50 protein-coding genes are annotated in these 57,671 nt (G+C 59.0%); 29 read left to right on the plus strand and 21 right to left on the minus strand.

All coding sequences use genetic code 11. The features are described 5' to 3' along the window. Positions 1-4: 4 nt before the first annotated feature. Both FHT77_RS22610 and FHT77_RS31960 read right to left on the minus strand, forming a co-directional pair. Positions 5-2,794: a hypothetical protein gene (locus FHT77_RS22610; protein ID WP_183757086.1), complete on the minus strand. Its 2,790-nt coding sequence runs from the start codon at positions 2,792-2,794 to the stop codon at positions 5-7. Between the two features lie 92 nt (positions 2,795-2,886). Then, positions 2,887-3,012: a hypothetical protein gene (locus FHT77_RS31960; RefSeq protein WP_259130200.1), complete on the minus strand. Its 126-nt coding sequence runs from the start codon at positions 3,010-3,012 to the stop codon at positions 2,887-2,889. Between the two features lie 882 nt (positions 3,013-3,894). Between FHT77_RS31960 and FHT77_RS22615 the strand changes: the two genes are divergently transcribed. The 7 genes from FHT77_RS22615 to FHT77_RS22645 all read left to right on the plus strand — a co-directional run bounded on the left by FHT77_RS22615 (position 3,895) and on the right by FHT77_RS22645 (position 13,813). Beyond that, a complete protein-coding gene (locus FHT77_RS22615; protein ID WP_183757087.1) occupies positions 3,895-5,805 on the plus strand; it encodes a caspase family protein in 1,911 nt (636 codons plus the stop codon). A 249-nt stretch (positions 5,806-6,054) separates the two neighbouring features. Then, complete coding sequence (gene scpA / locus FHT77_RS22620; protein ID WP_183757088.1) at positions 6,055-8,193, plus strand: methylmalonyl-CoA mutase; 2,139 nt, start codon at positions 6,055-6,057, stop codon at positions 8,191-8,193. A gap of 225 nt (positions 8,194-8,418) precedes the next feature. After that, entirely contained in the window at positions 8,419-9,576 is a 1,158-nt protein-coding gene (locus FHT77_RS22625) for a Gfo/Idh/MocA family protein (RefSeq protein ID WP_183757089.1), read from the plus strand. A gap of 12 nt (positions 9,577-9,588) precedes the next feature. After that, the gene (locus FHT77_RS22630) at positions 9,589-10,473 is read left to right on the plus strand and encodes a carbohydrate ABC transporter permease (protein ID WP_183757090.1); all 885 of its coding nucleotides are present in this window, start codon (positions 9,589-9,591) and stop codon (positions 10,471-10,473) included. Beyond that, positions 10,470-11,330, plus strand: coding sequence for a carbohydrate ABC transporter permease (locus FHT77_RS22635; RefSeq protein WP_183757091.1), 861 nt, complete (start codon positions 10,470-10,472; stop codon positions 11,328-11,330). The genes FHT77_RS22630 and FHT77_RS22635 overlap by 4 nt, the downstream gene beginning before the upstream one ends. A 61-nt stretch (positions 11,331-11,391) precedes the next feature. After that, positions 11,392-12,594 (plus strand): ABC transporter substrate-binding protein, encoded by a 1,203-nt coding sequence (locus FHT77_RS22640; protein WP_210281002.1) that lies wholly within the window; start codon positions 11,392-11,394, stop codon positions 12,592-12,594. Positions 12,595-12,676: 82 nt separating this feature from the next. Beyond that, positions 12,677-13,813, plus strand: a complete 1,137-nt coding sequence (locus FHT77_RS22645) for an ABC transporter ATP-binding protein (protein WP_183757092.1) — start codon at positions 12,677-12,679, stop codon at positions 13,811-13,813. Positions 13,814-14,230: 417 nt separating this feature from the next. Here the strand turns inward: FHT77_RS22645 and FHT77_RS22650 are convergent, their stop codons facing one another. The 3 genes from FHT77_RS22650 to FHT77_RS22660 are packed head-to-tail and all read right to left on the minus strand — an operon-like array spanning position 14,231 to position 17,313. Next, entirely contained in the window at positions 14,231-15,331 is a 1,101-nt protein-coding gene (locus FHT77_RS22650) for a D-TA family PLP-dependent enzyme (protein ID WP_183757093.1), read from the minus strand. Positions 15,332-15,346: 15 nt separating this feature from the next. Further along, positions 15,347-16,807: a M81 family metallopeptidase gene (locus FHT77_RS22655; protein WP_183757094.1), complete on the minus strand. Its 1,461-nt coding sequence runs from the start codon at positions 16,805-16,807 to the stop codon at positions 15,347-15,349. Positions 16,808-16,827: 20 nt separating this feature from the next. Then, positions 16,828-17,313 (minus strand): hypothetical protein, encoded by a 486-nt coding sequence (locus FHT77_RS22660; protein ID WP_183757095.1) that lies wholly within the window; start codon positions 17,311-17,313, stop codon positions 16,828-16,830. Between the two features lie 112 nt (positions 17,314-17,425). On the opposite strand from FHT77_RS22660, the gene FHT77_RS22665 reads away from it, so the two are divergent. The 6 genes from FHT77_RS22665 to FHT77_RS22690 all read left to right on the plus strand — a co-directional run bounded on the left by FHT77_RS22665 (position 17,426) and on the right by FHT77_RS22690 (position 24,189). Beyond that, positions 17,426-17,815 (plus strand): RidA family protein, encoded by a 390-nt coding sequence (locus FHT77_RS22665; protein ID WP_183757096.1) that lies wholly within the window; start codon positions 17,426-17,428, stop codon positions 17,813-17,815. Between the two features lie 23 nt (positions 17,816-17,838). Next, complete coding sequence (locus FHT77_RS22670; RefSeq protein ID WP_183757097.1) at positions 17,839-18,702, plus strand: MurR/RpiR family transcriptional regulator; 864 nt, start codon at positions 17,839-17,841, stop codon at positions 18,700-18,702. A gap of 21 nt (positions 18,703-18,723) precedes the next feature. After that, entirely contained in the window at positions 18,724-19,500 is a 777-nt protein-coding gene (locus tag FHT77_RS22675) for an SDR family oxidoreductase (RefSeq protein ID WP_183757098.1), read from the plus strand. Positions 19,501-19,529: 29 nt separating this feature from the next. Beyond that, positions 19,530-21,449 (plus strand): beta-N-acetylhexosaminidase, encoded by a 1,920-nt coding sequence (locus FHT77_RS22680; protein ID WP_183757099.1) that lies wholly within the window; start codon positions 19,530-19,532, stop codon positions 21,447-21,449. 8 nt (positions 21,450-21,457) lie between these two features. After that, on the plus strand, positions 21,458-22,894 hold the full coding sequence (locus FHT77_RS22685) for a M81 family metallopeptidase (RefSeq protein ID WP_183757100.1): 1,437 nt from the start codon (positions 21,458-21,460) through the stop codon (positions 22,892-22,894). 95 nt (positions 22,895-22,989) lie between these two features. Then, positions 22,990-24,189 carry an MFS transporter gene (locus FHT77_RS22690; RefSeq protein WP_183757101.1) on the plus strand — a complete coding sequence of 400 codons (1,200 nt, stop codon included), beginning with the start codon at positions 22,990-22,992 and terminating at the stop codon, positions 24,187-24,189. Here the strand turns inward: FHT77_RS22690 and FHT77_RS32300 are convergent. Then, positions 24,160-24,609, minus strand: a complete 450-nt coding sequence (locus FHT77_RS32300; protein ID WP_409527469.1) for a cupin domain-containing protein — start codon at positions 24,607-24,609, stop codon at positions 24,160-24,162. The genes FHT77_RS22690 and FHT77_RS32300 overlap by 30 nt on opposite strands. Positions 24,610-24,767: 158 nt before the next feature. Between FHT77_RS32300 and FHT77_RS22700 the strand changes: the two genes are divergently transcribed. After that, positions 24,768-25,109 carry a carboxymuconolactone decarboxylase family protein gene (locus FHT77_RS22700; protein ID WP_183757103.1) on the plus strand — a complete coding sequence of 114 codons (342 nt, stop codon included), beginning with the start codon at positions 24,768-24,770 and terminating at the stop codon, positions 25,107-25,109. A 35-nt stretch (positions 25,110-25,144) separates the two neighbouring features. Continuing rightward, positions 25,145-26,173: a dicarboxylate transporter/tellurite-resistance protein TehA gene (tehA, locus tag FHT77_RS22705; RefSeq protein WP_183757104.1), complete on the plus strand. Its 1,029-nt coding sequence runs from the start codon at positions 25,145-25,147 to the stop codon at positions 26,171-26,173. A 196-nt stretch (positions 26,174-26,369) separates the two neighbouring features. On the opposite strand, the gene FHT77_RS22710 is transcribed toward tehA, so the two are convergent. The 7 genes from FHT77_RS22710 to FHT77_RS22740 form a co-directional block, all read right to left on the minus strand. Then, positions 26,370-27,134, minus strand: coding sequence for a sugar phosphate isomerase/epimerase family protein (locus FHT77_RS22710; RefSeq protein WP_183757105.1), 765 nt, complete (start codon positions 27,132-27,134; stop codon positions 26,370-26,372). A 307-nt stretch (positions 27,135-27,441) separates the two neighbouring features. After that, positions 27,442-28,812 carry an alpha-glucosidase/alpha-galactosidase gene (locus tag FHT77_RS22715; protein ID WP_183757106.1) on the minus strand — a complete coding sequence of 457 codons (1,371 nt, stop codon included), beginning with the start codon at positions 28,810-28,812 and terminating at the stop codon, positions 27,442-27,444. Positions 28,813-28,833: 21 nt separating this feature from the next. Then, a complete protein-coding gene (locus tag FHT77_RS22720) occupies positions 28,834-30,501 on the minus strand; it encodes an ABC transporter ATP-binding protein (RefSeq protein WP_183757162.1) in 1,668 nt (555 codons plus the stop codon). Between the two features lie 10 nt (positions 30,502-30,511). Further along, complete coding sequence (locus FHT77_RS22725) at positions 30,512-31,645, minus strand: ABC transporter permease (RefSeq protein ID WP_183757107.1); 1,134 nt, start codon at positions 31,643-31,645, stop codon at positions 30,512-30,514. Position 31,646: 1 nt separating this feature from the next. Continuing rightward, positions 31,647-32,654, minus strand: coding sequence for an ABC transporter permease (locus FHT77_RS22730; RefSeq protein WP_183757108.1), 1,008 nt, complete (start codon positions 32,652-32,654; stop codon positions 31,647-31,649). A 111-nt stretch (positions 32,655-32,765) separates the two neighbouring features. After that, positions 32,766-34,853, minus strand: a complete 2,088-nt coding sequence (locus tag FHT77_RS22735) for an ABC transporter substrate-binding protein (RefSeq protein ID WP_183757109.1) — start codon at positions 34,851-34,853, stop codon at positions 32,766-32,768. A 122-nt stretch (positions 34,854-34,975) separates the two neighbouring features. After that, positions 34,976-36,442: an alpha-glucosidase/alpha-galactosidase gene (locus FHT77_RS22740; RefSeq protein ID WP_183757110.1), complete on the minus strand. Its 1,467-nt coding sequence runs from the start codon at positions 36,440-36,442 to the stop codon at positions 34,976-34,978. 202 nt (positions 36,443-36,644) lie between these two features. Here FHT77_RS22740 and FHT77_RS22745 point away from each other — a divergent pair, with 202 nt between their 5' ends. Then, on the plus strand, positions 36,645-37,535 hold the full coding sequence (locus tag FHT77_RS22745) for an AraC family transcriptional regulator (RefSeq protein ID WP_183757111.1): 891 nt from the start codon (positions 36,645-36,647) through the stop codon (positions 37,533-37,535). Positions 37,536-37,554: 19 nt separating this feature from the next. On the opposite strand, the gene FHT77_RS22750 is transcribed toward FHT77_RS22745, so the two are convergent. After that, entirely contained in the window at positions 37,555-38,268 is a 714-nt protein-coding gene (locus FHT77_RS22750) for a DUF899 family protein (protein WP_183757112.1), read from the minus strand. 208 nt (positions 38,269-38,476) lie between these two features. On the opposite strand from FHT77_RS22750, the gene FHT77_RS22755 reads away from it, so the two are divergent. From FHT77_RS22755 to FHT77_RS22765, 3 genes are all read left to right on the plus strand, one after another. Then, positions 38,477-38,620 (plus strand): hypothetical protein, encoded by a 144-nt coding sequence (locus tag FHT77_RS22755; RefSeq protein WP_183757113.1) that lies wholly within the window; start codon positions 38,477-38,479, stop codon positions 38,618-38,620. Positions 38,621-38,690: 70 nt separating this feature from the next. Continuing rightward, positions 38,691-39,281: an AraC family transcriptional regulator ligand-binding domain-containing protein gene (locus tag FHT77_RS22760; RefSeq protein WP_246712684.1), complete on the plus strand. Its 591-nt coding sequence runs from the start codon at positions 38,691-38,693 to the stop codon at positions 39,279-39,281. Positions 39,282-39,725: 444 nt separating this feature from the next. Further along, the gene (locus tag FHT77_RS22765) at positions 39,726-40,061 is read left to right on the plus strand and encodes a hypothetical protein (RefSeq protein ID WP_183757114.1); all 336 of its coding nucleotides are present in this window, start codon (positions 39,726-39,728) and stop codon (positions 40,059-40,061) included. Between the two features lie 19 nt (positions 40,062-40,080). Here the strand turns inward: FHT77_RS22765 and FHT77_RS22770 are convergent, their stop codons facing one another. Beyond that, positions 40,081-40,827, minus strand: a complete 747-nt coding sequence (locus tag FHT77_RS22770; RefSeq protein ID WP_183757115.1) for a histidine phosphatase family protein — start codon at positions 40,825-40,827, stop codon at positions 40,081-40,083. Positions 40,828-41,049: 222 nt separating this feature from the next. Between FHT77_RS22770 and FHT77_RS22775 the strand changes: the two genes are divergently transcribed. Continuing rightward, a complete protein-coding gene (locus FHT77_RS22775) occupies positions 41,050-41,400 on the plus strand; it encodes a hypothetical protein (RefSeq protein WP_246720079.1) in 351 nt (116 codons plus the stop codon). A 170-nt stretch (positions 41,401-41,570) separates the two neighbouring features. Here FHT77_RS22775 and FHT77_RS32305 read toward each other — a convergent pair whose 3' ends face one another. From FHT77_RS32305 to FHT77_RS22785, 3 genes are all read right to left on the minus strand, one after another. Beyond that, on the minus strand, positions 41,571-41,762 hold the full coding sequence (locus FHT77_RS32305; RefSeq protein WP_405049305.1) for a hypothetical protein: 192 nt from the start codon (positions 41,760-41,762) through the stop codon (positions 41,571-41,573). Positions 41,763-42,094: 332 nt separating this feature from the next. Further along, positions 42,095-42,817, minus strand: a complete 723-nt coding sequence (gene hutC, locus FHT77_RS22780; protein WP_183757116.1) for a histidine utilization repressor — start codon at positions 42,815-42,817, stop codon at positions 42,095-42,097. Between the two features lie 57 nt (positions 42,818-42,874). Further along, the gene (locus FHT77_RS22785; RefSeq protein WP_183757117.1) at positions 42,875-44,236 is read right to left on the minus strand and encodes a formimidoylglutamate deiminase; all 1,362 of its coding nucleotides are present in this window, start codon (positions 44,234-44,236) and stop codon (positions 42,875-42,877) included. 121 nt (positions 44,237-44,357) lie between these two features. Between FHT77_RS22785 and hutI the strand changes: the two genes are divergently transcribed. The 9 genes from hutI to FHT77_RS22830 all read left to right on the plus strand — a co-directional run bounded on the left by hutI (position 44,358) and on the right by FHT77_RS22830 (position 54,906). Next, positions 44,358-45,620 (plus strand): imidazolonepropionase, encoded by a 1,263-nt coding sequence (gene hutI / locus FHT77_RS22790; protein ID WP_183757118.1) that lies wholly within the window; start codon positions 44,358-44,360, stop codon positions 45,618-45,620. Continuing rightward, positions 45,617-47,152: a histidine ammonia-lyase gene (gene hutH / locus FHT77_RS22795; protein ID WP_183757119.1), complete on the plus strand. Its 1,536-nt coding sequence runs from the start codon at positions 45,617-45,619 to the stop codon at positions 47,150-47,152. The genes hutI and hutH overlap by 4 nt, the downstream gene beginning before the upstream one ends. 1 nt (position 47,153) lies before the next feature. Next, positions 47,154-47,954, plus strand: coding sequence for an N-formylglutamate deformylase (gene hutG / locus FHT77_RS22800; protein ID WP_183757120.1), 801 nt, complete (start codon positions 47,154-47,156; stop codon positions 47,952-47,954). A gap of 25 nt (positions 47,955-47,979) precedes the next feature. Continuing rightward, positions 47,980-49,668: a urocanate hydratase gene (gene hutU / locus FHT77_RS22805; RefSeq protein ID WP_183757121.1), complete on the plus strand. Its 1,689-nt coding sequence runs from the start codon at positions 47,980-47,982 to the stop codon at positions 49,666-49,668. Between the two features lie 135 nt (positions 49,669-49,803). Continuing rightward, on the plus strand, positions 49,804-50,388 hold the full coding sequence (locus FHT77_RS22810) for a HutD family protein (protein ID WP_183757122.1): 585 nt from the start codon (positions 49,804-49,806) through the stop codon (positions 50,386-50,388). Positions 50,389-50,763: 375 nt separating this feature from the next. After that, on the plus strand, positions 50,764-51,777 hold the full coding sequence (tauA, locus tag FHT77_RS22815; protein WP_183757123.1) for a taurine ABC transporter substrate-binding protein: 1,014 nt from the start codon (positions 50,764-50,766) through the stop codon (positions 51,775-51,777). Between the two features lie 69 nt (positions 51,778-51,846). Continuing rightward, complete coding sequence (locus tag FHT77_RS22820) at positions 51,847-52,638, plus strand: taurine ABC transporter ATP-binding protein (RefSeq protein WP_183757124.1); 792 nt, start codon at positions 51,847-51,849, stop codon at positions 52,636-52,638. A gap of 65 nt (positions 52,639-52,703) precedes the next feature. Beyond that, positions 52,704-53,489 (plus strand): ABC transporter permease subunit, encoded by a 786-nt coding sequence (locus FHT77_RS22825; RefSeq protein ID WP_246712685.1) that lies wholly within the window; start codon positions 52,704-52,706, stop codon positions 53,487-53,489. A gap of 61 nt (positions 53,490-53,550) precedes the next feature. After that, a complete protein-coding gene (locus FHT77_RS22830) occupies positions 53,551-54,906 on the plus strand; it encodes an LLM class flavin-dependent oxidoreductase (protein ID WP_183757126.1) in 1,356 nt (451 codons plus the stop codon). Here the strand turns inward: FHT77_RS22830 and FHT77_RS22835 are convergent, their stop codons facing one another. The 3 genes from FHT77_RS22835 to FHT77_RS22845 form a co-directional block, all read right to left on the minus strand. Further along, complete coding sequence (locus FHT77_RS22835; RefSeq protein ID WP_183757127.1) at positions 54,907-55,560, minus strand: methionine ABC transporter permease; 654 nt, start codon at positions 55,558-55,560, stop codon at positions 54,907-54,909. Then, entirely contained in the window at positions 55,541-56,626 is a 1,086-nt protein-coding gene (locus FHT77_RS22840; RefSeq protein WP_183757128.1) for a methionine ABC transporter ATP-binding protein, read from the minus strand. The genes FHT77_RS22835 and FHT77_RS22840 overlap by 20 nt, the downstream gene beginning before the upstream one ends. Before the next feature lie 92 nt (positions 56,627-56,718). Continuing rightward, the gene (locus tag FHT77_RS22845) at positions 56,719-57,552 is read right to left on the minus strand and encodes a MetQ/NlpA family lipoprotein (RefSeq protein WP_183757129.1); all 834 of its coding nucleotides are present in this window, start codon (positions 57,550-57,552) and stop codon (positions 56,719-56,721) included. Positions 57,553-57,671: the final 119 nt, after the last annotated feature.

A 57,671-nucleotide genomic window follows, 5' to 3' on the forward strand; every position in this document is an offset into this window, starting at 1 on the left:
CGGGTCATGGAGTGTGGCGTTGTTTGACGTTCGGGAACTCCTTTTTGCCACTAATGACCTGCTCCTGGTCCATGACGCTGTTGAGATTGAAAAGCCACGCCAGAGGCTCGGACATGGTCTGTTGAGGAAACCATTTGTAAAACAGGGCTTCCGCCCCGGCGCGATGTGAAAACAGCTCGTAGATCCGATGCTGAACGAAAGCGAAGAGAGCCATGTCCTGCGTGGCGATCAACAAGGCATACGGCTCGTATGTAAAGGACTGGAACGGGTCTCGCACATCCGTGCAGCTTCGCCCTGCCGCTCTCCAGGCGGCCAGCTTTCCCAGGATGATTTCACGGTCGCCAAAATATACCTTGTCCCGGTCTGTATTGCTGCAGAACCACTCGATGAGCTGATCGTGATCCTGCATGGGACAAAGGACATAGGCGGGGATGGCCGCACCGATCTCCTTGAGCGATTTCGTCGGCTCAGGGTCCCGGCTTCTGACAGCTGTCATTTCAGCGCGGCACTCCGTCGGCTGTCCCGTGAAGCAATCCGGGGTCTTGCCTGAGGACCCCAGCCTCAACGCGTCCACTGTGCACGCTTCCTTCGCAACCCGTTCGGCGGTCGAGTTGCCGAGATAGCCGACCTCGACGTCGCGGAACCTTCGAACGGAGCGCCAGAGATAGGACACCCCCGACACGAAGACGATGGGTGAAAAGACGCCTGCACCCGTCCGCTCGGGGTCGTCGAGACGAACCGTGACCGCGTCGCAGAGGACATCCACTTTCCTGTCTCCCAGCTCGGGCAGTGGTTGCCTCATGGCGGAGAACCGGTTCCTTCCATTGATGGGGACCTGGATCAGCTGATAGTCACTGTTGTCAAAGATCTCGTAGCAAAGCTCGGCAAGATAACCGAGATATGGCCTTTTTTCGTTATTACCGTCCGGCGGAGGAAGGTAGGAGAACGGGGGGATATCTGTCCTGAACCCGATGACAATTTCCCGCGTGTGCGCCGATGAGGCGCTTGAAACAAGCAAGATCGCGCAGGCAAGCAGCACTGCGACACCTGTCGCGGCGATTTCCTGCGCCTTGCCGAGGATCTTGGACCTGCGCAGACGGCGCGGCGCCAATCCAAGGACAGAGAAGAAGACTGTAAGTGGCATCACGATGAGGTCAAGTGTGCTGTAATAGGCAAAGCACGTCTCCAGGTCGTGACCCGACAAAGACACGACCTTCAATATTGAAGCGGGTTGCGCCGGACTCCCCACCATGCACGGTTGCGAAACAGTGATACTGGCGAACACGATCAGATAGACGAGGGTCACGAGCGCGCCACACGAGGCAAGGCCAAGAATGACGGAGAAGCGCGGCGGTCTGTCCGGTGCCCTTACCGAGTTGATGAAGCAGAAGGCAATGATGGCAACCGGCGTAAGCAAAAGATAGTAGAGAAGTGCACCCGTCCAGCTCCCTGATCCGAAGAGGCTTTGCCACATCTGGGAAACGTTGCTGGCCGGCAGCGCCGAATAGAGCATTGCAACGAGAGTCATTCCGCTGGCCGCCACAGCGAAAGCGCCAATTGCACCGGAGATCGTCGCCCACGCGACGCTCTTGTTGAGCGGAGATTCCGATAGGCCGGTGCCGTAAACAACGCTGACAAAAGATGCGACGACAGTCGACGGCAGCCACACCAGCAGGAAGACCTTTGCTGTTTCGAGCGCCGCACTCATGGCCACCGCCTGATCAGTGAGCGGAACCGAGGAAATGAGCGGGTGCCATTGCGCCCGTATTACGAGGAAGTATCCGACGAAGACGATCACGAACCCGTAGAGCGGCAATCCGGTCGCCGCCATCTCGCGTTTGTCGACCACTTTCTCGATGATGCTGTCTCTTAGGCGGCCGGGCTTCATCTTGTCGAAGCGAGAGCCATACTCGCAGTAAATGGCCATGATCAAGGAGAACCGATCCCGAAGATCTTCGAGCAGGCGGGTGTTGTTCAATAACCGCTTTTCGAGATCCTTGATCCGGTCCTCGTCTGCCGTTGACCGGTCTGGCGTCCTCGCCGGATCGGTCAGATACTGGAAATCCGTCAGGGCATTCTCGGCCTCGTCGCGGACGTTTCGTTCATACTCGTTCAGCTTTCTTCGGATTTCGGGGTCGGACCATTCCACGTGTTCTTCATATGACCAATGGACGACGTATTTGAGGTTTCGCTCCAACGCAAAAAAGCTGTTGAGTTTCGGACCGAGAACGCGCTGCGCAAGCGCTGACGCCTTACGACGACTGTCATCGGATGGAGCACCATCGATCAGCGTCTTTATGCGGATTGTCTTTTCCTTGAGACGAGTCGGAATGCCTACCACCTCATGGGAGAACCGGCGTAGCCAGTTTTCGGCGGGAACCAGTGGATTGATCAGAGGAGCAAAACCCGAGATACCAAGCGCCAGAAAGAGGGGCCACTTCCAGGAGTCGAATTCGATGGTCCCCATACCAATCTGCAGACCGGAAACATTGAGTGCGTCAAAGAGCTGGACGATCACCCGCCCAAAGAACGCAAGCGTCGCATAAATGAAGATCAGGGATATGCAGTATATCGCGTAGGCCCGCCTCAGCGAGAAACTGTCCTTCAGGTTCCAGATCGTCAAATCCCTGAAGTCGCGAAACGCGCTTGCATTGACGTCGTAGGTGGGTTCTGAAAATCGCTTCCAGGCAAACGCACAAATCAGAGCGCACCCAGCTGCGAAGGCTAGGACGAACTGGCCGGTTACCGCGATGCCAACGAACGGAAAATCCCTACGGCTCCCTGGTACAAGCAAACCAAATTGCCATAATGAATCGGGAACCGTCGATGGCCAGTACGCGGATTTTGAGTACACCCTTGCGACTTCCTCGCAAACGTTGGTTCAGCCTAGCATTGTTGTTGCTGTGGATTGCATGGACCGGCCAGCGCAATGGACGGGTGCAGGCCCATCGAGCCTGTCATGGCCAGAGCCAGCGCAAAGGCAGCCACAATAAACAAAGTCTTCTTTGTCATTTGCGTCCCTCCACATTCGTTTTACGGGAATGTGCGCGATAGTAGTATCTTAGGCCCAATATTGTCTAAATTCAACCATCTATGGTAGGCTAATCGTTGGAATCATTTACTTCAACAGTCGTGCCTTCCGAATGTTAGCGGACGCTGAATATACTGCTTGCCACCTCTACATTGCGGTGTATCATTGCGGGAATGCAACGCGAGCTTGGCTGCATTTCATCATTGCCAATAGCTCGACAGGTTGGCAGTCCAATTCTCTGATAATCTTCGCTTGAGCCGGATCGGCTGTCTCAGGTTGCTTTTCTTGGCTAACCTGTCGTGGTGGTCATGGCGTTGATGCGCCGCATACTTTTGTCCGCTCGCGTTGCCTGGGGGGCGTGATAGTGAGCATCCTTGATCGCGTTTCTACAGAGCCGAGAGTCCTGATAGATGGCGCGCACCTTTGCAATTATGTCCATTTGCCAATCGTTCGGCCCCTCCCCGCCGGACACGCTGCCTGCCAACGTGTCATCTGCTCGCGTAAAATGCCCGCACCGGTTGGGTGGGAGCGACGACATCGGAACGGCAAAGGTGTTTTTACGACTGGGCCGTCCGCCTCAGCGTCGGCATCCGTTCACGGTCGATGCCCGACCGCAACGATAGCCCTTTTCGTTCTTCCGCTCGCAGGAGGCGTCGGAACGTCCGTTGCAAAGGCCTGAACGGAGACCAGCACGTGGCTCGATCCAGAGGCGATGGCGGGGCCAGTCAGGTTCGACGAGTTTTTGATGGATGCATCATGCGGCCGGTTCCCAACCCGACCCGATCTGAGAAGCGAACCTGCTTCGCGAATCCTAAGCCGGATCCGAGCGACCAGGCCCGCGACATTGCCAGAGGAGAAAGTCCATGCCTTCCAACGGAAAAATATCTCTTGAAGAACTCAATCGCCGGCTTGCCGACGCATCTCTTTCGGACGAGGAACTCGCCCGGTATTTTCTGGTTGATGAAGACCGATCTGGTCCCTTCAACCCGGTTCTGACCGTGAACCCGGACACGGTCAGCGTGCCGCAAACGGCAGAAGGCACGGAGCGGAGTGCGGCACTGCTCAACAGTGCCAATTTCGTCGCGCGCCTGCGCAGGCATTTCGCGTTCAATGCCCGCGTGGGAAGCGGAAGCTACCGGGGGCCGATCCTTGTCTCGGAAGGAGACAGCTGGTTCCAATATCCCTTCAAGCTGGAAGACGTCATAGACGACCTGATGCAGGACTACGCAGTCTTCAGTCTGGATGCCGCTGGTGACACACTGTCAAACATGTTTCGCGAAGCCGGATATTTGGACGCGATTGCCAATACCGGAGCCTCGGTCTTCCTGTTCAGTGGCGGCGGCAATGATGTCGTTGCTGGCGGAAACCTGGCCGCACACCTATTCGACTTCGACCCGGCAAAATCGCCGGCCGCGCATCTGCGTCCTTCCTTCAATCTCATCCTCGATGAAGCGATAGGGATATACTCGAAACTGGTCAGGCAGGTCGCCCAGAAGTTTCCGAACGTTCATATTGTCTGTCATGGATATGACTACGCGAGGCCTGCGAATGGGCCCTGGATCGGCAAGCCCATGGCATCCAGGGGCATCACCGATCCTGAGCTTCAGCGGGCAATCGCTCGGGTGATGATCGATCGCTTCAACGAGAGACTTGGTCTCCTGCAGTCCACGTCAGCAAGGCTCCAGTATATCGATTGCCGCAACACGGTGCCGGCAGATGAATGGTTTGACGAGCTCCATCCGACAAACGATGGCTATAGGAAAGTTGCCAAAAAGTTCGCGACCGTCATCGAGCAACTAAAGCCGAGGACCAGAGATGTCGATTACAGGGCTAATAAGGCGCGGGCTGCGAGGGCAACTGAAACCAGCAGTGCCCGTCCTGCAGTGCGACCGTCAAGGGCGGTTCCACAGAGTGCCAGGCCCAGTGACGGTCCTCGCGGCATCGCGCTTCACATCGGTCTGAATGCCATCGATCCTGCTCATTATGCGGGATGGGCCGGCCCATTGAATGCCTGCGAATTCGATGCACAGGACATGCATGAGATTGCCACGGGCCTGGGATACGACGCGACCCTCCTGCTCACGGAAAATGCGACACGCGAAAACGTTACCAAAGTATTCAAGAAGGCGGCGCAGGAGCTGAAGGAGGGTGATATCTTCTTCGTCAGCTATTCGGGCCACGGTGGCCAGGTTCCCGATTTCAATGGCGACGAAGAGGATGGCGTCGACGAAACCTGGTGCCTGTTTGATGGCCAGCTTATTGACGATGAGCTTTATCAGTTCTGGTCAAAATTCAGGCCCGGTGTCCGGGTTCTGGTGGTTTCGGACAGCTGCCACAGCGGTACCGTCATCAGGGCAGTCGTTCCCGACGCCACTACCGATGTCGCTGTTGTCAGCAGTCCGCTGGCACGGGCGATGCCCATCAACATCGCCAGTCGGACGTTCCGGCAGAACCGCGACTTCTACAGCAAGCTCGGAAGTTCGCTCTCCAGCGTGGAAGCGCAAAGTGTCAAGCGCGCCACCGATACACCGATCTCGTGCAGTGTCCGGCTGATGTCCGGATGCCAAGATAATCAGGTGTCGCTCGACGGCCCCGGGAATGGTGCGTTTACCGCGGCTTTGATCAGCGTGTGGGACCATGGCCGCTTCAGCCGCGACTATGCGGCCTTCCATGCTGCGATCTTGAGGAAGCTGCCGGAAACGCAATCTCCCAATCACTGGATGATTGGTCCGAAGAACCCCGTGTTCGATGCCCAGTCGCCTTTTGCGATCTGACGCCTTGACCCCACTCTTCGGCATGAGAGGCCAGGAGGAGAAAGCAGCAGTGTGATCGAATGGGAGCGTCGCCTGTCGTGACGCGGCGGGACAGGAACTGCTCACCACGGAAGGAGATCCAGTCGTCGTATCGACGGACCGCGCTTGCCGTCTGACGCTGCGCTTTGCGGCAAATTATCGAATGGCTCTATCGCGCAACCGGCAAATAAAATGCTAGCTTCCGGCAAAAGAAGAATGCCGGAGGATAGGATGGCGAAGAAAACGTTTGGTGACTGGATGGCTCTTGCGGAGAAAGAGCTCAAGGCGCCGCCGGAGTCGCTCGTCTGGAAGACACCAGAAGGGATCGATGTCAAACCGCTTTATACCGAGGGCGATATCGAAAATGCCAAGCACCTCGGGTCCCTTCCCGGATTTGCGCCGTTCACGCGCGGCCCGCGGGCAACAATGTATGCCGGCCGGCCATGGACAATCAGGCAATATGCGGGATTTTCAACCGCGGAAGCCTCCAATGCCTTTTATCGCAAGGCACTTCAATCCGGACAGCAAGGTGTTTCGGTTGCTTTCGACCTTGCGACCCACCGGGGCTATGACAGCGATCATCCGCGCGTTGTCGGCGACGTCGGCAAGGCCGGAGTGGCAATCGACAGCGTCGAGGACATGAAGGTCCTGTTTGATGGCATACCGCTTGACAAGGTCTCGGTGTCGATGACGATGAACGGCGCGGTCATACCTATCCTGGCGAATTTCATCGTGGCCGGAGAGGAACAGGGTGTCTCGAAGGCCGAGCTGTCGGGCACCATCCAGAACGACATCCTCAAGGAGTTCATGGTCCGCAATACCTACATCTATCCACCGGAACCATCGATGCGGATCGTTGCGGACATCATTGAATACACCGCGAAGCAGATGCCGAAGTTCAACTCCATCTCTATCTCGGGCTACCACATGCAGGAAGCTGGGGCGACCCTGGTCCAGGAACTTGCATTCACTTTGGCCGACGGTCGGGAATATGTCCGGGCAGCGATCGCCAAAGGCCTGGATGTTGACGATTTCGCCGGTCGGCTCTCCTTCTTCTTTGCCATTGGAATGAATTTCTTCATGGAGGCGGCAAAGCTGCGCGCCGCACGGCTGCTCTGGACGCGGATCATGGAGGAATTCAAACCCCAGAAAGCCTCCTCGCTGATGTTGCGTACGCATTGCCAGACGTCGGGCGTGTCGCTACAGGAACAGGATCCCTACAATAATATCGTCAGAACCGCATTCGAGGCGATGTCGGCTGTCCTCGGTGGGACCCAGTCGCTCCATACCAATTCCTTCGACGAGGCGATCGCCTTGCCAACCGATTTTTCGGCCCGTATCGCCCGCAATACGCAACTGATCCTCCAGCACGAAACTGGTGTGACCAAGGTCGTCGACCCTCTGGCTGGATCCTACTACGTCGAGACCCTGACGAATGAGCTCGCCGACAAGGCGTGGACGCTGATCGGTGAGGTCGAGGCACTCGGCGGCATGACGAAGGCTGTTAATGAGGGCCTTCCCAAACGTCTCATCGAGGAGGCGGCGACGCGCCGGCAGGCAGCGGTCGACAGGGGCGACGAGGTGATCGTAGGTGTCAATAAATACAGGCTCGATACGGAGGAAGACATCGAGATCCTCGCCATTGACAATGCGGCTGTTCGAACGGCCCAGGTAAAGCGGATCGGTGAAACGAAACGCCGCCGCGACCAGGCAAGGGTCACGGCGGCTCTGGATCAGCTGGGACTGGTTGCGATGAGCGGTCAGGGTAACCTGCTTGAGGCAGCCGTTGAGGCAGCCCGCGCGCGCGCCACAGTTGGCGAGATTTCTGATACCATGCGGCATGTATTCGGCGATCACGCTGCCGAGCCCGAGGTCATCAAGGATGTCTACGGGCAGGCATACCGGGACGAGCCCGAGCTCGAGGTGCTGAAGGATCGCATGGCTGCTGCCGCCAGGGTTCTCGGCCGAGAGCCCAGGATCATGGTCGCAAAGCTCGGGCAGGATGGGCACGACCGTGGGGCCAAGGTCATCGCCTCGGCATTTGGTGACATCGGGTTCGACGTCCTGGCAGGTCCACTTTTTCAAACACCCGAAGAAGCAGCCGATCTTGCTGTTGCAAGCAAGGTTGATATCATTGGCATGTCATCGCTGGCGGCTGGCCACAAGACACTTGCGCCGCAGCTTGTCGAGGCGCTCAAGGCGCGGGGCGGTGGCGACATTATTGTCGTCGTCGGGGGCGTCATCCCGCGGCAGGACTACGCATATCTAATGGAGAACGGTGTTGCCGCTGTCTTTGGACCGGGGACCAATGTCCTCGATGCTGCAAATGAGGTTCTGGATCTTCTGGAGGGCAAGCGGCGCAACCGCTAGTCGACCGTCCCTGCCTGCCGGGTTCGACACCGTGGCCGTTCATACGATCATTCGATCGTCATCGGCGCCCCCTATTCGCGGAGACACGAAAATCGGACTGGGAAAATGAGCGCTCATGAAAATTAATTTCATATAGCCAACTTTTTATGGGATTCGAGTTGACGGGTTCGAATTTTTGTCCCAACCTGACGAAAATAAATTACGCGTTGGGAACGAGATAACAGCATGAAAGTTGGAATTATCGGGCTAGGATTCCGGCTCGGCTACCTTGGCCATGTCTTCACCGCAGTGGATGAAAGCTTCGAGATCGTCGGTTACGTCGACCCCGATCCAGCAGGCCTGCCTGGTCTCGCCGAACAGGGCATTTCCGCAGGAACGGCCTACGCGTCTGCGGAAGAGCTCATCGCCAACGAGACGCTTGACCTTCTGATGATTGGCTCGCCCAATCACATGCATCTCGACCACATCAGGCTGGGCCTGGAGAAAGGTCTGAAGGTTTTCTGCGAAAAGCCAATCGTAACGACGATTGCCGAAAGCATTGAACTGGCACGACTGATGGCGAAGTTTGGTCATGAGCGGCTGATGGTCGGTCTCGTTCTGCGTTACTCTCCGCTGTACAAGGATCTCCGCGCGATCCAGGCGTCAGGCAAGCTTGGGCAAATTGTCTCGATCGAGGCTGCGGAACATATCGAGCCTTACCACGGTGCGTTTTTCATGCGCGACTGGCGCCGCTATGAGCGCTATTCGGGTAGTTTCATGCTGGAGAAATGCTGCCACGACCTCGATCTTTATAACGGTGTCGTCGGCGCGCGTCCCGAGCGTGTTGCAAGCTTTGGCGGTCGTAAGAGCTTCATCCCCGCAAATGACCCCGTGCGCGAAGGTATCAACGACGTCGAACTGTTTCATCGCAAGCCGAGTGGCTGGATGGGGTCCGACAAGGTGTTCGACAGTGACGCCGACATCATCGACTATCAGGTGGCAATCGTCGAATACGCCAACGGCGTTGGAATGAACTTCCACACCAATCTCAACGTTCCAGACCAGTTCCGTCGCTTTGCCATTATGGGATCACGCGGCATGGCCGAGGGCGATTTCGTCCGAGGCTATCTCGATGTTCATGAGCAGCTGACAGGCAAGAAGGTTGTCGAGAACAAATACGTCGCGACAGAGCTTTCGCAGCACTACGGTGCCGACGAGCAGATGGCGGCAGATTTGCTCGACAGCGTGCGTACCGGTACCGAACTTCCAGTTTCGACGCTCAATGCCCTCGAGGCCGGCATCCTGGCCCTATCGATGGACGAGGCAAGGATGAAGAAGGCGGTTATCGATCTGCGCCCGATTTGGGACAGGTTCGACGAAGCCCTGCACGCAAGAGCGGCTTGAGAGGGCGGCAAGATGAGCGTCCAACGCAACGCAGTCATCTTTGCCTGGATCCTTCTCCTTCCGGCAGTCCTCTATGTCGCTGTGATCGTCGCGTATCCCCTGGTCGACACGTTCATCCTCTCCTTCACCGATGCGTCGCTGAAGAAGACGACGAATTGGGTCGGCTGGGTGAACTACAGTAAGATCTTCAACGCTACCTTCGCCGAAGTCATCGTTCGCACCTTCATCTGGACGTTCTTTTCTGTCTCCATCAAGATGATTATCGGTGTCTTCGGGGCGACGATGCTGAATTCCGCGGTCCCCGGCAGGGCGCTCTTCCGCGTGCTGACGATGCCGCCATGGATTGTCCCAATGGCGATCGGCATCTTCATGTGGGGCTGGATGTACAACGGCCAGTTCGGAATGATTTCCGGCATGCTGCAGCGTTTTGGCCTTGTGGACGCGCCGGTCGCGTTTCTCGCACAGGGGTCCACGGCGTTCTGGGCGACGATCATCACCGACGTCTGGATCGGCGTTCCGCTGGTCACGCTTTATATGCTCGCGGCCATGCAGGCGATTCCGCAGGACCTCTACGAGGCTGCCTGGACCGACGGGGCCGGCCGCTTCTATCGCTTTCGGCGCATTACCCTCCCGCTGATCGTCCCTTCGATGATCACCATGTCGATGCTGTCACTGATCGCGACCTTCAATTCCTTCGACATCATCTGGATCCTGACGCGTGGCGGACCGAGCGGCGAAACGACGACGATGATCATCGACACTTATAAAACCGCAATCGGCTCGAACAAATACGGCGAAGGCGCCGCGCGCGCCGTGCTGATCTGCATCTTCCTGTCGATCTTCTGCGTCTGCTATTTCCGCGTGACCAGTCGCCTTACGTCCGGAGACAAGCGATGAAACAGCCACATCTGCTGATCCATCGGTACAAATGGTATGAAATCATCGGCATCTATGCCGGCATCCTCATTTTCCTTACCTTCGTGCTCGCGCCCTTTGTCGAGGGCTTCCTGGTATCGCTTAAGCCGCTCAGTCAGCTCTTTTCATCACCCTATCGCTTCATCCCGGAAAACGGTTCCTTCGAGGCCTATCGGACTATGTGGATTAGCGTGCCGGGCTTTGCGCGCTACATCTTCAATTCCTTCTTCATCTCGACCATCGTCACCGCTGTCGTCCTAGTGCTGGTGATCCCTGCCTCCTACGCGTTCGCGCGGTTTGAATTCAAGGGCGCCGGGCTGCTGCTCGGTGCGTTTCTGGCCGTCAACATGTTTTCGGGCGCAGTACTGCTCATCCCGCTGTTCCGGCTGATGCGCACGCTCGGCCTGCTCAACACCTATTTCGCAATCATGGTTCCGGGTGTTGCCTTCCTGATCCCGTCGGCGATCTGGCTGTTGAGAACCTACATGATGCGCATCCCGCGGGAGTTGGACGAAGCCGCCTTCGTTGACGGTGCCAGCCACTTCTATACGCTCCGCCGCGTCATCCTGCCGATCGCCATGCCCGGCATCATGGTGGTTGCAATCACCACCTTCATCGGCTCTTATGCCCAGCAGTTCATCTTCGCGCTCACCTTCAATTCCAAGACCGAATTTGCGCCGTTACCGGTCGGCCTCTTCGCCTATTTCGGTCGCCAGGAAGTGGTCTGGAATGAACTGATGGCTGCAAGTTTCGTCGGCATCGCGCCGGCCATGATCGTGATTTTCTTTCTTCAACGGTATCTCGTCAGCGGGCTGACCGCGGGCGCGGTGAAACAGTAAGTCAACCACCAGAGAAAAAACGGGAGCTAACAAAGTGACAATTCATTTCAAGACCGGGCTGATGGCCCTTGCCCTGCTCGGTTCTACCGCGCTCGGCGCCATGACCGCGCAGGCCGCTGACAAGGAGATCAGCTGGATCTACTGCGGCGACAAGATCGATCCGATCCACGAAAAATACATCAAGGAATGGGAAGGCAAGAACCCGGGTTGGAAGGTCACGCCCGAGGTCGTCGGATGGGAACAGTGCCAGGACAAGGCCACGACGCTTGCCGCTGCAGGCACGCCGGTCGGAATGGCCTATGTCGGCTCGCGCACACTCAAGGAATTCGCACAGAACGACCTGATCGTTCCGGTCCCGATGACCGACGAGGAAAAGAAGAGCTACTACCCGAATATCGTCGACACGGTCACCTTCGACAACAATCAGTGGGGCGTGCCGGTCGCCTTCTCGACCAAGGCACTCTACTGGAACAAGGACATTTTCAAGCAGGCTGGTCTCGACCCTGAAACCCCGCCGAAGACCTGGGCTGAAGAAATCGCCGACGCCAAGCAGATCAAGGAAAAGACCGGCATCGCAGGCTACGGCCTTCCGGCTAAGACCTTCGACAACACGATGCATCAGTTCATGCATTGGGTTTACACCAACAACGGCAAGGTAATCGACGGCGACAAGATCGTCATCGACAGCCCGGAAGTGCTGGCAGCGCTCCAGGCCTACAAGGACATCACGCCCTACTCCGTCGAAGGCGCGACCGCCTACGAGCAGAACGAGATCCGTGCCATCTTCCTCGACGGCAAGGTCGGCATGATCCAGGCAGGCTCGGGTGCTGCTGCCCGCCTGAAGGACACCAAGATCAACTGGGGCGTGGCACCGCTGCCGCTTGGCCCTTCCGCCAAGGGCGAAGGTACACTGCTCATCACCGACAGCTTGGCCGTCTTCAAGGGGACGGGCGTGGAAGACAAGGCGATCGAATTCGCCAAGTTCATTACCTCGCCGGGCCCCCAGGGAGAATATGAGCTTCAGGGCGGCGCCGGCCTCACGCCTTTGCGTCCGTCGCCGAAGGTCGATGAATTCGTCAAGGCAGATCCGTCCTGGAAGCCGTTTATCGACGGCATCGCCTTCGGTGGTCCCGAGCCGCTCTTTACGGATTACAAGGGCTTCCAGAACTCGATGATCGAAATGGTCCAGTCCGTCGTGACGGGCAAGGCCCAGCCGGCCGATGCCCTCAAGAAGGCTGCTGGCGAGATCGAAGCGTTCAAGTAAGCCTTTGTCGGGATCGCGGGCGCAACAACCGCGATCCCCCTTACAGTATGCATGCTGCAGGCGCGGCAACCGGAGACAGGTTTTGGGACAGCTTCTTCTCAACAATGTTCAGAAGTTCTATGGCGACTTCGAGGTTCTCAAGGGCATTCAGCTCGAGGTGAAGAACGGCGAGTTCGTGGTCTTCGTCGGGCCGTCTGGCTGCGGCAAGTCGACGTTGCTGCGCATGATCGCCGGTCTGGACGCGACCTCCGGCGGCGACATCGTCATCGGCGGGCTCCGAGTGAACGACCTGCCGCCGGTCAAGCGCGGCATTGCAATGGTGTTCCAGTCCTACGCCCTTTATCCGCACATGTCGGTTTTCGAGAACATCGCATTCCCACTGCGCGTGGAAAAGATGGAAGAGGAAAAGCTCAAGGCCAAAGTCGAGCACGCCGCACGCATTCTCCATCTTGACCAGAGGCTGCAGCAGAAGCCGGGGATGCTTTCCGGCGGCCAGCGCCAGCGCGTGGCGATCGGCCGAGCGATCGTGCGCGAACCGAAGATCTTCCTGTTCGACGAGCCGCTTTCTAACCTCGACGCGGCGCTACGCGCCGACATGCGCATCGAGCTTGCCAAGCTGCATCGCCAGCTGAAGGCGACGATGATCTACGTCACCCATGACCAGATCGAGGCGATGACCATGGCAGACCGGATCGTAGTGCTCAACGCCGGGGAGATTGCCCAGACCGGCGCGCCGCTGGAACTCTACCACAAACCGGCGAATATCTTCGTCGCGAGCTTCATCGGCAATCCAAAGATGAACTTCCTGCCGGTTACCTGTAGCGCAGTCAGTGAAGCCGGCGTGGAGATCGATTATCAGGGGCAGAAAGCTACCATCCCAGTGACGCCGCGGCAGGGCGCTGTTGGCAAGACGCTGACGCTGGGCGTGCGCCCCGAGCACATCCAGATTGGATCAGGTGACATCCAGATCAGAGTTGCACCTACGGTCATCGAACGACTTGGCGCACAGACAGTTGCCTATGCATCGCTTGACGGTGAAGGCGAGAATTTCTGCGCGACGCTGCCGGGCGGTGCTGCCGTTCGGCCGGATCAGCCTCTGTTGGCCGGGATTAACGTTGTCGACTGCCATCTGTTCGACGACAAGGGGATATCATTCGAGCGCCATGTCGAACTGACAGATATCGACGTGAATTTGCTCAACCCCACCGCGGCTGCCTGATCAGCCGACCCGGGGAGCGCCGCCCTCAGTACAGGGGATAGAAGAGCCTGTTAGCTGGGTAGGAATAGGCGCCACGGTCGAGGATTCCCAATCTAGACATGCAGTTTCTGAGCGCCGTGACGTGCCAGGGATTGGCTGGATAGGGAGAGCCCCGGTAGTTGGCCTCTGGCTCGCAATAGCGATAAGCCCGCTCAAACCGCGCCAGAAGCACGGGATCCGAATCCATCCGAACGCCATGAAAGCTTTGCCATTCCGCCGGTGCTTCCGCCGCCGAAATCGCCAACAGACTAGCCACTATGCCCAATGCAACGGAGACTCTCATCGACCTGACCTCCCGCGCGCCTAACGCCGCTGAAAAGAAGATGCTTTTCAATCGCGTAACGTCAAGAGGCATATGTCAAAGGAAGGCGAGATTCGTTACCAGACGAGTCCGCGCGCAGCCACGTCCTCGACACGGGTGACGACGCCGTCGCGGTGAAAGACCATCGTGTCGAAAAGATTGGATACAACGCATGTGTGGTTGGGGATGATGCGGATCTTGTCGCCGATCTCCGGACGCCTGTCGCCGCATTTCGATAAGTCGATAACGCCGTGTTCCTCAGACAATCCAGTGATCACCGCCTCGGGGTAACCGACCACAGTTCCGAAGTCGGAGAAGCCAAGCAGGTCGGAGGTTAGTGCCTTTGAACCGGCGTCGATGACGGCACGATCCCCGGTCGGGCGAGACACGACCGTCGCGAGCACGTGCATGGCGCAGTCATCCCAGCTGCAGTGACCGGCGCGAACCATGGCCCGATCGTTGTAGATATAGGTTCCGGCACGATGCTCGGTCGCGGCGCTGACGAGATGTGCCTCAAACAGACTCGGCGTGCCGCCATTGCTGACGATCGGGCAATCAATTCCCTGCTCCTCGAGAAGCGATAGTGCTTCGCCGAGAAATGCCTGTACCGCCTCGGCAGCCCCGGGCTTCGGATAGTTGAGAAGCCCACCGAAAGAGAGGCCGGGGATGCTGTGAATGCGCTTCGCCAAGTCTCTTGCTTCATCGGGCGTCTGGACGCCGCAGCGGCCACCACCGGTATCGCATTCGACCAGCACAGTCAGCGGTTTACGGGATGCGAAATAGGCAGACAGGCCATCGACCGTGGCCGTGCTGTCGGCGACTACCTTCAGGTCGGAGATGCGGTCGTTGAGGGCTGCCAGCTGCTTAAGCTTTTGCGGGCCGAGGATGTTGAAGGTGATCAGGATATCCTGGAAACCAGCCGCTGCGAAGACTTCAGCTTCACTGATCTTTTGACAGTTGATGCCCTTTGCGCCTGCTGCGATCTGCTCGGCTGCGAGCGCCGGGATCTTGTGGGTCTTGATATGCGGCCGGAAGTTCAGCCCGTGCTCGTCCATGTAGGCCTGCGTACGGGCGATGTTCGCCGCCAGGCGATCCTCGTCGATGATTGGCCGTGGCGTCGAGAGATCGGCGACCCTGTCGCCTGGCCTGGCGATGATGGCGAACGGATTTTCCTGCATATGACGCGCTCCGTGTTAGCGGCCGTGGGGATCGGCGACCATCGGCCAGATGTTCTTCGGCGCGCGACGATAGGGCGTCTTGGCCGGATTGTTGGGATAAGGCGTTCCGGCCGAACAGTAAATGATTTCCGCTGCGATCTTGGAGAAGGACGCGTAGAAATGATTGGTCGATTTGATCACCAGGATTTTCTTGGATGTCGGATCGATACCCATAACCGAAAAGAGGCTCGGATCGAAGCTCTGGGCGCGCGTCGAGTTCAGGATGATATCGATGCCGTCGAGTACGATATGCGCCGCATCGCCGAACGGCGCAAAGCTCTCGCCAAAACGCATCTCGGCATTCGCAACGAGCTTTACGACCTTGACGATCCCGTCCACAGGATTGCCGGTGCCGGGGCCAGACTTGGCGCCGAACCGGAGCGGAATTTCGGCGCCCTCGCCTGCTGCCATACAAATCTGCACTGCCATCGGGTCCCAGATCGTGCCTATCGCGACACCCTTGGCGCCTCTTTCGATGAGCTCCTGGAGGAGGACGGTGGCATCGCCTGCAGTGCCGCCGCCGGGGTTGTCCCATACGTCAGCGACGACGACAGGCCACGAGGTTGCTGCCATAGCCTGCGTGACAGCCTCGACCTCGTCGATCTGCGGCATCATGAAAGTGCCACGTTTGGAAAACAGCTCTAGGCCAAGCTCACGTGCAAGGGCCGCACCTTCCTCCGGCTTGTTGTTGGTGACGACAAGTATCTTCGTACCCATCTCGGGCACATCTCCGGCCATGAAGCCGTGAACCACGGAGATCGACAGGATATCAGCGTGGTCCTGCTCGATGTGCATGATCTTGTCGACGAAGGAACGCATCGGGTCGCGCGAGGTGGGATAGACGTCGATCATCCGGCAATCGAACGCGGACATGACGGGGTTCAGGCGCCCTTCCAACGTCTCCACGGCAATCCGCCAGAGATCCTCGGCGCGGTCGACGAAATCAATGTGCGGGAACTCTTTGAAGTAGACCAAGAAGTCTGCCGCCTTTAGGCGCTTGGCGGTGAGGTGGCTGTGCGGATCGAGCTCGGCGCAGACGAGGAGCTCTGGCCCGACGATCTCGCGGACACGCGCCAAAATATCGCCCTCGGTGTCCTCGTAACCGGCGGCGACCATGGCGCCGTGCAGGCCAAGGATAACGGCGTCGACAGGCATGGCGGCTTCTAGCTGCGCGAGCACCTCGTCGCGTAATCCCTCATAGGCGGAGCGGTTCACCAGCCCGGCCGGGTCCGCCCAGGCGGCGGTGCCCTCGATCAGTTCCCATCCCTTCTCCGCGCAAACACGACGCCCCACCGTGATCGGTGCCGAGCAGAGCGTTGGCGTTTCCGGATGTTGGCCGGGAGGCGCATAAAGCGACGCTTCGAAGGCGCGTCGATCGACGCAGATCGGTGAAAACGTGTTGGTCTCGGTTGCGAGCGCCGCCGTGAAAATGCGCAAGGGTTCGGCCTTTGTGTTGATCAGCCCATCGGGTTCGGCAGGTAGCCGGTAAAGCCGCAGATCTTCCAGCGGCCTTCATGCAGGCGGCAGTAATAAAGTGTCTGCCACTGCATGATATCACGCGTGCCATCAGCCTTGCTGAGGCCGCCATCGAACTTCTTGCGCACCAGCGCCATGTCACCCTCGATCTCTATGTCTTCGAGCGTGGTGGTCGTGAAGATGGCCGTGCGGGTGTCTTCGGCAAACGCTTGCGTGGCAAATTCCTCTGCCTGACGCACCCACTCGTCGCGGTAGGTAGACAGCGTCGGAAACGCAAGCCGCCATTTATCGGGGCTGACTTCTTTCCGTCCATCGATGCCGATGAAGCCTTCCTCGACAAAATCGTGCTCGACCATCGACCAGTCGCCAGCAAGGAATGCATCGATGTCGCGAGGGACCAGCATCTCCCAGATCGAATGCCGCGCGACGTCTGAAACGGGAAACGGGTTTTTGAAAGGATCGCGCATTATCTCCCCCGGATTGAAATTCTTTTCATCAATGGCGTTTTTCGCTGGTCAAATTCGGCTTTCTATGGTCACTTGTCAACTTAATACGAAAATAATTTGCAAGGATCGATCGATGTCCATTAAGCGCTATGGCGCGGTTCAAAAGGGTGCCGGTGGCAAGCCCCTGCCCTTCGCGCGGGCCGTTGAAGCCGATGGCTGGCTCTATGTATCTGGCCAGGTCGCCATGGAAAATGGCGAGATCATCGATGGCAATATCGTAGCGCAAACCCACAAGACGATCGAGAACGTCCTGGCGATCCTCAAGGAGGCGGGATACGGCCTGGAGCATGTCGTGCGTTGTGGCGTGTGGCTCGACGATCCCCGCGACTTCTGGACCTTCAATGCAATCTACCAGCAGTACTTCGGTGACCATCCCCCTGCTAGAGCCTGCGTTCAATCGTCGATGATGGTTGACTGCAAGGTCGAAATCGATTGCGTGGCGTATAGGTCGAAGGATCTGTAAACTGCACACTAGCGGGGGACGGGATGGATATTTTCTCAACACTGCAGGAAGAGAAGCCCCGGCTTTCACCCTCCGAAAGCCGTATCGCCGATATCCTTCTCAAGGACTTTGAGTTTGCGGTAAATGCCTCGATCATCGAGCTCGCCGAAAGGGCGGACGTTTCTCCGCCCACCGTCACGCGTTTCTGCCGCCGATTGGGCTGCGAGAGCTTTTCCGATTTCAAGGTTCAGCTTGCCAGGACAGCTTATGTTGGCATGCGCTACTTGAAGCCGGAACCCAAGAGCACCAACCCGGGTGATGTCGCGCAGGACATCATCACGAAGGCACAGAACGCACTGTTCCTGCTTCATCGTTCGCTCGACCTGGCTGCGATCGAGCTTGCCGCCGAGCGGCTCTCACGCGCCGACATGATCTATGCCTTTGGCTCCGGCGGCAACTCGTCGATGATTGCAAGCGAACTTCAGAACCGGCTTTTTCGCTTCGGCCTGCATGTCACGGCGAGCTCGGATCATGGCATGCAGTTGATGATGGCAGCCGCCGCGAAGTCGACAGACGTGTTGATAGGTTCTTCCTTTACGGGACGCAATGCCGAGCTCGTGCGCGCTTTCGCGCTTGCCCGCGAGTCAAGAGTAACCACTATAGCGCTCACCCAAAGCGACAGCCCGGTGGCAAAGGTGGCGGAAATTGTTGTGCCTGTCGACCTGCAGGAAGGTAGCAACATCTTCCGGCCGACGTCGACGCGCATTGCCTATCTGGCGATCGTCGACATTCTTGCCAGCCTGGTCGCCTATGCAATTCAGCCGAAGGCTGCCGTTGCGCTACGCCGCATAAAGCAACAACTCGTTGCCCATCGCGATGGTGACGACCGGCAACTCCTCGGGGATTAACATGCCAAAAAGGGATGCAGAATGACAAGGACGGTAGCGATCGTAACGGGTGCTGCAGGTGATATTGGACGAGCCATCGCCGAGCGCCTTGCAGACGATCACGATGTCATTGTGATCGTCGATATAGATCCCGCAGCCGCCGCCAAGGCCGCGCTCGATCTCGGTCCTGTCGAACGCTTTGTCGCGCACGCCTGCGATGTAACCAGCGAAACAAGCGTCGCCGAAATGGCAAGCCAGGCAGCCTTGCTGGGTTCGGTGCGGACACTCGTCAACAATGCCGGCGCGGCGCGTGCCGTCAGCCTGCATGACACCACACCCGAGATCTGGCGGATGGACAATGCCCTCAATCTCGAGGCTGCGTTCTTGTGTTTCCGGGCTGTCGAACGCCAGCTGGAGGCCTCGAAGGGATCCGTTATCAACATTGCTTCCGTAAATGGCATGAACGTGTTTGGCCACCCCGCTTATAGTGCCGCGAAAGCCGGCCTGCTGCATTTCACCAAGTTGGTTGCCGTCGAATACGGAAAGCTCGGCATTCGTTCAAACGCGGTTGCACCTGGCACTGTCCGCACGAAGGCCTGGGAAGCGCGTGCTGCGGCCAACCCCAATGTCTTCGAAGAGGCGCGACGCTGGTATCCGCTCCAGCGGGTTGTCGATCCAGGTGACGTGGCCAATGCCGTGGCGTTTCTTGCGGGACCACAGGCTGGTGCAATCACGGGCGTCTGCCTGCCCGTCGACTGCGGGCTGACTGCCGGTCAGGCGGAGCTGGCGCGGACGTTCTCGCAGTCCGAACACTATTGATCCCGATACACGTCATGAGAGGAACCTTGATGTCGTTGGCGCCCTATCGCCTGGAGAGTTCGTGGCAGCCTGACGGCGGTCCGAACGGTCGCTTTACGTTTTCGCTCTTCAATCTCTCCGAGGAAACGCTCTTTGGCTTCACGCTGGCCTATACGTCGCTGACGCGCGTCATCGATCCTAAGGCCTGTGAGAATGCAACCTTTTTACGTCGTAACGCGAATTTCCATGAATTCGCCCCACCGGAGGGCCTTCGGGTCGATCCGGGTAAGAGCTGGAATTTCACAGTCAGCGGTCTTCACCGGCCGGCGCGTCATTGCACCGATGGTGCCAAGTCGGCTTATGTCACGCTCCAGGACGGGAAACATATCACAGTCGCCGTATCCGACCTACTTCTGGAGGGCTGCGTCAATGAGCCTCCGCCAATCCTTCTGCCGGAGGGCAAGGTCGCGCTGCCATTTGCATTGCAACCCTGGCCGGCGGACATAGACGCGAAGCCGGGAGAAGATTTCCCCGTTGTTCTCTATCCGGGCGAAGGATCGACGCGCGATGATGTGCTGGCTATCTCGACAGTTCTGTCGCTTCACCGCCGATTGTTCGAGAGTAGTCACGCGCCATTCAGTCTTGCTGCCTCGCCGCAGGGGCGTTCTGTGCAGTTCCTGGTCGATGCAACCATTGCTCCGGAAGGCTACAAGCTCGAATTCTCCGCGACACAGATTGCGTTGTCCTTTTCCGCGAAGGCAGGACGCCAATATGGGTTGACTTCGCTTGCGCAACTCCTCCATGGCGCCCGCACCGACCGGAGAAACTTCCGCTTTCCTGTCTCCGGTACGATTTCAGACAGGCCGCGATACGGTTGGCGGGGCTGCCATCTCGACGTGTCGCGCCAATTCTACCCGACCGCCGACGTCAAGCGGTTGATCGACATCCTTGCCTGGTTGAAGCTCAACATCTTCCACTGGCATCTGACGGACGATGAGGCATGGCGCCTTGAAATCAAGGCCTATCCCCAACTCACGACGACCGGCGCCCTTCGTGGCCCGGATGAACCTCTCCTGCCTCAACTCGGCAACAGCGCAGAGCCTGTCGGTGGCTTCTATTCCCAGGACGATGTCCGCGATATCGTCGCCCATGCGGCGAGATTGAGCGTCGAGATCATCCCGGAGATCGATATTCCCGGCCACAGCACGGCGACACTGACCGCGATACCCGATCTGACTGACGGCCAGGAGGCGCCCGAGAGCTACCATTCGGTGCAGGGCTACCCAAACAATGCTCTCAATCCCGCGGTGCCTCTGACCTATGAATTCCTCGAAACTGTGCTCGACGAGATGGTGGACCTTTTTCCGTCACTGTACCTCCACATTGGCGGTGACGAGGTGGCGAACGGGTCCTGGCTGGCCTCTCCGCTTGCCAGGAAGCTGATGAAGCAGGAAGGGATTTCGGGCACTTTCGCATTGCAGTCCTATTTTCTCAACCGCGTAAAAGAGATGTTGACGGCTCGCGGTCGCAAGCTCGCGGGCTGGAATGAAGTTGCACATGGGGGTGGTGTCGCCCCAGAGGACACATTGCTGATGGCCTGGGAAAATCCGCAGGTCGGCATCGATCTTGCGACCGAGGGCTATGAGGTCGTCATGACGCCGGGGCAGGCCTATTACCTCGACATGGTACAGGCGGAGGCATTTCAGGAGCCGGGCGCAAGCTGGGCCGGAACCGTGCCACCGTCCCATACCTATGCCTATGAGGCGGAGGGTGACTTCCCCGAAGCGCTGAAGGACCGAATGAAGGGTGTACAGGCGTGCATCTGGTCGGAACACTTCCTGTCCCGCGGCTACTTCAACCGGCTCGTCTTTCCGAGGTTGCCGGCGATTGCCGAAGCCGCGTGGACACCGAGGGCCATGAAGGACTGGGAACGCTTCGCTGCGATCGTGCGGCTCAGCCCGGAATTATGAGGCAAGTGATGCGGTTAGCTGTGGGCGGAATCCATACGGAATGCAGTACCTATTCGCCGGTCATGATGACGGCTCAAGATTTCCGCGTGCTGCGCGGCGGGGAACTTATGGTCTCCGACTACTTCGCCTTCCTCGACGCGGATGGCATTGAACACCTGCCGCTCCTGCATGCACGCGCAGTGCCTGGCGGCCCGGTATCGAGGGCGGCATATGAGTTGTTCAAGGCGGAATTTCTAGATCGGCTAAAAACTGCCTTGCCGGTTGACGGCCTCTACCTTGCCATGCATGGCGCCATGAACGTCGAGGGAATGGATGACGCGGAGGGCGACTGGATTGCCGCCGCCCGCTCGGTGGTCGGCGAGGAGTGCGTCGTCGCAGCGAGCTACGACTTGCACGGCAATGTCAGTCAACGGATCATCGACCAGCTCGATATCTTTGCGGCTTATCGCACGGCCCCGCATATCGACGTGCGTGAAACGATGATACGCGCATGGTCCCTCCTCGTAGACGCCCTGAGGTCTGGCCGACGGCCCGGCGTGGCCTGGGCACCGGTACCCGTCCTCTGGCCAGGCGAGCGAACATCGACCGAGGACGAGCCTGCAAGAAGCCTTTACAAATCCCTGCCTGACATTAATAAGCGCGCCGGCATCCTCGATGCCAACCTGATGATCGGTTACGTTTGGGCAGACGAACCACGCGCGACCGCCTGCGCGGTGGTCACTGCCACGGATCGTGCGGCCGCCGAACGCGCCGCGGAAGAGATTGCGCTGTCCTACTGGAATGCACGCGAACACTTCGTCTTCGGGCCGGTGACCGGTCCGCTCGACGCCATGATCGATATCGCGGAAACTGCTGCGACGGTGCCGGTGATCCTTGCCGATTCCGCCGACAATCCAACGGGCGGCGGCGTCGGCGATCGGGCCGATGTTCTCAATGCGCTCATTGCCAGGGGGTTCGACGGAGCCCTGCTTGCGGGCATAACCGACCGACCCGCAGTCGAGGCCTGCTTCGGAGCCGGGAAAGGCTCGAAAATCGAACTCGCCATTGGCGGCACGCTTGATCCTTCCAGCCTGCCGGCTCATGTCGAAGCAGAGGTGGTCTTCCTCGATGACCCCGGCCCGGTCGGCGAACGCCAGGCGGTGGTGCGAACAGGCGGCATTACCGTCGTGCTATCTGCCCGCCGTCGTCCGTATCACAACATAGCCGATTTTACCCGACTGGATCTCGATCCCCAATCCCTGCGTTTGCTTGTCGTCAAATCAGGCTATCTGTCACCTGAGCTGGCGCCGATTGCCAATCCGAACCTGATGGCGCTGACGCAAGGCGTTGTAAACCAGGACATCGAAGGGCTAGACAGCAGGCGACGCATCAGACCGACCTTCCCGTTCGATCGAGACTTTGATTACGCACCGCAGGCGCGCTTGTCGGCGCGCTGGAGAGCATGATCTTTTCGGTCTGGCAGGTTCCGGTCCCGTGCCGAACCTGTTAGACGCGTCCATCCACACTGCATGCTCGGCGTTACTGCCGCACGATATATGTCATGAACCGTTTCCTTCCCGATGTTTTTCGCGACCCGACGATCCGGGTCAGCATGCTTGCGATCTTTGCATTTGGATTTGCCGGTGCATCGACCTCGCCCTATCAATCGGTTATCGGTATTCGTGAATTGGGCATGAGCAATGCTCTCTACTCGGTGCTGATTTTTTCGGCCGCAGCGGTCAACGTCACTGTCAGCATCCTGCTTGGCAACCTGGCGGACAAATTGGGCGAGTACCGGTCGCTGATGGTGACTGTCGCAGTGTTCGGGATCTTCGGCTACGGGGCGATATACCTCTTTCCAGCGCAGGGCACCTTCATCATCTGCGCGCTTCTTTTGCTGCCGGTCTACAACGCGCTTAACTCACTCCTCTTTGCCAACGTGCGTGCCAGCACCAGGGGAATGCCCCGCAATGAAATTGCATCGGTGAATTCAGGTGTTAGGGCGATGATCTCGCTCTCCTGGGTGCTTGTGCCAGGCCTCGTCGGGATCGTCCTGTCACGATCGGCAAGCATGCTGCCGGCCTATCTGTTTGCGAGCCTCGCCTGCATGGTCTGCCTCTGCCTGATTGCCGCCTTCCTGCCCCGCCAGAGCGGAACGGACAACGCGGCCACGCACCACCTGTCATACATTGCAGCGCTCGCAGCGGTCATATCGCCACGTGTCCTCGTGCGGGTGCTGGCCGTCTCACTCATCAGCAGCACCCTGCACGTCAATGCCGCCATCCTGCCCCTGATCGTCACGGGACCTGCCCATGCGACCGTTGGCGACGTCGGTATTCTCGTTGGCATCGTCGCGTTCCTTGAAGTCGTCTTTATCGTCGTGTGGGGCCGTGCCCAACGCATTTTGAGCAGCATCACGGCGCTCGCGCTCGGCACTGTCATCTATGTGGTCTATCTGCTCTTGCTTGGTTTTGCCTCGGCGCCTTGGCATGTCTATGCGCTGACCATCGTCAGCGGCATCGGCGCAGCGGCCCTGATCAGCATTCCGATCACCTATTTGCAGGATCTTATCGCAGATCGACCGGGCCTCGGCAGTGCGTTGATATCGGTCAATATTTTTGTAAGCGCTGGTCTGAGCGCGCTTCTCTTCGCAGTCGGAACCGGTATCGGGGGCTATTCAGGGACGGCCATCATCGGTGCCGTTGCCGGCATGACCGGCCTGGCGCTCCTCCTATGGTTCGACGGACGCGGGATTGGCTGACGATGTCCGGGCTTTCCAAACGGAAAGCGAGCGCCGGAATTGTGCCGGTGTTGCCTGTCTGCTTGCCTTGAAAGCCTTGGCGAGGAGAAGGCTCGGCGAGTCCGGCGTATAGGTGAAATGGCCGCAAAGGAGGTCGACGTCCCACGGGCCGCCGCGGTTTGTCCGCATTGGCAACATTCCATCGGCAGCAATCTGAAATACTCGGGGCGGCTGATCGGATCGTTCCGATTGCACGCTGACAATGCTGTGCGCATCCCCACGGGGAAGCATCCGAAAATCCCCGGAACGCATCGTCACCAGTCGTCCTGCGGCCGTGCGGATGGAACACTGGCGGCCGAGCACGAGATGAAAGTGTACGACGCCAGGCGTGGCATGGTCATGATCGATGACGAATGCGCCCCTCGAGCCTGCACCGCAAATCGAGCAGCAGTTGCAGATCGGCCAGATCAAGCTGGCGGCTAAGAGTGTCCATTGAGACGATCGGTTGTAAACATGAGCTTGCTGGGCATGCAAACGCGCATGAAAAGCGTTCATGGTCCCCCCGGAGCATCGGCGCAACAATGATCATGGAGAGACAAATGATGAAATGGAAGGAATATCGAACCCAGCTTCTCGGCCGGATCGGGGAGCTCCCCAAGCTCGCACCGGATACGATAAAAACGGCTATCAGACGCTGGCCGGGGGCGGGTCGGAAGACCAACCATCTCGATGCCAAACAGCGAGAATTGATCGCCTTGGTCGTTGCAGTCACCCTGAGGTGCGACGGTTGTATCGTGGTTCACACGACAGAGGCAAAGAAGTTCGGTGCAACGGAAGCCGAAATTGCCGAGGCGCTCGGTGTTGCGATCTCTGTAAATACCGGCGCAGCGCTTGTCTATTCTGCACGTGTCGTGGATGCTACTCACGCTGTCACAGAGTGACGGTGCGAGGTCGATCGACGCGAATGGAGCTTTCCATGACTGTGAATTCCAAACTCTCGCAGGCAGGTGATAGGGTCTCGCTCCCGACGCGGTTTCGCCTTCCGCGCGTTCCTGCGGCATTCTTTGGCATCGTTCTCGGTGTCGCGGGTCTTGCCAACAGCTGGCGGGCAGCGGCGGCGATTTGGCCGCTCCCCCCCGAAATCGCTGCCGCACTGAACCTTGTCGCCGTCGCAATCTGGCTGGTGCTGGTAGTCCTCTACACCGCCAAGTGGATCGTGGATCCGCAGGCGGCACGGGATGAGGCGGAGAATGCGGTTCAATGTTGCTTCATCGGCCTGGCTGGAGTTGCGACAATGCTGGTTGCGTTGGCCCTGCTTCCCTATTCTCGTCCCGCCGCCGAACTGATCTTCGGACTAGGAGGTACGTTCACGGTCGTGTTTGCATTATGGCGGACCGGAATTCTGTGGCGCGGCGGGCGTGATCCGGTAGCGACGACGCCGGTTCTCTATCTGCCGACCGTCGCAGGAGCGTTTGTCACGGCGACGGTCGCGGGGGCGATGGGCTATGGCGATTGGGGCCAGCTTGCCTTTGGTGCGGGCTTTTTCTCGTGGCTCGCAATCGAATCTGTCCTCCTCAATCGGTTGCTGACGGCGCCTGTCCTGGCTGAACCGTTTCGTCCGACGCTCGGCATTCAGTTGGCGCCACCGGCGGTCGGCAGCCTCGCTTATCTCAGCGTCACAACGGGTACGCCTGACATGATGGCGCATGCGATGATCGGGTACGCCATCTTGCAGATGCTCCTGCTCCTGAGGATGTTGCCCTGGATCGCCCGGCAGCGGTTTGCAGCATCCTACTGGGCGTTCACCTTCGGGATCACAGCACTGTCGACAGCCGTATCGAGAATGGTTGCGCGTGGCGATACCGGACCGATGCATGTCTTCGCCCCGCTTCTTTTCATTCTGGCAAATATCGTCGTGATCCTTGTCGCAGTCGGGACCATTCTGCTGTTGGCACGGGGAAAACTGTTGCCAACCCAAACCGCACCGACGATGTCTGCCCCTTAATGCAGTTGCGCGCTGCGCAACTGATAGCGGCATCCGCTTCAGGAGTGAGCCTCAACGCGTGTCGTTGCCTGATGCATTCTCCATGGCAGGCATCGAATCGATGTGATCTGCTCGGCAATCGCGGCAAATGGAACTTGGCCGATGTTGTCCCGAATTGCGGGCTGGAAGGGGTCCAACTATTCCGCCTCGGTCCGGGTCAGGACATGAAGCGGCTCAGATAGGCAAAACTCCTTGTTGCGAATTCTGTGGGCTGCCGCGGATTGTCGTGTTCGACTACCAGGGTGCGAGCACCATTCAGGAGGGCTGCGCGCCACAACAATGGCCACACCAGAATGCCTGAGCCGACATCCGACCAACCGTCCTCGTCCTTCCTGGCACCCTCAGGTGCCTGGTCCTTGACGTGGGCCGACGCAAGGATCGGCGCATATCTGTGCAACCATTCCTCTGGAACCACACCTGCACGTGATAGCCAGGCAATGTCTGCCTGCCACGTCAACGGACTTCCCTTGGCAGTATCGAACATGAGTTCAAACCCGTACCGACCACCGAGAAGTCGCGTAAACCCTGCCATCTTGTTGTGATAGCCCAGCGCGATGTGGTCCCGCTTGAACCGTTCGGCCAAGGCGCCCAACTCGCGACCCAAGCGCTGCCAGGCGCTCGCGGTCTCCTGTGAGGCCGGCGGTGCAGGATGCGGAACGTACAGTTCCCCTATTCCGCACACTTCACAGGCTGTGAGGATTGGCCCAGCCTCACGTCGGAGTGTGTCCAGGGTGACATGGGCGGTCGGCGCGCTTAGCCCATGGCGTATGAGGCCTTGCTTCAGCTCGTCTGTATCGCGCAAATGACTTTCCAGCGGCTCCACCGAGCGGAAACCGGCGCGGGCGGCGGCCGAAAGTTGCGCATCGAGCGACCCAAGGCCTCTCATCGAGAAGAGCTGCAGGGACAGGATTGGTCTGGTCATTCAACAGCCTCCGGCCGAACGAAATTTGCCGGATCATCGTTGATGGTCTGCCCAGAGAGCAAGCGCAGTCCATCGAATGCGGCAAGCCATGGCTGGCGAGTCACAGCTTTCGAGTGGGTATTTTCGACGAGATTGGGTTGACGCACAAGCTGCTGGAGACCGTCTAATGCCTTGCCTGGTGGCGAGAGAATTGCTCCGTTCATTGACCGCGAAGCCGCCCGGAACAACCTTGGTGAGAGTGTAGGAGAAGAAAAGTCCCGCGGCATTGCCGCGGGACTTCATATGGCCGTGACCGGGAGAGAGATGGTCAGGCGGCCTGAACCTTGCGGCCGGTGCGTGCCCACGCCGGCAGCCAGTCGCCATGGGCGGCGAGCAGATCGTCCACCATTGACCAGATCTGATCAAGATCGAGTTCGGCCGCGGTGTGCGGGTCCATCATGGCGGCGTGATAGATGTGCTCGCGGTTTTCCGTCATCATGGCCTGGACGGTCAGCTCCTGAACGTTGATGTTGGTGCGCATGAGGGCCGTGAGCTGCGGTGGCAGATCGCCGATAAACGTCGGCTGGATGCCGGATGCGTCGACGAGGCATGGCACTTCAGCGGCGCAATTGTTTGGAAGCGACGTGATGCATCCATTGTTACGAACGTTGCCGTAGATGACCGAGGGTTCGCCGGTCCAAACCGAGTTGATGATCGAAGAGGCGTATTCTTTCGACTGCTTGACCTCGATCTTGTCAGCCGAGCGATAGGCCTCCGCCTGTCCCTTCCAGCGCTCGATCTGTTCGATGCAACGCTTCGGATATTCGTCGAGCGGAATGCCGAACTTCTCGATCAGATCCTCGCGGCCTTCCTTGATGAAGTAGGGAGTGTATTCGGCGAAGTGCTCCGAGCTCTCGGTGACGAAGTAGCCGAGCCGCGTCAGCATTTCATACCGGACCTTGTTCGGGCAGCGAGGATTCCAGCCCGGCTTCGGAGCGCGGCCCTCGCGATAGGCGCGCATGAGATCCGGATAGAGGTTCTTGTAGGATCCGTCGGGCAGGCGATGTTCAAGCTTCAGATAGAAAGCCATGTGATTGATACCGGCCGAGCGGTAGCGGATCTCCTCGTAGGGGATGTCGAGATCGTGTGCCAGTTCCATGGCTGTGCCCTGCACCGAATGGCAGAGGCCGACCTGCTTGATGGTTGGATACTTCTCCGCGATCGCCCAAGTATTGATTGCCATCGGGTTGACATACTGAAGCATGATCGCTTCAGGGCAGACGGCAAGCATGTCCTCGCAGATCTTCCAGAGGTGCGGGACGGTGCGAAGGCCACGCATGATCCCGCCGACTCCGAGCGTGTCGGCAATCGTCTGACGCAAACCATACTTCTTCGGGACCTCGAAGTCGGTGACCGTGCAGGGCTCATACCCGCCGATCTGGAAGGCGACGACCACGAAGTCGGCTCCATCAAGTGCCTTGCGCTGGTCCGAATAGGTCTCGGCTTTGGCCTTGACGCCGAGCGTCGAGATCAGCTTGTTGACGACGATGGCGCTTTCTTCCAAGCGCTGCGGGTTGATATCCATCAGGGCGATCGTGGCGCCCGACAAGGCTGGGCGTTGCAGCACATCACCGATGATGTTCTTCATGAAAACAGTGGAGCCAGCTCCGATAAACGTGATCTTGGGATTTCTTGCCATTATAACCTCCGGCATGTGCAATCAGGCTACCTCGAAAGCGGCTTTGACGAGCCGTTCCGTGTAGGCGGTCTTGGGATTGGTGAGAACTTCGTTGACGGGCCCCTCCTCCATGATCTTGCCATGCTGCATGACAATCACACGGTGGCAGAGGGCACGCACGACCTTGAGATCGTGCGAAATAAAGAGATAGCTGAGGCCGCGTTCGTCCTGCAGCTTGCGCAGCAGCTCAATGATCTGGGCCTGGACCGACAGGTCGAGGGCAGACGTTGGTTCGTCGAGCAGGATGAATTCGGGTTCGAGCGCGATGGCGCGGGCAATTGCGATACGCTGGCGCTGACCACCGGAAAACTCGTGCGGGAAACGCGACAGGATATTGCCTGGCATGCCAGCTGCAATCAGCGCCTCGCGGACGCGGTCGAGCCGTTCGGCTCTTGTTGCTCCGAGCTTGTTGACAACGAGCCCCTCCTCGATGATCTGGCCGATCGTCATGCGCGGATTGAGCGAGGAGAACGGGTCCTGGAACACGACCTGCATGCGCGAGCGCAGCGGCCGCATCTCGGCACGCGATTTTCCGTGGATTGGCTGGCGATCGAAATAAATCTCGCCTCCATCGGTGTCGTTCAGCCGAAGCAGCGCCTGTCCGAATGTGGTCTTGCCGGAGCCGGACTCCCCGACGAGGCCGAGCGTCTCGTGGCGGCGAAGTGTCAGGCTGAGGCTGTCGACGGCGACGAGCTCCTTCAGTTGCGGTTTGAAGAAGCTGCCATGCCGCATCATGAAGGACACGCGTACGCCCTTGGCATCGAGGATGACGTCGGACCCCTCGGGCAGCGGGTTGGCCTGCCCCCGCGGCTCAGAGCCTAGCAGGTGCTTGGTATAGACATGCTGCGGATTGGCAAAAAGCTTCTCGGTCGTGTTGTGCTCACGCATCTCGCCATGCTGCATGACGTAGACGTAGTCGGAGAACTGCCGCACGACCGTGAGATCGTGGGTGATCAGGATCACCGCCATCCGCATTTCCGTCTGCAGGTTGCGGATCAGGTTGAGGATCTGCGCCTGGACGGTGACGTCGAGCGCCGTCGTCGGTTCGTCAGCAATCAGCACGTCGGGGTCGTTGGAGAGCGCCATGGCGATCATCACGCGTTGGCGTTGGCCGCCGGAGAGCTGGTGCGGATACTGCTTGAGCCGTGCTTCTGGATCGGGGATCTGAACATGCTTCAGCAGCTCCAGCGCGCGGGCTTCCGCCTGCTTCCTGCTCATCTTGCGATGCACCCGGATGGCCTCTACGATCTGGCTCCCGATCGTATAGATCGGATTCAGCGAGCTCATCGGCTCCTGAAAGATCATCGAAATCCGGTCGCCACGCAGTTTGCGGCGCTGGCGCTCGGAGAACTTCAGGATATTGGCGCCGTCATATTTGACGGTCGACTTCGGTGCGACCACAGCACGCTTCGACAGAAGTCCCATGACGGTTCTGGCTGTCACCGATTTTCCCGAGCCGGATTCACCGACGATCGCGATGGTCTCCCCGCGGTAGAGTTGGAAGGAAATATCTTTCACCGCCTCCACGGTGCCTTGCTCGACCTTGAAGTTCACGCCGATGTTGCGGGCGTCGATGACGGGGCTCTCCTTGTGCGCTTCGTGATCGAAACGGACGGATGGGGCGAAGGAGTTGACGAGTGCAAGTGCCATGTTCTTCACCTCAATAAGGATCGACTGCGTCACGCAGGCCGTCGCCCAGCGCGTTGAAAGCGAAGACGGTGACGAGCACGAAGCCGACGGGCGCCAGAATCCACGGATAGGTGCCAATCACCGAGTAATTGGCGGTGTCCTGCAGCATCAGGCCCCAAGAGATCAGCGGCGGCTTCACGGCAAAGCCGAGGAAGCCGAGGAAGGATTCAAGCAGCACAACGCTCGGGATATGCAGCGTCACGGCAACGATGACGTGGCTCATCACGTTCGGGAAGATATGCTGGAAGATGATACGCCGGTCGGTAGCGCCGACGGCCATCGCTGCCCGGACATAGTCGATGCGTGCGAGCGCCAGCGTCTTGCCGCGCACCTCGCGCGACATCTGTGCCCAGCCGAGGGCCGACATGACGACGATGACGAATGCAAGGAAGACATTGGTTGGCGCGGTCACCGGGATCAGCGAGGTCAGTGCTAGGTAGAGCGGGAGCTGCGGAAAGGCGAGAACCACTTCCACGAAGCGTTGCACCCAGGTATCGAACGCGCCGCCGAAATAGCCGGACACCATGCCAACCGTCGTGCCGATCATGGTCACGATGAAGACCACGGTGAGCGCGATCGTCAGCGAAATCCGCGAGCCGATAATGGCGCGCGAAAGGATGTCGCGGCCGAACTTGTCGGTGCCGAGAAAATGCACCGGCTGGCCATCGATCGACCCGAAGAAGTGTCGGTTTGCCGGAATGAGCCCGAGGAGATTGTATTCCGCGCCCGGTACAAAGAAGCCGAGCAGGCGCGGATTGTCATAGTCCGGGCCGACGATTGGCTGGAAGGTGACGGGATCGAGCTCCTCGGATTCGCCGAGTGCATAGACGCGGGGCGAATAGGTGAAGTTGCCGTCCTTGTCGTGGAAGCTGATCATCTGCGGTGGCGCGAAGCCGACGTCCGTCGCCTTGGGGTCCATCGGTGCGAAGAAATCAGCAAAGACGGCCATGAAAAGCAGGAGACCAACGAGTATCAGCCCCATCATGCCGGTCCATGAGCGCCTCAGGCGACGCCAGACAAGCGACAGATAGCTTTCGTTGCCGTACGGTGCGTTCTTGATGGTTTCTTCGTGGGGCGGTGGGGGAGCAGAATCAAAGGCGAGCATATCATGCTCCTCCGTACTGGCGGACCCGCGGGTCCAGCATGGCGAGCAGCATGTCGGCGATGATGTTGCCGACGATGAGCGTCGCCGAAAGGACCATCATGAAGGTTGCCGTGACGTAGACGTCGCCGATTGCCATCGAGCCGACGATGGCCGGGCCGACGGTCGGCAGCGAGAAAATGATTGCAGTCTCTATTTCGCCAGTCAGCATGTAGGGGAGCACGACGCCCTGATACATGACGAGCGGGTGGAGCGCATTTGGCACAGCATGGCGCATGACGACCGCACCACCCGACAATCCCTTGGCGCGCGCCGTTTCGACATACTGGGCGTTCAGCGTGTCGAGCAGATTGCCCCGCATGACGCGCATGTTGTAGGCGAGACCGCCAAAGGTGGCGATGGCGACGACCGGCCAGACATGGCTGACGAGGTCGACGAATTTCGCCCAGGACCACGGCGCTCCGCCATACTGCGGCGAGAAGAAGCTGCCGATTTCCGAGACGTTGAATTGAAAGACGAGGAGATAGACGATGATCAACGCCATCAGGAAGCGCGGCACCGTCATGCCGAGGAAGGAGACGCCGGAGAGCAGGCTGTCGATCCAGCTGTACTGGCGGGTGGCCGCCCAGATGCCAAAACCGATACCAAGCACCGACGCGAAGATGTGGCAGACCAAAGCCAGGGCCAACGTGCGTGGCAGTCGCTCGGCCACAACGTCCGCCACGGGCTTGTTATAAAACATGCTGTAGCCGAAATCGCCTTGTGTCACGATACCTTTGATCCAGTTGAAATACTGGATCACCATCGGCTGATCGAGGCCATGAGCGACGCGATAGGCCTGGGCCTGCGCATCGGCGGCCGCGAAGGACGCTCCACTCTGATTGATCAGCTGCGAACGGATGTAGTCGGCATAGTCACCGGGGGGAGCCTGGATGATCGCGAAGGTTACGATGCTCAAAATGATCAGTACCGGGATCGCGGAGGCTATGCGCACGAGCAGGAATCGTAACATCGGACGGTTCGCTTCTCCTTGCCGCCAGTCGCGCCTGTCGGTGCGGCCGGCTTGTTGATATTGCCCGGCCGCGCTTCACGCGCGACCGGCTTTTCGGTTGGGAGGGAAGTCTTAGTTGATCGGACCCTTGTCACCGGGCTTGCCGGGCAGCTGCTCCGGGAAGAGCTCGTATTTGCCCTGCTTGTCGGCGGCCACCCACAAACGTTCGCGGATGACGGAGTCTTCGGCCCAGTTGAACATGAAGATCGGGGTGCCTTCCGGGACGTTCGAGAAGCGTTTGTTGATGATCAGTGCACCTGGGTATTCCGTGAGGCCGACCGTATCGACATTCTCGGTTGCCACCTTCTGGTACTGCTTCATCAGCTCGACGCGCTCGTTGTTGTCCTGGCTGGTCTGGAACTTTGTGACGATATCGACCAGCTTTTCTTCGTAGGGCATCAGATCAACCTTGCCGTCCTTGCCGGCGCGATGCTGCCAGCTCGTCCGTGGGCCGACGGGCGCCAGCTGCTCGGTGTTCTGAACAACCGAGGCAAGTTCCGGCGAGCTGCGCTGGATGAGCCAATCGAAGCGGCCGCTGTAGTGGGCGTCGTCACGCTTGGGGCCGTCCAATGCATTCAGGATCACCTTCAGCCCGAGCTTTTCCATCTGGCCGATGACGCCTTCGGCAAGGCTCTTGTCTGTTGCATAGCCGTTGTTGACGAGCAGCACGATCTCGACGTTCTTGCCGTCGGCCGTCCCCGCAGGGAAGTTCACGAACCCGTCCCCGTCGGTATCCTTGAGGCCGACCTTGCCCAAGAGCTCTTTGGCGGCCTTCAGGTCGAAGGGGTAGTAGACCACGGAATTGCGGTCGTAGAAGCTCGTGCCGGAGGAGAGGCCGCCGGGATAAATCGCTGTGAACGGACCCTTAACCAGGGAGTCACCGATCGCCTTGCGGTCGAGACCCATGGTGACCGCCTTTCGGAAGTCTTCATTGCGGTTCAGATCGCGGAGGGCCTGGCCACGAGCATCAGGATCGCCCCAGCCGTTGGCGGACAGGTTCATGCGCATGTTGTAGCCGATCAGGCGTGGACCGAAGGCGAGGCGTGCGGGCGCGGTCTTCTCGGCGGCGCGCTTCAGCGACGCCACGAAGTTTTCAGGTTGCTCCAGGTTGGAAATGTCGCCGGATCCGGCAACCGCCTGCACGTCACGGTCCGCCCAGGTCGACAGCTTATAGTGCAGCTCGTTGAGGTAAGGCAGCTGATTGCCCTTCTCGTCGACCTTCCAATAGTAGGGATTGCGGCGCATCACGATGATGTCGTCCGGACGGTATTCGACAGGCACCCAGGCACCCATGACCGGCATGTTCATGTATTCCGGCGGGAACGCATTCTTGAACTGATCATACGTGTTCTTCGAATACTTCGGATGCTGCGGCTTCAGAATATGCGATGGGCCCGGGCAGAAGCTCGGATAGGCCATCGTGTAAAGATACTGCTTCGGGAACGCTTCCTTGAAGGTCCACTCGACGGTGTAATCATCGATCTTCTTGAGCGTCGTTCCCTCGCCGAAAGCCTCGGGCGAAGCGCCGCCGCCAAGCGGCGAAACGTTCGGATCGATGACCTCGTCTTCCCAGTAGAACATAATGTCATCAGCGTTGAACGGCACGCCATCCGACCATTTCGCACCTTCGACAAGGTGCATCGTCAGCTTGTGACCATCCTGCGACCACTCCCAGCCCTTGGCGAGGTTCGGAAGCGGTTCGGTGTCCTTGGCCTGGACCTGGAAGAGCGGTGCGGTGCGCGTCAGGCATTCCGAAAGGCCGATATCGATGCCACCCCAGCCTTGTGTCTGGCCGGCGCCGTAGTTCCAACCCTCCGGCCGGCCGCCGATAACGTGACGCATGGTGTCGCCGTAGACCCCGATGCCGTCAACCATGTTCTCGGTCTTGAAGACGAGCGGCTCCTTGGGAAGGCGATCCTTCACCGGGGGCAGCTTGCCGGTGTCGACGAAGTTCTTCTTCACCCAGTCTGGTTCATTGTAGGATGGAAGTGCCTTGAATTCCTCGATGGAATCTCTCGAGACGTATTTGATCTTGCCTTCCGCCGGAAATTGCGGCGGAACGGGCGGTGCTGTTGGCTCGGAAGCATAAGCGTTCAAAGCCTGGACCGAGACGCTCAGCGCCAGTCCGGCAAGAATGCCAAGGTTGCGGAAATTTCTCATCGTCTCTCCCTCTTGTTTCGAGGCGCGCGCGGCGACCCCGGTTCTCCTCAAACGATCCGGCAACAGGCTTGCGACGATAGGGTCCCTCCCGGAGCCCCATCGCCACCCGTCCTCCGGGAAACTCAGACGGCCTGCTTCAGCGCCGCCTTTTCGGCACGCAGTTCGTCGATCGAACGGACGTTGCGGCGGGCAGCACCGGCCCAGTCGCGGGTCTTGACGGTCGATTTCGCGAGACGTTCCTTTGCTGCCGGAACACCATCCGCATACTGCGGAAGCCAGCGGGCCTGGGCGACGACCATCTCGTCGACCATCTGCCAGACCTCTTCCGGGGTCGCGACGGCACCGACCAGCGGATCGTGCAGGACGGCGAGCTTCAAGAGGTCGATGTCGCCGCTGATTGCAGCATGGACCGACATGCGCTGAACATTGATCGACGCCATGCAGGTTGCCGCACATGCTTCCGGAATCGTAATGCTGGAGACCATATTGATGCCGAATCGGTCGACGAAACCGGGCGATTCGATGATCGCGTCGGGCGGCAGGTTGGTGATGACGCCGTTGTTCTTGACGTTGAAGTGGCCACGATAGACGCGTCCGGTTTCCAGCGCTTCGAGAATATGGCTGGCATGTTCGTTCGAGCGCTTGGCCGGATCGATCGGCTTTTCGGCCGAAGCCAGGAACTGCGGGAATTCCGTCTCGAACCAGTTACGCGTTTCGGTCGAGTGGCGGAGGTAACCTCCGGTCTCGCCGTGGATCCAGTCGGACATGTCGATCCACTTGGTGATCTCGTCCGGCCGCTTGCGGTACCAGGGGAGGTATTCCGAGAGGTGGCCGTTGCTCTCCGTCGAGTAGACGCCGAAACGCTTCAGGACGTCGATGCGCAGCTTTTCCTGCTGCGAGAAGACTGGATGGGCCTCAAAGGCGGCGACAAGCTCGTCCTTGCCGATCTTGCGGCCGTTTAGCTTCAGATCGACGAACCAGGTCTGGTGGTTAATGCCCGAGCAGATGTAATCGAGTTCGGAAGGAGACTTCGCGCCGAGCACTTCGGCGATCTGCTCGGCACCGTGCTGGACGCCGTGGCAGAGACCGACGGTGTCGACCTTGCCGTACTCGATCGCGGCCCAGGTGTTCATCGCCATCGGGTTCGCGTAGTTCAGGAACTTGGCGCCTGGCTCGGCGACTTCGCGGATGTCCTTGCAGAAGTCGAGAATGACCGGGATATTGCGCTGGCCATAAAGAATGCCGCCAGCGCAAATCGTGTCACCGACGCACTGGTCAATGCCATATTTCAGCGGAATGCGGATATCGTCGGCATAGGCTTCGAGGCCGCCAACGCGCACGCAGCTGATGATGTAGCGCGCGCCGGTCAAGGCCTCGCGGCGGTTGGTCGTCGCCGTCACCTTGGTTGGCAGCTTGTTGGACAAGACGATCTTATCAAGGATCTGCTTGATCATCGTCAGATTGTGTTCACTCATGTCGGTCAGCGCGAACTCGACGTCCTGGAACTCAGGAACGCAAAGGATATCGGTAAACAGTTTTTTCGTGAAGCCGACGCTGCCCGCGCCGATGATAGCGATTTTGAAACTCATGATCCCTGCCTCAATGCGATAAAATTGCCGTCGCTGAACGATGAGAAGAAGATTAGCGCCCGGGCTTGCGCTCGACGCTAGAAAAGGCCAGAAAACGGGCTTATTCTCCTCCCCGCCGGTCCTCGGTGCTGGCGGTGTTCTCTCTCTTGAGGGCGGATTATGCGCATATTCGGCGATGCCGCCAGAGAAGGATTATGCTTTCATGGGTAATTTTGTGCTGCAGAAATTGATTGACAACGGACCGGTGATGCGGACGGTGTCGCTGCCTCGTGGCCGCCAGAGCCTGCATACGATGCCCACCAGCACCGGCTACGAGATTCGCGAAAATGCCACCTACGACTGGGACGGCCGCAAGCGCGGACAAACACCTTTTACCGTTTTGCAGCACACGATCGGCGGGGCGGGAAACCTGCGGTACGAGAACCGCCAACTTCGCGTCAAGGAAGGCGAGACGCTTTTGGTCCTGGTCCCCCACAATCATCGCTACTGGCTTGATGACGGTGATCGCTGGGAGTTCTTCTGGATTTCGATGAACGGTGAGGAGGCGCTGCGTATCCATCGCTCGATACTTGCCGTCACGGGACCGATCCTGAAGCTGCAGCCGCAAACAATCGAGCATCTTGCGGATTGCAGCCTGCGCCTGATCAATGGCGCGGAAACGCCGGGGCTCGCCTCCGCCATCGCCTACGAGGCCGCGATGGCGCTGTACGACGATGTCTTTGGATCGCATCCGGTTTTCAGTGAGGAATACCGTACGATGCAGCATGTCATCGACTACATCTCGGCAAACCTCGAGCGTCCCTTGCCCGTGGAGGATCTTGCCCGGATCGCCGGCCTCAGCCGGGCCCACTTCTCACGAATGTTCGCAGCCAATGAGGGCCTCCCACCGGCTGAGTTCGTCTTGCAAAAGCGGTTGAGGCGGGCTGTGAAGCTGTTGACCAAGACCGCCAACATGCCGGTGAAGGAAGTGGCGATCCGCTCGGGGTTCGAAGACGCAAACTATTTCTCCAAGGTCTTCCGGCGGGTATACGGAACCAATCCGACAGAGTTCCGCACGACCGGCATGTATGCGAGCGTCGGCAAGGTGCGCTGACGCCCGCGAAACGCGCCGGCTACCGGGCGAGGTCGTAAGTGAGCTTGGGATACCAGGTCGCCGGTCTGCCTTCCGGGGTTGTGTCGAGGACGGTCCAGAGAGGCATGAAATCCGGTGCGCCGCGCGGATCCTGACCGGGATCGGCGGTTGCCGGTCCCATTTCCGGGTTCCAGAAGTGACGGATCGCGCCATTCTTCAGGGTGAAGACATTATAGGCGGCATCGTCACTGCCATCGGGTCCGATGGCATGATAGTCACGACTAAATTCGTCCGTTGTATCGGAATAGAGTGGGAGGTGATGCCAGCCCCGCTCCTTCTTGAACGCCAGCAAACGGTCTATCGGCGAACGCGCAACGACCGCAAAGGCAACCTGCTGGCATATGTCCGGAACCTCGCCATCGAAGGCAGACAGCATGGACGTGCACATTGGGCATGGCCGCTCGCGATTGGGTCCATACATGTAGCTGTAGATCACCAACGTGGTCTTGTTGGCAAAGAGGTCATGCATTGTGACTTCGCCATCCGGCCCCCGGAATGTGTAGTCTCTGGTTACCTCGCCACCTGGCGGCAAAGCCCGACGCTGCTCGGCGACGCGCTCGATATGGCGGCGCAGCTCGATTTCTTCGGCAAGGAGTTCGTCGCGCGCCTGCCTGTATTCGCTACTTTCGTTTGGAAAGGTGAGGGCGTTTCTTCTTGCCAGTTCTCTGGCAGAGACAAGGTTGTTCTGATCCATCACGAGACTCCTCCTTTGTTCTAAAACGCCGGCGAACCTTGCACCGGTCGCCATCCTGACAAGGAACGTTTGACAAAAGCGAAAATCGACAGGTGGCTGAAATTTTCTCCGAAATTTCCGTCCGTTCGCGCCAGGACCACATTTGCCCTCCGCTACGAGAGGCCTCATCATGTTGTTGGCACTTATAAGCACGAGACCAGGGGGAGTGATGTCTCAAGTCCTCAAGAACAAGTTTCAGGGGCTAGCTGCTGCTGCGACCGCGATAGGGTTTGCTTCACAGCTTGCGCTCGCGCGGATCAAGCGGGAAGACAGCGATCCGCTGCCGCTTCTGAGGCGCACAAGTTCGGACTGAGTCTAGCGACCCAACTGGACCTTCCGGAGATCAGACGCTGGAACTTCGGTTCGACAATCAGGGGGGCGTACTGCGACCCGCAGTTTCCTTCGAACGGTTTTCGCGCCATACCGATAGACATCACGCCGAGTTCGTCGCCTCGGTGCTTCTTCGCGTATGCCGCAAACTGATGGGAAGCCGGATTATCCCTCTGAGTGTGTCGCTCGCACACCATTGCTCCGGAGATCTCGCTCAAATCAAGTCTCTATTCGGCTGCGACGTGCAATTCGGCGATTACTCTGATGGCCTGACGTTCGACGCAGCCGTCCTTGGCCTTCCGGTCATCGGTATAGACCCCTTCCTCACCGAGCTGTTGTCGGACTTTGCGAGCAAGCCATCACCGCGCGTGTGTCGACCATGGACGCTGGTGGAGAACACGATCTCGCCTCTATTGCCTCATGGCGAAGCGAGTGCCGACAATGTTGCGCACCGACTGGGTGTCAGCGAGCGGACATTCGCGCGGCGCCTGGCTGCGCAGGGAACGGCCTTCGGGTTGATATTGGATGGTCTGAGACATGAACTGACGATTACCTGCATGCAGGATGGTCTGCAGGCTTCCCGGATCGCCTGGTTGCTTGGATTTCACCAGTCCAGCTCGTTCACCCACGCCTGCAAGCGCTGAACTGGGAGCACACCCTCTCAGTATCGGCGGCTCCAACCGATACAATGAGACGTTCAGGAGGTAACGGCGCATCCGAGATTTCACCGTCACCCACCGGCACCAATCGCCTATTGGCATGAGGCATATGGCAGCTCAGAACAAGTTTTTGGCAGCGTATTGTAAGCAGAAGAGCAGCTGTCTTCTTAAAGTGCCAAAAAAATCAACGTCCAATTGGAAAATTGGCCGCCGCTCACCCCAGCGGTGGCATCCTTTTCCGCCTTAACCACGGCTTCTCGTGGGTTAACATTCCACGGAAATTCCATTCGCTCGCTTAATCCCGAGGGGCGCCCTTCCCGCCTCTGATATACGACCTATGTCCCCTTCATCCTTCATCTCCTGGAAGGAAGACGGAGGCCTCCAGTCATCGGTTGACCGGTGCGGATGTCTCCCTCCACGGAGGCTACGATGAAAACCTTGGTATCGCTGTTTGAGGCTGCCATTCTGGCGGCCGGCTCACCGGTCGTTTCCAACGATGGCACAGGCCTGGAGCGCGCCCAGGCCGTCTGCTCGTTTCTTCAGGGGACCGGCCTGAACGGCGATTGCGCAGTGGACGCCGGGGAGACGCTCATCGAGGTTTCTCTTGCTGGCCAGTACGACAGTCCCGCAGACTGTCCTAAGGTGGCTGACATGCTGCGGGCGCACGGTTTTCAGCTGGGTCCGGATTGGGAACTGCGGATCAAAGCCAGCATCAAGGACGAGCCGGAGGTTACCGAGTGCGGCCTGTCCCCTGCTCGCCATTAACATCGGCGATGACGTCTGCCTATGGTTTTTGTTTCGGGGCAATCGTCAATTCTGATCCGTGGGCCATACGCAGCTCGTCATCACCTTCCATCCGGTCGGTCGCCTTGTGCAGCAGGGACGAGCTGTATCCTGAGGAACGGTTTCCCTCGATCAATGTGACGTCGGAATTTCCTGGATTGTCGGAGCGCTCAAACCAGTCGACAGCAAGGTGGAGGAAATTCATTTCGAACGCCCGGTTCGTCACCCCATGTCCCACGATAATGACATCGTTGGATATTCCGGACACATCGTCGATTACCGTTTGCAGGAAAAGCCGGAGACGCTGGGCGACGTCCGCCCTGCTCTCCCCGTCGGGCGGCCTTGCATAGAATTTTCCACTGGTGCTGCGCAGCCTGGCCCATTTTTCGAACTCGTCCGGAAACTTTTGCCGACGCTCCGCATGATCGTATATTTCCGTGAAAAGGCCAAAGTCCTGCTCGCGAAGCAGGTAATCCTCCCTTATTGCGCCTATCCGTTCGGGCGGTAGGGTTTCGAGAAGCGCGTCCTTGCTTTGCCGGGTCCGCAAATAGGGAGAGTACCAAATGTCCAGGCTGGCGCTGCCGGTCTGCGGCAGTCCCGCGAGGTAGGACGCCAACGCCTGACCGGCCGTTTGCACTTGCCGGTAACCCCATTGCGTCAGAGGAACATTGTGGTCGCCGAACTGCCCGTAGGCCTTTTCATCAATGTTGCCGAGGGATTCGCCATGTCGGACCAGAAAGATACGCATCGCCGTCGTGTGTCTCGATGTCAGGTGCCCTCATCATGACGACAAAGGCCGTGCGGTTCAATCGGGGCAGTCTTTCGCGCAAGCAGCAGGTAACGTGAAGTGCGAGCCGTGGTGAGGGTATTTCTCCCCAAAACATGGGAGGCAGCGTTGATCACTTGCAATTTCTGAGGGATCTGACCTTATGACTGAAAATTCATATTCATTTCCGATCGCTGGCTTCTGGTGTCGACAATCAATGAACAGATGCCCCTTCCCCCTGGCGGCTTTCCCGATGCTCGCACTCGCCTTTCCAGCGCTCGCCGAAATGCGCCCGCTATCGGAGGTCACAAACAGATTGAAGCTCAGATCTTAATTCAGAATTCGCGCCAGGATATCGAGTGCTACAAGTACATCCTGAAAGATTTCCAGCAGCGGAAAGTCAGAAAAGCCGATGTGTTTGTCGTCTTCGATGATCCAGGCATCGAGGGCATCGGGATCGGAATATCAGAGACCGATGAAAACTACAGTTGTGAAGGCGGCGAGATGAGGGCCTGGGAAGCCGGAAAGTACTCTGTCGTGAATCAATTTCGCTAGAATTGGCGAGACACCAACCGAGATCGTCTACGAAACCCGGCAAGTCTGGCAGAGGACGTCCGCAGCAAGAGGGACGCCACGCTCCGGCCCGTTTGGACGAACGGTCGTCGACCCAGAAGTGCAACGCGTGTCGGCGACGTCAAATCACCCCGTTGATCTGGTAAAAGCGCCTAATAGCTGCAGGGTCGATCGTTGCCGAATCCGCCACTGCACGCCGGTCTGAGATCAAAGTCGGCATTATGTCTGCCATACCCGACCGATCCCGTCGTGAGGGGTGCCTCTGAGCTGGTTGAACAGGCCGATGCGAGACCTGCAATAGCGACGAGCATTCCAACGGATATCATTCTTCGAAGCGTGTCCATCACAGCCCCCGTGCAACACTATCGGTGATAGAATTTAGCCTCACCGGGCTTCTCGGAAATAGGCCGAACCAATCAACATTTCGTCATCTTGGTGGGCACCGTACGTTTTCCGGAAAGGAGCAAAATACAGCTGCAGCGAGAACTGGAGATATCGCTATCCACAGCCTGCCATCCGCTCCATAGCAAAAGGCCCTGATTGCACATGCTTTGCAGGCGAAGCCGCGTTGGGGGCGGTGTGGACCCGCACGAAGGCTCTTACCGTCAAAATCTGTTACTGAAGCACTGCAACGGGGAATATCCTACGCCCGTCGATAATGGTTGCTGCCGACTTGCTATTGCGATGCCGGCGTGAAGCGCGCTACCAACGCATGGCGGTCACCTGGATAGGTGAAGCGGACATGGGTGACTGGTCCGACATTGCTCCAGGTACGTCGCTCGACAACCAGGCAGGCGGTATGACGCGGTATATCCAGGGCAATGGCTTCGTCGGCGCCGGCCGAGACGGCGTGGATTCGGTGCTCGGCGCTGCTCCACGGTATCTGGTTGATCAGCCACGCACCCGGCGCCATGTCAGCGAAATTTTCTTCGGCGGCTTCCGGGACAGTTGAAAGACTGATCAGGCGCTCTTCCAGGCAGAAGGGCCGCCCGCCCGCATGATGAATGCAGGATACGTCCAGCACCGACGATCCCGATGCAAGATCGAGGCGCCTGATGTCGTCCGGCCTCGCCTTGCGCTGCTCGCGCTTCGATACGGCGTAGGAATAGGCGAGGTTCAGTGACTGAACCTCCGTCCGGATGTCGTGGATCTCAAGCACCGCCGATTGCGCTTGAGGTTGCGTCACGAAACTGCCCGACTTTTTCCTGCGCTCGATGAGACCCGCCTTGGCCAGTTGCGTAAGCGCCTTGTTCACGGTCATGCGCGAACAGTCATATTCCTTGGTGAGATCCACCTCGAACGGAATGCGATGGCCAGGAGGCCATTCGCCCGAGACGATGCGGCCTTCGATCTCGCTCACGATCCGCTGGTGCAAGGTTGTGTCCTTGCCTTGATTCATCGCCACGCTCCAGTTGGTGACTCCCGCTCTAGTCGGTATACCGCGGCGAGGGAAGCCCTATGTTGTCAGGAGCTCGCCCATCGCCTTCAGAAACCTTCGGTTGATGTCCTCGCGCGCCACGTGGCGTCCGCTCGAGACCTGTTTTCGTCCAAGCGTCCAGACGCTGTCGATGGTGACGCCACCGGCAAAGACCCAATGATCGAGCAGCTGGTCGCCGGAGAGATAGGGGACGGCGGTTGCGTCGAGCGAAACGAGGTCGGCGTGGTTTCCCTTTGCGATACCACCTGGAGCCTTGAGCGCGTCACCACCGCCACCGATCGCGCGATCGAAAAGGTTCCGCCCGGTCGAACCGCTAGGGGCGGCAATGACGTTGCGACCTCTCAAGGCGAGTCGCAATGAATATTCGAGCTGACACAGTTCCCCGGGCAGGGAGATGCGAACATTCGAGTCAGAGCCGACGCCGAAGCGCCCGCCTTCTTCGATGAAAAGTGGCGCGGGGAATGTACCATCACCAAGGTTGGCTTCCGTGATCGGGCAAAGACCCGCAATCGCGCCACTCTGCGCCATGCCGCGTGTCTCTGCGTCGGTCATGTGTGTCGCATGGATCAGGCACCAGCGCTCATCAACAGGTGCGTTTGCAAGCAGCCATTCCACGGGGCGTGCGCTTGACCACGCCACGCAGTCTTCCACTTCCTTGACCTGCTCGGCGATGTGGATATGGACCGGCCCGTCGCCGGCAAGCGGCACGATCTTGGCAAGTTCCTCCGGTGTTACGGCCCGCAGGCTGTGCGGCGCGATGCCAAGCTCGGCGCCGGGGATTGCGGTTGTCACCCCGCGGCAGCCCTCCATCAAAGCGGCAAAGCTGTCCAGGTTATTGATAAAGCGTCGCTGGCCATCAATCGGCGTCTTACCGCCGAAGCCGGAATGGGCGTAAAAGACCGGAAGAAGTGTCAGGCCGATCCCGCTGGTGGTTGCTGCCGCACCGATACGCTCTGCGAGTTCGGCAATATTGCCATAGGGCATTCCGTCCCGGTCATGGTGAAGATAGTGGAACTCTCCGACGCGCGAAAAGCCGGCCTCGAGCATTTCCATGTAGAGTTGGGCGGCAACGGCCTCGACGTGCTCGGGTTCCATAGACAGGGCAAACCGGTACATGACGGTGCGCCAACTCCAGAAACTGTCGTTCGCAGGGCCCCTGACCTCTGCAAGGCCAGCCATTGCGCGCTGGAAAGCATGGCTATGGAGGTTGCTCATCGCCGGAACGATCGTTTGGTGATGCTCGTCACCGGGTCCGGCGTCAACACCTGTCTGAACGTCTTCAATTCGTCCGTCTGCAATGGTCAGGCGCACGTTCTCGCGCCAGCCTCCCGGTAGCAGAGCCGCGCTGGCGTGAAGTCTGGTCGCGACAGGTCCGGTCATTAGGCTTTTCTCCTCTTTGGCACTGCACATCTTCCTTTTTGAGGAGGATGCACAAAATTTCACTTGTCACCGCTCCTGTTATGTATATACATGTTTCCACATAAGGGAAGGCGCAAAGCTGATGACTGGGAACAAAATTTCAACCGGCGACGCATCCGGAGATCTCCGTCCACATCTGTGGCGGAACGCGCGATTGGCGACGCTCGAGCAGCAAAAATTGGGTCTCGGCATCATCGAAAAGGGTGCCATTGTCACCGAGAATGGCCGTCTAACTTTTGTCGGCCCGGAGGCCGACCTGCCGGTGGCGGCAATCGAGCGGGCACAGATCACCGATCTCGAAGGCCGCTGGGTTACACCCGGTCTGGTGGACTGCCATACCCATATCGTCTACGGGGGCAACCGCGCCCGCGAATTCGAGATGCGCCTCCAAGGGGCTACCTATGAGGAGATTGCACGGGCTGGTGGTGGGATTGTCTCCTCCGTCAAGGCGACGAACGCGCTCTCGGTGGAAGGCCTCGTGGAAGCAGCGCTTCCCAGACTGGATACGCTTCTTTCCGAAGGTCTGACCACCATCGAGATCAAGTCTGGCTATGGATTGAGCGTCGACGGTGAGCTCAAGATGCTGCGCGCTGCGCGCCGGCTCGAACGCGTCCGTGCGGTTCGGGTCGTCACCTCCTATCTTGGTGCTCACGCCACTCCGGTCGAATACAAAGGGCGCAATGCCGACTACATCACCGACGTAGTCATCCCGGCTTTGCAAAATGCCCATGCAGAGCACCTTGTCGATGCCGTCGACGGATTCTGTGAGACGATCGCGTTCTCAACCGCGGAGATCACTCGAGTCTTCGATCGGGCAGCCGCCCTCGGTCTGCCGGTCAAGCTCCACGCCGAGCAGTTGTCAAACCTCGGGGGCGCGAAGCTCGCAGCCTCATACAAGGCGCTTTCTGCCGATCACCTGGAATATCTTGATCCGGAGGGCGCTCGCGCGATGGCTGAGGCCGGGACGGTTGCCGTCCTGTTGCCGGGTGCATTCTATGCCATCAACGAAAAACAGAAGCCCCCCCTGCAGGCACTGCGAGACGCTGGCGCCCACATTGCCATCGCGACGGATTGCAATCCGGGCACCTCGCCGCTGACGTCGTTGCTGCTGACGATGAACATGTCCGCCACCCTCTTCGGCCTGACCGTGGAGGAGTGCATTGCGGGGGTCACGCGCGAGGGCGCGCGGGCTCTTGGGCTGCTTGACGAAACGGGCACTCTCGAAACCGGCAAATCGGCGGACTTCGCCGTCTGGGATGTGGAGAGCCTGGCAGAGCTCGTCTACCGCATCGGCTTTAATCCGCTTCACGCACATGTCTTCAAGGGCGAAAGGATCGACCATTGACCATTACCCTTCATCCCGGAACCGTTTCTCTCAAGCAGCTCGAGACCATTTACTGGACCGGAGAGCCGGCCAGGCTGGACGCATCGTTTGATGCTGGTATCGCCAAGGCGGCAGCGCGTATTGCCGAAATCGCTGCCGGCAATCAGCCTGTCTATGGCATCAATACCGGTTTCGGGAAACTTGCGTCGATCAAGATCGACAGCGCTGATGTGGCCACGCTTCAGCGCAATCTTATCCTCTCGCATTGCTGCGGCGTCGGCGCACCACTGCCCGAGAACGTCGTCCGTTTGATCATGGCCCTCAAGCTGGTCTCCCTGGGCCGTGGCGCCTCCGGGGTTCGACTCGAGCTGGTCCGGTTGATCGAAGGCATGCTGGAAAGGGGCGTGATCCCCGTCATTCCAGAAAAAGGCTCCGTGGGCGCGTCGGGAGACCTTGCCCCACTCGCCCACATGGCGGCCGTCATGATGGGAGAAGCCGAAGCCTTTTTTGCAGGCGCTCGTCTTTCCGGTCATGTGGCTCTCGAGAAAGCCGGCCTGAAGCCGGTTGTCCTTGCCGCAAAGGAAGGGCTTGCGTTGATCAACGGTACGCAGACCTCGACAGCTCTTGCGCTGGCCGGGCTCTTCCGGGCGCATCGCGCAGCACAGGCAGCCCTGATCACCGGTGCCATGTCCACTGACGCGGCAATGGGCTCGTCCGCACCATTCCACCCGGATATCCACACCTTGCGCGGTCATCGGGGGCAGATCGATACGGCCGCGTCGCTTCGAGCGCTTCTCGAAGGCTCCGTGATCCGTCAAAGCCATATCGAGGGCGACGAGCGGGTTCAGGATCCCTACTGTATCCGCTGCCAGCCGCAGGTCGACGGCGCCTGCCTGGATCTCCTGCGGATGGTTGCGCGGACATTGGAGACCGAAGCCAACGCAGTAACGGACAACCCTCTGGTGCTGTCCGACAACTCTGTTGTCTCGGGCGGCAACTTCCACGCCGAGCCGGTGGCATTTGCGGCTGACCAGATTGCGCTCGCAATATGCGAAATCGGAGCGATCGCGCAGCGACGCATCGCCTTGCTGGTCGATCCTGCGCTATCCTATGGATTGCCAGCCTTCCTTGCAAAAAAGCCGGGGCTGAATTCCGGCTTGATGATCGCGGAAGTCACCTCCGCGGCGTTGATGTCTGAGAACAAGCAGATGTCCCACCCTGCCTCCGTCGATTCAACGCCGACCTCCGCCAATCAGGAAGACCATGTGTCGATGGCTTGCCACGGTGCCAGACGCCTGCTGCAGATGACCGACAATCTCTTCAGCATTATCGGCATCGAAGCAATGTCGGCGGCCCAGGGGGTCGAATTCCGTGCGCCGCTTTCGACCAGTCCGGAGTTGCAGAAGGCACTGACCGCGATCCGCAGCGCAGTTTCGACGCTGGATCTCGACCGTTACATGGCCAACGACCTTCAGGCAGCGGGCGATCTCATTGCGACCGGTGCACTCAATGCATCTGTGTCGCGCGGCATTCTTCCGGTCCTGGAGGCTTGACATGTCCGTGTTCGAAGTCAGGCAGGGGACCTCGCCGGTCATCCTCGCATTTCCTCATACCGGGACCGACGTCCCTGCGGGCATCTGGGATCGCCTGAATGACAATGGCAGGAAACTTGCCGATACCGACTGGCATATCCATCGGCTCTACGACGGCCTCCTCGCCGACGCTACGACTGTTCGCGCGACTTTCCATCGGTATGTTATCGACGCGAACCGTGATCCTCAGGGGCGAAGCCTCTATCCCGGGCAGAATACGACGGGTCTGGTCCCGGAAACGGACTTCGATGGGCAAGCGATCTGGAAAGATGGCGAGTCGCCGCGCGAGGCCGACATCGCTCTGCGGGTGCGGGACTTTCATGCGCCCTATCATGCGGCGCTTGCCGCCGAAATCGAGCGCGTCAGAGCAGACCACGGTGTGGCAATCCTTTACGATTGCCACTCCATTCGCTCCCACATCCCGTTCCTCTTCGAAGGCAAGTTGCCAGACTTCAACATCGGGACGGACATGGGCAAGACCTGCGATGGCGCGATCGAGCAGGCGACGCTGACCGTTGTCGGAGCCGCCGAAGGCTATGACAGCGTGCTCAACGGCCGCTTCAAGGGTGGCTGGACCACCCGCCACTATGGTCGTCCGGAAACGGGAGTACATGCCATCCAGATGGAGCTTGCGCAATCAACCCATCTTGAGACCGAAGCGACACCGTTTGCCTACGACAGCCATAAGGCCGACCGCCTGCGGATACATCTGAAAGACATCCTGTTGCGGATCGAACAGATCGCTCAGGGCCTGAAACGCTAGAAATCACTCCACAAGGGGAACACGCATGACATCCAATCCACGCCACAACATCCGTGAAATCCGCGCGCCGCGCGGCAACGAGCTCACTGCCAAGAGCTGGATGACAGAAGCGCCATTGCGCATGCTGATGAACAACCTCGACCCTGACGTGGCCGAAAATCCGAACGAGCTCGTGGTTTATGGCGGCATCGGCCGGGCAGCCCGCACCTGGGACGACTTCGATCGTATCACGGCGACCCTGAAGACGCTGAGCGAGGATGAGACGCTGCTGGTGCAGTCTGGCAAGCCGGTTGCCGTGTTCCGGACACACAAGGATGCCCCGCGTGTTCTGATTGCAAACTCGAACCTTGTCCCGCATTGGGCGACCTGGGATCATTTCAACGAGCTCGACAAGAAGGGTCTTGCCATGTACGGCCAGATGACGGCCGGTTCCTGGATCTACATCGGTACGCAGGGGATCGTACAGGGTACGTACGAGACATTCGTCGAAGCTGGACGCCAGCACTACAATGGCAACCTCAGGGGAAAATGGATTCTTACCGGCGGTCTCGGCGGCATGGGTGGGGCTCAGCCGCTTGCGGCTGTCATGGCGGGAGCCTGCTGCCTTGCGGTCGAATGCGACGAGACCCGCATCGATTTCCGCCTTCGTACGCGTTATGTCGACGAAAAGGCAAAGACACTCGACGAGGCGCTCGCTCTCATCGACAAGTGGACGAAAGCCGGGGAAGCAAAATCGGTGGGTCTCCTCGGCAATGCCGCGGAAATCTTTCCCGAGCTTGTTCGTCGCATGAAGGCGGGCGGCCCACGCCCCGACATGGTGACTGACCAGACGTCGGCGCACGACCCGCGCAACGGTTACCTGCCCGCTGGCTGGACGGTCGAGGAGGCTAAGGCCAAGCGCGAAAGTGATCCGAAGGCTGTGGAAGCTGCTGCGCGCGCCTCCATGAAGCAGCAGGTCGAGGCAATGGTTGCCTTCTGGGATGCGGGCGTCCCGACACTCGACTATGGCAACAATATCCGCCAGGTCGCCAAGGACGAAGGTTTGGAGAATGCATTCGCCTTCCCGGGCTTCGTGCCAGCCTATATCAGGCCACTGTTCTGCCGAGGTATTGGTCCGTTCCGCTGGGCTGCACTCTCTGGCGACCCGGAAGATATCTACAAGACAGATGCGAAGGTGAAGGAACTTCTTCCCGACAACAAGCATCTCCACAACTGGCTTGACATGGCGAGAGAGCGGATCTCATTCCAGGGCCTGCCGGCACGCATCTGCTGGGTCGGTCTTGGCGATCGCCATCGTCTCGGCCTTGCTTTCAACGAGATGGTCCGGAACGGTGAGCTGAAAGCTCCTATCGTTATCGGCCGTGATCATCTGGATTCCGGTTCTGTCGCCTCCCCGAACCGTGAGACCGAAGCGATGAAGGACGGCTCGGATGCCGTATCCGACTGGCCGCTTCTGAATGCTCTGTTGAATACCGCGTCAGGTGCCACCTGGGTATCGCTTCATCACGGTGGCGGCGTCGGCATGGGCTTCTCCCAGCATTCCGGCATGGTGATCTGCGCCGATGGCACCGACGATGCAGCTCGCCGCCTCGAGCGTGTCCTCTGGAACGACCCGGCGACAGGCGTCATGCGTCACGCTGACGCGGGCTACGAGATCGCCCTTGATTGTGCCAGGGAGCAAGGCTTGCGCCTGCCGGCAATTCTCGGGAACTGATGAAGGATACCGGGCCCCAAATCCGATGGGGCCCGATTACCCGAAAAAAGCCTTCATCGTGACCGTGACAACCTCCTCAATCTTCGGCGTGGACGCGACCAATCACTCCGTCGTCCTTGCAATCCAGGAACGAAAATGATCCGCGCAACCGTGCTCAAGTCCAGGACCTATCGCCGTATGCCGTGGAAGAACGGCGGGGGCGAAACCATCGAGATCGCGGTTTCGCCAGAGGGGGCGCCGATAAGCGATTTTGATTGGCGCATCAGCATGGCAATCGTTGCCACGGATGGACCGTTCTCGATCTTTGCCGGCGTCGACCGGACGCTGTCGATCCTCGAGGGAAACGGAATGTCGCTGGCGATCGATGGACACGCTCCTGTATTGCTGACACAAGAGAGCGCTCCCCTCGCCTTTCCGGCCGATGTTGCCGTGTCTGCAGCGTTGCCAGATGGTCCGATCACGGACCTCAACGTCATGACGCGCCGCAACATGCTGCGGCATCGGGTGGAGAGACTGGCTGTCAACTCGACTACATCCATGCGACCCGAGGCCCAGACCTGTCTTCTGCTCTGCCGCCAGGCTGCGCTTGCAGTCGAATGGAGCGACCAACATGTCGAACTTGAACCAGGCGACACAATCCTCCTGAAGGGGGCCAGAGGGGTGGACGTCACACTCCACGGCGAAGCGCCCTGCTTTCTCATCTCCATCAATTCGCTCTGAGACCCCAGATCTCGATCGATTGTGGAGCAGCTAGGTTGGTGGCAGGCACGTCCGATACGGTGGGGTCCGGCCGTGCACAACGAGTGGCTATCCAATCACCAGCCGGATCAATCACGACAGCCTGCTTATAGGACCCCTCATCTGGCATGAGCGTGCCTGACCACGTGTCGCTCCGTTTCCATCAACATGACCATTGGCAGGCGCAAACAGCCCAAGGTTCAGCCGGTCGCCCCCGTAACTCATGCCAAAACAATATTGTTTCTATAGTCTATAAATTAGATGGTTTTAGCTGTGTGGGAGCAAGTCCCTGCCCTAGTGTCTCCGTGTCGAAACAACTTCACGCGGTGACGATGTTCAGCCGCAAGGGGACGAAACATGAAATTGAGAGCACTTTTGGTGGCAGTGGCCCTAGGGTCGGCCAGCCTGCTGACACCATTTCTTGCAGGGGCAGCGGAAAAGAAAGTCGTTGTCGCATATCAGACCGACGCGCTTCCGTCATCGGTCGCCATCGCCAATGGTGAGTTTGCCAAGGCAACCGGCTATGAGATCGACTTCCGCAAGTTCAACTCGGGTGCAGAGATCTTTGCCGCCATCGCTGCTGGTGATGTTCAGGTCGGCTACGTCGGCTCGAGCCCGTTTGCGGCAGCAACCTCACGCGGACTGGAGGTCAAGGCCTTCTACCTCTCATCCATTTCTGGCGTCGATGAAGCGCTCGTCGTCCGCAACGGCTCCGGGATTTCGTCGGTCTCCGACCTAAAGGGCAAGAAGCTTGCCGCGGCTCCTGTCTCCACGGATCACTACCAGCTCCTTGCTTTGATCAGGTCCATCGGGTTGACAGAAAAGGATGTACAGGTCTTCGCCATTCCGCAGCCGGAGATTGTTGCGAGCTACAACCGCGGCGATATTGACGGCGGTTTCGTCTGGGATCCGGCACTGACCGAACTGAAAAAGAACGGCAAGGTTCTGGTCACATCCAAGGACGTTGCGGACCGGGGTGCGCCCACTTTCTCCGCCTGGGTCGCCGCATCGAAGTTTGCTGATGAAAACCCCGCGTTCTTGAAGAGTTTTGCCGGCGTCATCAACACCTATTACGCCTCGTTCGCGGCAGACAAGAAGGCCTGGGATGGCGATAGCGAGAATGCACGGTTGCTTGCCAAGACTTTGGGCGGAACTGCCGAGCAGCAAGCTTCCGCGCTGAAGAACCTCACTCTTCTTACGCCTGAGGTGCAGGCATCCGAGGCCTGGCTTGGCGGCGGCGACAAGTCGGGTGCCGCCAGAATCCTCAAGGATACCGCCGCCTTTTTGAAGGACCAGGGCAAGGTAACCGAAGTCCTGCCGAGCTACGCTGCCTTTGTTACGCCAGATGCAGTCGTCGACGCAAACAACTGAAAACACAATTCAAATCACCTCTGCACGCTGGCGCGAGAGGCGCCGGCGTCACTGACGAAGAGATTACATATGCTCAAAGTCGATCAAGCCAGCGTCTTTTTCAGAACGCGAGACGGCCGGACGGTCCATGCTCTCGATAGAGTTTCACTCAATATTCCCGACAACAGCTTAGTCGTGGCACTTGGAGCCTCGGGTTGCGGCAAGTCCACGCTGCTCAACGCGATAGCGGGATTCCTGCCGCTCTCGTCAGGCGCCATCACCCTTGACGGGCGCCCCGTCACGCGTCCGGGAGCAGACCGGGGAGTCGTGTTCCAGAAAGACACGCTGCTGCCATGGAAGTCGGTCCTTGGCAACGTCGCGCTTGGACTGCAGTTTGCGGGAGTTTCAAAGGCTGAACGCAGAGCTCGTGCGATGGAGTTGCTCTCTCTCGTGGGCCTGAGCGATTTCGCTGACGCATTTCCCTACGAACTGTCAGGAGGCATGCGCCAGCGTGTAGGAATTGCCCGGTCTCTGGCTGCCGATCCTGAGGTGCTACTGATGGATGAGCCATTCGGCGCGCTCGACAGCCTGACGCGGGAACAGATGCAAGAACTGATCATATCCATCTGGAAAGCCACACGAAAACGGATCTTCTTCATCACCCATTCGATCGAGGAAGCGCTGTTTCTCGGCACGCAAGTCGTGGTTATGTCTCCGCGACCTGGTCGCATCGTAGCGCGCTTTGATCTCGACTTTGTCAGCGAGTTCGCGCGAGCCGGCGACGCTGGAGCCATCAAGATGGCGCCGCAGTTTGCGACTTTGCGAGAAGAAATCCGGGGAATCCTGCATGGGTCCGATCAAATCAGGAGTGCGGCGGAATGAGTGACACCATCGAGACTGCCGGGCTCCTCGTCCGGCCCACACAGGAGCAGCCCAACACAGTGGACATGAAGGGGTTCGGCGCCGGGGAAGGAAGTACGCTCCTCATCAGCCTCGCGACAGCAGTCGTGCTGCTCACATCATGGTGGCTGGTTGCAAGGCTCGGACTGGTTCCGCGTCTCTTCCTCCCGGCACCACAGGAGGTACTGACCCAGATCGGCACGGTTTACAGGGACGGTTATGCCGGCGCCTCTCTCGGTGAACATGTCTCTGCAAGTCTCTTCAGGATCGCCGCGGCGGCCGCCATTGCGATCGCTGCCGGCATCCCGATTGGCCTGCTGATGGGTCTCAACCGGTGGGCAAAGGGCATCTTCGATACGCCGATCGAATTCTACTGGCCGCTACCGCCGCTTGCCTATCTGCCATTGATGATCATCTGGCTCGGAATTGGCGAGACGTCGAAGGTGACGCTTCTCGTCCTTGCAATTTTCGCTCCGATCTGTCTTTCCGCCCAGGCCGGGGTTCGCTCGTTGCCGATCGAACGCATCAATGCGGCGCGATCCCTCGGTGCCCGGCACTGGCAGCTGGTTGTCAGCATCGTTCTGCCATCTGCACTTCCGGAGATCCTCACAGGCATTCGCATCGGGTTCGGCGTCGGCTGGGGCACGCTTGTTGCAGCGGAACTTATCGCCTCAAATCGCGGCATCGGGTACATGATCATGTCAGCTTCCCAGTTCCTCGCGACCGACGTCGTCTTCGTCGGCATCGGGATAATCGCTGCCTGTGCATTCGCGTTCAGCCTCGCCGTTCGGATCTTGGAAGCAACCCTCGTTCCGTGGAAAGGTAAGATCTAGCGCGAACGCCTGCCACGTCCCTGACGGGGCGCCCTTTCTGTCACGACGGGGATCGACCGCAATGAAACAGATGCAGATCTTTGCCTTCGACATGAACTGCGTCGGCCATATCAATCACGGCATGTGGACCCACCCACGCGATACCTCGCTTCACTACACGGATCTCGATTACTGGGTGGATCTTGCCCGAACTGCCGAGCGCGGAAAGCTCGATGGGATATTCCTGGCTGATATCCTCGGCGTCTACGACGTTTACAAGAACAGTGCGGCGCCGGTCATCCAGGCTGCTGCCCAACTCCCTGTAAACGACCCCATGGTGCCGATCGCGGCCATGGCCTACGTCACCAGGCACCTCGGCTTCGGAGTGACAGTCAACACGACTTTCGAACCGCCTTACCTCCTTGCACGGCGCATGTCGACGCTCGACCACCTGACAAAGGGTCGGATCGGGTGGAACATCGTCACCGGCTACCTCGACAGCGCAGCGCGGGCAATGGGTTTGGAGAAGTTGCCGGAACACGACGCGCGCTACGATGCGGCAGAAGAATATCTCGAAATTCTCTACAAGCTCTGGGAGGGAAGCTGGGACGACGATGCATTCGTTGGCGACAAGGTCCGTGCAATTTTCGCCGACCCTGCAAAGGTTCGTGCCATGAAGCACGAGGGGCAATACTACAAAATTGAGGGGTTTCATCTTTCACAACCCTCACCGCAGCGCACGCCGCTACTCTTCCAGGCGGGAGCCTCCGCTCGTGGGCAGGATTTCGCCGCCAGGCATGCCGAGTGTGTCTTCGTTGCCGCGCCAACCCCGCAGGCAGTCTGCCGGCCCGTTGAGGCATTGCGGGCAAAGGCCGAGGCGTTCGGACGCGGACCAGATGCCCTGCGCGTTCTGCAGCTTGTTACAATTGTTGTTGGCCGGACCGAGAAGGAGGCGCGGGACAAGCTCCAGGACTACCGCACGCATGCCAACGTGGAGGCGTCTCTTGCACACTACGCGGCTTCGACTGGCGTTGATCTCTCCAAATACGGTCTTGACGACCCCATCACGCAGGCGTCGACCAATGCCAATCAGTCGGCACTCGCCGCGATCACCAAGGATGCGCCGACGCCCATGACACTGCGCCGGATCATTGACCACATGGTGCTTGGTAGTCGGATGAAGCCAATTGTCGGATCACCCGCTCAGGTCGCGGACCGACTGGCGGAATGGATTGCCGATGGCGGCATAGATGGCTTCAATCTCGCGCGTACCGTTGCTCCGGAAAGCCTGCTTGACTTCGTCGATCTCGTGATCCCGGAGTTGCAGGAGCGCGGGCTATTCAAGGCAGATTATGCGCAGGGCGCCCTGAGACAAAAGCTGTTTGGCAAGAGCGGCAGGTTGCCGCCTGGGCACCCTGCCGCCGCGTTCCGGCATTGATTACTTGTGGTCCAGCCTGGCGACCAGCCGATCGCCAAGCCACTGGATGCCGCAGACCAGGACGATCAGCACGGCAACAACAGCGACCATTACGGCAGTCTCGAAGCGTTGGTAGCCGTAGCGTATGGCGAGATCACCAAGTCCGCCGGCACCGATCGCCCCCGCCATTGCAGACGCTCCGATCAGGGTCACGAGGGTAACGGTGAACCCGGCGACAATCCCGGGGAGCGCTTCTGGAACCAGCACTTCGCGAATGATCGTCCACCCATTGCCCCCCATGGCGCGCACGGCATCGATCAGGCCGCGGTCTACTTCTCTCAGGGATACTTCCGCGATACGCGCGTAATAAGGTGTTGCTGCAATCGCGAGCGGCACGATCGCTGCCCACGTTCCCAAAGCCGTACCGACGATAAGACGCGTCAACGGGATCAGCGCCACCAGCAGGATGATGAAGGGAACGGATCGAAAACCGTTGATGATGGCGCCAAGGATACCGTTAATCCACGCGTTTTGGGCTATGCCGCCCTTGTTGGTGAGAACCAGCGCCAGCCCGAGCGGTAGACCGAAGACCAGCGAGATGAGCCCCGATGCGCCGGTCATCAGGATCGTTTCCCAAAGCGAGCGAAGCAGAAGATTAAACATGATCGGTGTCATAACCGAGAACCTCCACCCGCGCCGAGCGGGCTTTCAGAAATTGCAGGACCTTGTCTCTCAAGGCCGGGTCGCGGGTCGGCACGGCGATAAAGAACCGCGCCACAGGCTGGTTCTGAATATGGTCGATACCGCCGTGGACAAGGCGGAAGGATTGCGGAAGTGCTGTGGACAAGTCGGCAAAAACCGCGCCCTGTGCCACGGGGCCCGCCATGTCGATGCTGAGGATGGCTTCATCGCCCGATGTGGGCGACAGGCGTGCTGCTATATGTTCAGGCAATTGCGGCCGGCTGCCAGACAGCAGGCTCTTGGTGATCGCTGCTTTTGGATCGGCAAATACAGACCAGACTTGTCCTTCTTCCGCGATGCGGCCAGCGTCAATGACCGCAACACGATCTGCTATGCTTCGGACAACTTCCATCTCGTGGGTGATGAGGATGATCGTGAGCCCAAGCTTGCGGTTGATGTCCTTGAGCAGGGCCAGGATGGATCGCGTCGTCTCAGGATCGAGCGCGGATGTCGCTTCGTCAGACAGAAGCAACGCCGGACGGGCTGCGAGTGCGCGGGCGATGCCGACACGCTGCTTCTGACCACCGGATAGGGATGAAGGATAGGCCCTCGCCTTGTCGGCAAGACCGACGAGCTCGAGCAGTTCATGCGCGCGTTGCAGGCGCTCCGACTTTCCAGCGCCAGCGATCTTCAGAGGGAGCGCAACATTCTCTTCGACGGTTTTCGATGCCAGCAGGTTGAAGTGCTGGAAAATCATCCCGACACGGCGCCGAAGGGGTTGCAGTTCCTTTTCGTCGAGACCGACGATGCCGCGTGCCTCGATTTCGATCAAACCGCTGTCCGGACGCTCTAGGCCATTCAGACAGCGGATCAACGTGGATTTTCCGGCCCCGCTTCGCCCGATGATCCCGAGAATTTCGCCCTTGTGAACGGTGAGCGATATTCCATCCAGGGCGGCAGTCGTACCAAAGTGCCGGTGGACATCGACGAGGCGGACGACCTCTTCGCCCTTTACCGCTGGCGAAGCCTCGATTGTGGCGGCCGATACATTCGAATTCATCTTCTATCCTTTCGGAAAACGCTCAAGGCGGCCCGGGCTGGGAACGCCCGGGCCGCCTTGTTCATGCACCCGCTGCGTGGCGCAAATGTCGATCAGTAGGCGCTGACGCCGGTTCCCTTATACACCTTGTCGAACTCCGCCTTAACCGTGTCGTTCTGGTAGGACGATACAAGCGTCTTGACCCAGGCTTCGTTTTCGCTGCCCTGCTTGACGGCAATGAAGTTGCGGTACGGGTTATCGGCGATCGGCTCCTGCGCAATACGGTCAGCTGCGGACAGGCCGGCCTTCAGTGCCCAGTCGGTATTTACCACGGCTGCATCCAGATCATCGATGGCGCGGCCGACCACGCCGGCATCAAGCTCCTTGATTTCGACGTTCTTTGGATTCTCGGTAACGTCAGTGACTGTTGCAAGAATTCCCGTGCCATCCTTCAGCTTGATAATGCCTTCGTTCTGCAAGACCCGCAGTGCACGGCCTTCGTTCGAGGGATCGTTGGGGACACCGATCGTCGCGCCTTCACCAATCTCGGCGACCGCCTTGTGCTTCTTGGAATAAAGACCGATCGGCCATACCGCGGTATATCCAACAGGGACTATGTGGTAGCCATGCTGTTCAACCTGGTTGTCGAGGTATGGCTTGTGCTGGAAAGCGTTTGCGTCGATTTCGCCGCGCTCCAGCGCCTCGTTCGGCTGCGTGTAGTCGTTGAAGACGACCGTTTCGACCGTCAGGCCTTTCTTTGCGGCTTCGGCTGTCACGACTCGCCAGACATCTTCGTCCTCGCCACTCATGATGCCAACTTTAATAGATTTGTCTTCGGCGAAGGCAGTAAACGGCGTTGCCAGGGCGATCAGAGCGATAGTAGAGGCGGCCATCACAGTAAGGGTGGTGCGGCGCGCGAGGCTTGGTTTGGACGTCTTCTTGTTCATTTTGGTGTTTCCCGTCTTGAATTGGTGAGGCGAGCCTCGAACAGCCGGATAGTTCCAAAACTGGTGAAAATAAACCAAGCAAGCCCATCTCTATTGCGCTGCAGCACGGAAAAACTCTT

The organism is Rhizobium sp. BK181, from assembly GCF_014193305.1.
Taxonomy (GTDB): Bacteria; Pseudomonadota; Alphaproteobacteria; order Rhizobiales; family Rhizobiaceae; genus Rhizobium.

Bases quoted from the DNA above. Each gene is read 5' to 3' on its own strand.
- FHT77_RS31960 (WP_259130200.1), bottom strand. From the start codon at position 3,012: ATGACAAAGAAGACTTTGTTTATTGTGGCTGCCTTTGCGCTGGCTCTG.
- FHT77_RS22615 (WP_183757087.1), top strand. From the start codon at position 3,895: ATGCCTTCCAACGGAAAAATATCTCTTGAAGAACTCAATCGCCGGCTT.
- scpA (WP_183757088.1), top strand. From the start codon at position 6,055: ATGGCGAAGAAAACGTTTGGTGACTGGATGGCTCTTGCGGAGAAAGAG.
- FHT77_RS22625 (WP_183757089.1), top strand. From the start codon at position 8,419: ATGAAAGTTGGAATTATCGGGCTAGGATTCCGGCTCGGCTACCTTGGC.
- FHT77_RS22630 (WP_183757090.1), top strand. From the start codon at position 9,589: ATGAGCGTCCAACGCAACGCAGTCATCTTTGCCTGGATCCTTCTCCTT.
- FHT77_RS22635 (WP_183757091.1), top strand. From the start codon at position 10,470: ATGAAACAGCCACATCTGCTGATCCATCGGTACAAATGGTATGAAATC.
- FHT77_RS22640 (WP_210281002.1), top strand. From the start codon at position 11,392: ATGGCCCTTGCCCTGCTCGGTTCTACCGCGCTCGGCGCCATGACCGCG.
- FHT77_RS22650 (WP_183757093.1), bottom strand. From the start codon at position 15,331: ATGCAGGAAAATCCGTTCGCCATCATCGCCAGGCCAGGCGACAGGGTC.
- FHT77_RS22660 (WP_183757095.1), bottom strand. From the start codon at position 17,313: ATGCGCGATCCTTTCAAAAACCCGTTTCCCGTTTCAGACGTCGCGCGG.
- FHT77_RS22665 (WP_183757096.1), top strand. From the start codon at position 17,426: ATGTCCATTAAGCGCTATGGCGCGGTTCAAAAGGGTGCCGGTGGCAAG.
- FHT77_RS22670 (WP_183757097.1), top strand. From the start codon at position 17,839: ATGGATATTTTCTCAACACTGCAGGAAGAGAAGCCCCGGCTTTCACCC.
- FHT77_RS22675 (WP_183757098.1), top strand. From the start codon at position 18,724: ATGACAAGGACGGTAGCGATCGTAACGGGTGCTGCAGGTGATATTGGA.
- FHT77_RS22680 (WP_183757099.1), top strand. From the start codon at position 19,530: ATGTCGTTGGCGCCCTATCGCCTGGAGAGTTCGTGGCAGCCTGACGGC.
- FHT77_RS22685 (WP_183757100.1), top strand. From the start codon at position 21,458: ATGCGGTTAGCTGTGGGCGGAATCCATACGGAATGCAGTACCTATTCG.
- FHT77_RS22690 (WP_183757101.1), top strand. From the start codon at position 22,990: ATGAACCGTTTCCTTCCCGATGTTTTTCGCGACCCGACGATCCGGGTC.
- FHT77_RS22700 (WP_183757103.1), top strand. From the start codon at position 24,768: ATGATGAAATGGAAGGAATATCGAACCCAGCTTCTCGGCCGGATCGGG.
- tehA (WP_183757104.1), top strand. From the start codon at position 25,145: ATGACTGTGAATTCCAAACTCTCGCAGGCAGGTGATAGGGTCTCGCTC.
- FHT77_RS22710 (WP_183757105.1), bottom strand. From the start codon at position 27,134: ATGACCAGACCAATCCTGTCCCTGCAGCTCTTCTCGATGAGAGGCCTT.
- FHT77_RS22715 (WP_183757106.1), bottom strand. From the start codon at position 28,812: ATGGCAAGAAATCCCAAGATCACGTTTATCGGAGCTGGCTCCACTGTT.
- FHT77_RS22720 (WP_183757162.1), bottom strand. From the start codon at position 30,501: ATGGCACTTGCACTCGTCAACTCCTTCGCCCCATCCGTCCGTTTCGAT.
- FHT77_RS22725 (WP_183757107.1), bottom strand. From the start codon at position 31,645: ATGCTCGCCTTTGATTCTGCTCCCCCACCGCCCCACGAAGAAACCATC.
- FHT77_RS22730 (WP_183757108.1), bottom strand. From the start codon at position 32,654: ATGTTACGATTCCTGCTCGTGCGCATAGCCTCCGCGATCCCGGTACTG.
- FHT77_RS22735 (WP_183757109.1), bottom strand. From the start codon at position 34,853: ATGAGAAATTTCCGCAACCTTGGCATTCTTGCCGGACTGGCGCTGAGC.
- FHT77_RS22740 (WP_183757110.1), bottom strand. From the start codon at position 36,442: ATGAGTTTCAAAATCGCTATCATCGGCGCGGGCAGCGTCGGCTTCACG.
- FHT77_RS22745 (WP_183757111.1), top strand. From the start codon at position 36,645: ATGGGTAATTTTGTGCTGCAGAAATTGATTGACAACGGACCGGTGATG.
- FHT77_RS22750 (WP_183757112.1), bottom strand. From the start codon at position 38,268: ATGGATCAGAACAACCTTGTCTCTGCCAGAGAACTGGCAAGAAGAAAC.
- FHT77_RS22755 (WP_183757113.1), top strand. From the start codon at position 38,477: ATGTCTCAAGTCCTCAAGAACAAGTTTCAGGGGCTAGCTGCTGCTGCG.
- FHT77_RS22765 (WP_183757114.1), top strand. From the start codon at position 39,726: ATGAAAACCTTGGTATCGCTGTTTGAGGCTGCCATTCTGGCGGCCGGC.
- FHT77_RS22770 (WP_183757115.1), bottom strand. From the start codon at position 40,827: ATGCGTATCTTTCTGGTCCGACATGGCGAATCCCTCGGCAACATTGAT.
- FHT77_RS32305 (WP_405049305.1), bottom strand. From the start codon at position 41,762: ATGGACACGCTTCGAAGAATGATATCCGTTGGAATGCTCGTCGCTATT.
- hutC (WP_183757116.1), bottom strand. From the start codon at position 42,817: ATGAATCAAGGCAAGGACACAACCTTGCACCAGCGGATCGTGAGCGAG.
- FHT77_RS22785 (WP_183757117.1), bottom strand. From the start codon at position 44,236: ATGACCGGACCTGTCGCGACCAGACTTCACGCCAGCGCGGCTCTGCTA.
- hutI (WP_183757118.1), top strand. From the start codon at position 44,358: ATGACTGGGAACAAAATTTCAACCGGCGACGCATCCGGAGATCTCCGT.
- hutG (WP_183757120.1), top strand. From the start codon at position 47,154: ATGTCCGTGTTCGAAGTCAGGCAGGGGACCTCGCCGGTCATCCTCGCA.
- hutU (WP_183757121.1), top strand. From the start codon at position 47,980: ATGACATCCAATCCACGCCACAACATCCGTGAAATCCGCGCGCCGCGC.
- FHT77_RS22810 (WP_183757122.1), top strand. From the start codon at position 49,804: ATGATCCGCGCAACCGTGCTCAAGTCCAGGACCTATCGCCGTATGCCG.
- tauA (WP_183757123.1), top strand. From the start codon at position 50,764: ATGAAATTGAGAGCACTTTTGGTGGCAGTGGCCCTAGGGTCGGCCAGC.
- FHT77_RS22820 (WP_183757124.1), top strand. From the start codon at position 51,847: ATGCTCAAAGTCGATCAAGCCAGCGTCTTTTTCAGAACGCGAGACGGC.
- FHT77_RS22825 (WP_246712685.1), top strand. From the start codon at position 52,704: ATGAAGGGGTTCGGCGCCGGGGAAGGAAGTACGCTCCTCATCAGCCTC.
- FHT77_RS22830 (WP_183757126.1), top strand. From the start codon at position 53,551: ATGAAACAGATGCAGATCTTTGCCTTCGACATGAACTGCGTCGGCCAT.
- FHT77_RS22835 (WP_183757127.1), bottom strand. From the start codon at position 55,560: ATGACACCGATCATGTTTAATCTTCTGCTTCGCTCGCTTTGGGAAACG.
- FHT77_RS22840 (WP_183757128.1), bottom strand. From the start codon at position 56,626: ATGAATTCGAATGTATCGGCCGCCACAATCGAGGCTTCGCCAGCGGTA.
- FHT77_RS22845 (WP_183757129.1), bottom strand. From the start codon at position 57,552: ATGAACAAGAAGACGTCCAAACCAAGCCTCGCGCGCCGCACCACCCTT.